We start from the raw sequence: 57,671 nt of genomic DNA on the forward strand, positions 1-57,671 counted from the left end.
GGATACACCGACCAGGTCGCCTTCATGCTGGACCAGTGCCACAACATCGAAGCCAAGATCCCCGCCATCATCCGCTCCGTCATGAACGTCCAGGAGGCGACGGCCAAGGCACTGCTGATCGACCGGGACTCCCTGGGCGCGGCTCAGCGGGCCGGCGACGTCCTCGAAGCCAACGCCGTGCTGATGGACGCCTACAACACCGACGTACGCCCCCTGCTCGCCGAAGTCCGCCAGGAAATGGGCCTCGACCCCGACCCCATCGGTGCCTACCGCCGCTCCGGATGGGCCGAAAAAATCATTGAAGAACGCATCGGCGGGCAGCAAGCCGGATGGGGAACCTGAACGCTGCCACTCACCTGCCAGATCCGGTTGCTTGCAGGCCGCGGGCCGGATGTGGCTGGTCGCACCCGCGCGGCGGAGCCGCACATTGATACAGCCCCGCGCCCCTGACGGGGCGCTGATCCGCACGTATCTTTCGAAGGACTGAATGGACATGGCATCCCACCCCGAAGCCGCTGCTCTGCTGGCTCGCTCCCACCGGCTCGGTGCGGATCCCCGCAATACCAACTACGCCGGGGGCAACACTTCCGCCAAGGGCACCGACACCGACCCTGTCACCGGTGGTGACGTCGAGTTGATGTGGGTCAAGGGGTCCGGTGGTGACCTCGGTACGCTCACCGAGGCCGGGCTCGCCGCGTTGCGGCTCGATCGGCTGCGGGCCCTGCAGGGGGTCTATCCGGGCGTCGAGCGCGAGGACGAGATGGTCGCCGCGTTCGACTACTGCCTGCACGGCAAGGGCGGTGCCGCTCCCTCCATCGACACCGCGATGCACGGTCTGGTCGACGCCGCCCACGTCGATCATCTGCACCCGGACTCCGGGATCGCGCTCGCTTGCGCGGCCGACGGGGAGAAGCTGACCGCCGAGTGTTTCGGCGACACGGTGGTGTGGGTGCCGTGGCGGCGGCCCGGGTTCCAGCTGGGCCTGGACATCGCGGCGGTCAAGGAGGCCAATCCGCAGGCCATCGGGTGCATCCTCGGCGGGCACGGGATCACCGCCTGGGGCGACACCTCCGAGGAGTGCGAGCGCAACTCCCTGCACATCATCCGCACCGCCGAGGCGTTCCTCGCCGAGCGGGCGAAGGACGAACCGTTCGGGCCGGTGATCGCAGGCTGTGAGGCGCTGCCCGAGGCCGAGCGGCGGGAGCGGGCGGCGGCGCTGGCGCCGTATGTGCGGGCCGTCGCCTCTCAGGACAGGCCGCAGGTCGGGCACTTCAACGACTCCGAGGTCGTCCTGGAGTTCCTGGCGCGGGCCGAACATCCGCGGCTCGCCGCGCTCGGGACCTCCTGCCCCGATCACTTCCTGCGGACGAAGGTACGGCCGCTCGTGCTCGATCTGCCACCGGCCGCTCCCGTGGAGGAGGCGATCGCGCGGCTCAAGGAGTTGCACGCCGAGTACCGCGAGGAGTACGCCGCCTACTACCAGCGGCACGCGCTGCCCGACTCCCCCGCGATGCGCGGCGCCGACCCGGCGATCGTGCTGGTGCCGGGGGTGGGCATGTTCAGCTTCGGCAAGGACAAGCAGACCGCGCGGGTGGCCGGCGAGTTCTACGTCAACGCCATCAACGTGATGCGCGGGGCCGAGGCCGTGTCGGCGTATGCGCCGATCGAGGAGTCGGAGAAGTTCCGCATCGAGTACTGGGCTCTGGAGGAGGCCAAGCTCCAGCGGATGCCGAAGCCCAAGGCGCTCGCCACGCGGGTCGCGCTCGTCACGGGCGCGGGCAGCGGGATCGGGAAGGCCATCGCGGAGCGGCTGGTCGGTGAGGGCGCGTGTGTCGTCGTCGCCGATCTCCATGCGGAGAACGCCGCTGCCGTGGCCGAGGAGCTGGGCGGCCCGGACAAGGCCGTCGCCGTCGCCGTGGACGTGACGGACGAGGAGCAGATCGCCGCGGCCTTCAAGGCGGCCGTGCTCGCCTTCGGCGGGGTCGATCTGGTGGTCAACAACGCCGGGATCTCCATCTCCAAGCCGTTGTTGGAGACTTCGGCCAGGGACTGGGACCTGCAGCACGACATCATGGCCCGTGGATCCTTCCTCGTGTCGCGGGAGGCGGCGCGGGTGATGATCGCGCAGGAGCTGGGCGGCGACATCGTCTACATCGCCTCCAAGAACGCCGTCTTCGCCGGGCCCAACAACATCGCCTACTCGGCCACCAAGGCCGACCAGGCCCACCAAGTACGTTTGCTCGCAGCCGAGTTGGGTGAGAACGGCATCCGCGTCAACGGGGTCAACCCGGACGGTGTGGTGCGCGGCTCCGGGATCTTCGCGGGCGGCTGGGGCGCGCAGCGGGCGGCCGTGTACGGGGTGCCGGAGGAGAAGCTGGGCGAGTTCTACGCCCAGCGGACCATCCTCAAGCGGGAGGTGCTGCCGGAGCATGTCGCGAACGCCGTGTTCGCGCTGACCGGCGGGGAGCTGACCCATACCACCGGGCTGCACGTCCCGGTCGACGCCGGCGTCGCGGCCGCCTTCCTGCGGTGAGCGCGCTCGTGAAGTCGTACGCCGCGGTCGACCTCGGCGCGTCCAGCGGGCGGGTCATGGTCGGCCGCGTCGGCCCCGACAGCCTGGAGCTGACCGAGGCGCACCGCTTCCCCAATCGGCCCGTCCGGGTGGCCGAGGGCCTGCGGTGGGACATCCTCTCCCTGTACGGGGGCGTCCTGGACGGACTCAAGGCTGCGGGGCAGGTCGATTCCGTCGGCATCGACAGCTGGGCCGTGGACTACGGGCTCCTGGACGCGGACGGAGCACTGCTGGGCAATCCCGTGCACTACCGGGACTCCCGTACCGAGGGTGTCGCGGAGAAGGTGTGGGCGAGCGTGCCGGCGGAGCAGTTGTATGCGGCGACCGGATTGCAGTACGCGCCGTTCAACACCCTGTACCAGCTGGTCGCGGCGCGGGAGACGGCCCAACTGGCCCATGCCGAGCGGTTGTTGCTCATCCCGGACCTGATGGCCTACTGGCTCACCGGCGAGCAGGGCACCGAACTCACCAACGCCTCCACCACCCAGCTGATCGATCCCCGGACGCGCGAGTGGTCGCACGAGGTCGCCTCCCGGCTGGGCGTCGACCTGGGCCTGTTCGCGCCGCTGCGGCAGCCCGGGGATCCGGCGGGTGTACTGCGGCCCGAGGTGCTGGAGGAGACCGGGCTGAGGGGTCCGGTGCCGGTGACGGCGGTCGGCTCGCACGACACGGCATCGGCGGTGGCCGCCGTACCGGCCGACGGCGAGCGCTTCGCCTACATCTGCACCGGGACCTGGTCGCTGGCCGGTCTCGAGCTGGACGCGCCCGTGCTGAGCGAGGAGAGCCGGGCCGCCAACTTCACCAACGAGCTGGGGCTGGACGGCACGGTCCGCTACCTGCGCAACATCATGGGCTTGTGGCTGCTCCAGGAGTGCGTACGGGCCTGGGGCGAGCCGGAGTTGGGCGAGCTGCTGCTGGCGGCGGCCGAGGTGCCGGCCCTGCGGTCGGTGGTGGATGCGGGGGACGCGGCGTTCCTGGCGCCCGGGCGGATGCCGGAGCGGATCGCTGAGGCGTGCCGTGTCTCGGGGCAGCCGGTGCCCGAGTCCCCTGCCGAGATCACGCGCTGCATTCTCGACTCGCTCGCTCTGGCCCACCGCCGGGCGATCGAGGACGCCCAGCGGCTGGCCGGGCATCCGGTCGACGTCGTTCATGTCGTCGGCGGCGGTACCCGCAACGCCCTGCTGTGCCGGCTGACCGCCGACGCCTGCGGGCTGCCCGTGGTGGCGGGCCCGACGGAGGCCGCGGCGCTGGGGAACGTGCTGGTCCAGGCCCGGGCGCACGGGCTGGTCGGCGACCTCGCGAGCGGGCGGCGCCTGCTCACCCGCACCCAGCCGCTGACCCGCTACGAGCCACGGGGCGACACCGCCCGGTGGCGTGAGGCGCAGGCCCGGCTCGCCGGAAGATGAGAGGGGTCTCCCCCACGCCGCGTCCCCCGGCTACCCTTCACTCATCCGATGATCGATCACAAGGAGCCGCGATGCGTGTCGCCCTGTTCCTGACCTGTGTCAACGACACGCTCTATCCGGAGACCGGCCGCGCCGTGGTGAAACTGCTGACCAGGCTGGGCGTCGAGGTCGACTTCCCGATGGCCCAGACCTGCTGCGGGCAGGCCCACTACAACACCGGATACCGGCACGAGGCCGAGCCGCTTGCCCGGCATTTCTCCGATGTATTCGGCGAGTACGAGGCGATCGTGACGCCGTCCGGGTCATGCGGGGCGATGGTGCGGGAGCTGTATCCGCGGATGGGTGAGCGGGCGCGGGCCGAGGGGCGCGGGGACACACTGGCGGCGACCTTGGCTCCCGTCGTCCCGAAGACGTACGAGCTCACCGAATTCCTGGTGGATGTGCTCGGGGTGGCGGACGTCGGCGCGTACTACCCGCACCGGGTGACCTACCACCCGACCTGTCACGGACTGCGCGGACTGGGGCTCGGTGACCGCCCGCGCCGGCTGCTCCAGGCCGTGAAGGGCCTGGAACTGGTCGAGCTGCCGGGTGCCGAGGAGTGCTGCGGCTTCGGCGGGACCTTCGCGCTGAAGAACTCCGATGTCTCGGCGGCGATGGGCACGGACAAGGTGCGCAACGCCGAGTCGACCGGCGCTCAGGTGCTGTGCGCGGCCGACAACTCCTGTCTGATGCACATCGGCGGGACGATGGCGCGGCTCAGCAGCGGCATGCGGCCGGTGCACATCGCGGAGATCCTGGCGAGCACGGAGGAGGAGCCGGCCGTATGAGCGGGACGTTCGTAGGAATGCCGGCCTTCCCGAAGGCCGCGCACGAGGCGGTCGGCAATCCGACGCTGCGCGGCAATCTGCGGCACGCCACGCACACCATCCGCGCCAAGCGGGCGAAGGCCGTGGCGGAGGTGTCCGACTGGGCCGCGCTGCGCGAGGCGGGCAAGCGGATCAAGGACCATACGCTGCGTCATCTCGACCGGTATCTGGAGCAGTTGGAGGAGTCGGTCACGGCCGCGGGCGGCATCGTGCACTGGGCCGCCGACGCCGAGGAGGCCAACCGGATCGTGGCCGGCCTGGTGAAGGCGACCGGCGAGTCGGAGGTCGTCAAGGTCAAGTCGATGGCCACGCAGGAGATCGGCCTCAACGAAGCCCTCGAAGCCGAGGGCATCCGCGCCTACGAGACCGATCTCGCCGAACTGATCGTGCAGTTGGGCAAGGACCGGCCCTCCCACATCCTGGTCCCCGCGATCCACCGCAACCGCGGCGAGATCCGGGACATCTTCGAGCGCGAGATGAGCGAGTGGGGCCGCCCGGCCCCGGAGGGCCTGACCGACACGCCCGCCGAACTCGCCGAGGCCGCCCGCCTCCACCTGCGGGAGAAGTTCCTGCGCGCCAAGGTCGGCATCTCCGGCGCCAACTTCATGGTCGCCGAGACCGGCACGCTGGTGGTCGTCGAGTCCGAGGGCAACGGGCGGATGTGTCTCACCCAGCCCGAGACGCTGATCTCGGTCGTCGGCATCGAGAAGATCGTGCCGACCTGGCAGGACCTGGAGGTCTTCCTGCAGACCCTGCCCCGCTCCTCCACCGCCGAGCGCATGAACCCCTACACCTCGACGTGGACCGGCACCACGGACGGCGACGGACCGCGCACCTTCCACCTGGTGCTGCTCGACAACGGCCGCACCGACACCCTCGCCGACGAGGTCGGCCGCCAGGCGCTGCGCTGCATCCGCTGCTCGGCCTGCCTGAATGTCTGCCCGGTGTACGAGCGGGCGGGCGGCCACGCCTACGGCTCGGTGTATCCCGGACCGATCGGCGCGATCCTCAGCCCTCAGCTCCGGGGCATCGCAAGCGAGATCGACGCCTCCCTGCCGTATGCGTCCTCGCTGTGCGGCGCCTGCTACGAGGTGTGCCCGGTCGCCATCGACATCCCGGAGGTGCTGGTCCATCTGCGGGAGCGGGTCGTGGAAGGCGGACAGGTGACCCGCGAGGGCAACAAGGTGGTGCTGCAGCCCGCGAAGGGCCATGCGGCCGAACGGGCGGCGATGCGCGCGGCCCGCTGGGCGTTCACGCACCCGGGCGCCCTGCGCACCGGCCAGCGGCTCGCCTCCCGCACGCGTCGCCTGCATCCGCGGACGCTGCCTGGCCCGGGCAAGGCGTGGAGCGGCACGCGGGATCTGCCGTCGGTGCCCGCGGAACCGTTCCGCGACTGGTGGCAGCGCACGAACGGCGGAAAGGACGGCGCGAAGTGAGCAGCAGGGAACGGATCCTGGGCCGGGTGCGGCGCGCACTCGCGGACGTACCACAGGACGACACGCCCTATGAGCAGGCCGTTTCCCGCGACTATCTGCGGGAGCACGGGGAGCGGAGCATCGAGCAGACGGTGGATCTGCTGGCCGAGAACCTGGCGGACTACCGGGCGGTCGTCCACCGCTGCACAGCGGCCGAACTGGCGGCGGTGATCGGCCGGTTGCTCGCCGAGCGGGGCTCGAAGACAGTGCTGGTGCCGTCCGGGCTGGACGAGGAGTGGCTCGCGGGGACGGACGCCGAGCGGGTGCCGGATCGCGCCGAGAGCACCCCTCACGAGCTGGACCAGGTCGGGAGCGTGGTCACCGGCTGCGCGGTCGCCGTCGCCGAGACCGGCACCATCGTCCTGGACGGCAGCCCCGACCAGGGCCGCCGCCGCATCACCCTCGTTCCCGACCACCACATCTGTGTCGTACGCGTCCCGGACCAGGTCGTCTCGTCCGTGCCCCAGGCCCTCGAACGCCTCGATCCGGCCCGCCCGTTGACCTGGATCTCCGGCCCGTCGGCGACCAGCGACATCGAACTGGACCGGGTCGAGGGCGTGCACGGTCCGCGCACTCTGGAGGTGGTGCTGGTCAGCGGTCGGGCAAGCGCCGAGGTCAGCCCGTAGCCGCGTACCGTCGGCGGGCGTGGCGGGTCGAGTACGACGAGCGTGCTGAAACCCTGGCGCTGCCCCTGTCCCTCAATCCGTTTCGGGGAGGGTCCGGGGCAGTCCGAAGCGTGTCATGACGTCGGTGGTGAAGCTGGTGATGGCTGTGATGTGGTCGCCGACGGTGGTGATGACCAGGAGGCAGTAGGCGCGGTAGACACCGGCGTGCGGGTCTGCCAGGTACAGGCCGAAGGCCGGCTGGCCGTTGGCGCGGGTGGGGACCGCGCGGTAGGCGCGGCCGGGGCGGAAGGTGACGGCCGCCAGGATGCGCTGGGCTGTTTCGATGCCGCGGTATTCCAGCATGGCCGGGGGCATGGAGAGCTTCACGTCGGTGACGAGCAGGTCGATCAGGGCGTCCAGGTCGGCGCGTTCCATGGCGTCGGTGAACCGGGCGACGAGCCGCTGTTCGGCGGCGGTGTCGGGTTGGGGTGCAGGCCTGTCGCCAGTACCGCTGGGTTCGGCGAGGTGGCCGTCGACGGTGGCACGGGCGCGTTTCAGGGCACTGCTCACGGCTTCCTGGGTGGTGCCGAGCATCTGGGCGACTTCGGCGGCGTGGTAGCCAAGGACGTCGCGGAGGACCAGGGCGGCGCGTTGCCGTGGGGGCAGCAGTTGCAGCGCGGTGATGAAGGCCAGGGAGATGGCCTCGGTCGTCTCGTAGCGGGCCTCCGGCCCGGGGCGCCGGTCGACGAGATGGTCGAGCAGGACGTCGGGGTACGGCTCCAGCCAGGCCGGTGCGTCGCCGCCGCCGGTGGGTTCGGGCAGGTCGGTCTCGGGCAGCGGGGCGGCGATGCGGGGGCGTCGGCTGCCCGCGCGCAGCATGCTCAGGCACCGATTGGTCGCGATCTTGTAGAGCCAGGTCCGCAGCGAGGACCGCTGGCCGAACTCGCCGAGGTTACGCCAGGCGGACACGAGGGTCTCCTGGAGCGCGTCCTCGGCGTCCTGCAGGGATCCCAGGATGCGGTAGCAGTGCACCTGCAACTCGTGGGAGTGGCCCTGCACCAGGTCGCGGAACGCGTTGTGGTCCCCGGCCCGTGCCCGGGCGATCAGGTCCGTCGTGTCCATCTCCATCGGCATGCATCCTCGCTCTTCTTCCCGCCGGGTGCGTTCGGCTCGCTTACCTATGAAGACGCCGTCGGTCCGGCGAATTGGGCGGCGGTGAGCCGACCAATTTCCGGCGGGCGCTGGCGTCCATCCAGTTGGAGGCGGTCCCGGTCCGGGGCGCGCCCCGGACACAGAACAGGACCACAGATCATGGCCAAGTACGTTTTCTCCTTCCGTGTGCCCTCCGACTACAAGCCGGACGCCGGGACGCCGGCCGAGTGGCAGGCCTGGTTCGGCGGGCTGGGCTCGGCCCTGGTGGACATCGGCAACGCGGTGACCGGTTACGCCTCGCTCGGCGAGGTCGGCGGCAGCGATTCCCGGATGATCGCCTACTCGGTGGTGTCCGCCGAGGACATGGACGGCGCGCTGGCGCTGGCCAAGGACTGCCCGGTGCTGCGGGTCGGCGGCGGGGTCGAGGTCGGCCCCGTGATGGAAGCAGCCGGGTCGTGAGCGAGGCCCTGACCGCATCGGCGGCACCGCCCCGGGAGTCGCTCCTGGCGACCGGGCGCGGCAAGGTCACGCTGGCGCTGCTGTGCGCGGTGACGTTCCTGGACGTCATGGACGGCGCCATCGTGAACGTCGCGCTGCCGACCATCCGTGCGCATCTGGGGTTCTCGGTGCAGAACCTGCAGTGGGTGGTCAGCGGCTATCTGATCACCTACGGCGGGTTCCTGCTGCTGGGCGGTCGGGCCGCTGACCTGCTGGGGCGGCGGCGGCTGCTGTTCACCGGCACCGCGCTGTTCGCGGCCTCCTCGCTGGCCTGTGGGTTGGCCGACAGCCAGGGGTTGCTGGTCGGCGCCCGGCTCGCCCAGGGCTTCGGGGCGGCGATGATGTCCCCGGCGGCGCTGTCCATCCTGACCACCACTTTCCAGGGCTCCGACCGGCACAAGGCGCTGGGCGTGTGGGCCGGGATCAGCGGGATGGCCTCGGCGGTCGGCCTGCTCTTCGGCGGCGTGCTCACCCAGGACTTCGGCTGGCGGTGGGTGTTCTTCGTGAACCTCCCGCTGTGCGCGCTGGTGCTGTTCGGGGCGTACCGGATCCTGAAGGCCGACCACGGCCGGTCAGTACCGGGCGGTTTCGACGTGGTCGGCGCGGTGCTGGTCACCGCCGGCATGCTGCTGCTGATCTTCACGTTGGTGAAGGCGCCGGACGAGGGCTGGGGTGCGGGCCGCACCATCGGGGGGCTGGCCGCCTCGGCGTTGCTGCTGGCCGCGTTCGTGGTCAATGAGCAACGGCGCGCCCATCCGCTGGTCCCGCTGTCGATCTTCCGGATCAAGGGCCTGGCCGCGGCCGATGCCACCCAGGTGATCGCCTGGGCCGGGTTCTACTCGATGTTCTTCTTCGTCACTTTGTACATGCAGAACGTCCTGGGCTACTCCCAGCTGCAGTCCGGACTCTCGTATGTACCGGTGAGCGTCGGCATCGGATTCGGCTCGACCCTGGCGACGAAGATGTTCGTCCGGACCGGTACCCGTCCCATCATCGTCTCCGGTGCGCTGCTCGCCGCCGGTGGCATCCTGTGGCTGTCCCGCATCCCGGTGGACGGCACCTATCTCGGCAACCTGCTCACCCCGCTGGTGGTCATGGGAGCCGGGCTGGGGCTGCTGTACGCCGGTGTGCAGACGGCCGCGAACGCGGGCGTGCCGGAGGATCGGGCCGGTTTGGCCGCGGCCCTGATCACCACCTCTTTCCAGCTCGGGTCAGCGCTCGGCCTGGCGGTGTTCAGCGGGATCGCGACCAGCCGCACCAGCCACCTGCTGGCTGCCCACACCCCGCTCCCGGAGGCACTCACGGCCGGATTCCAGCGGGCCCTGCTCATCAGCGCCCTCTGCCTCCTGGCAGCCGGAGCCATCGGGCTGCGCGCCTCCAACACCCGCGGCGAACCCGGCGCCATACCGGAAACTCCACAGGACCTGGAACCCTCCTGCGATCCCGCATGACCCGACACAACGGAATCCCGGGGTGGCGTTCGACGCCATCCCGGGATTCGCCTCAACGTCTTCCGGGGTCGCGACGCCGATGTCGCCTGGCCGGCCAGGACGTACCTGTCAGCAGTAAGCGATCAGACAGCCGCGGCGCAGCGAGTGCTGGGCGGCCCGCAGATACAGCGCCACGTAGAACGCGGCGTCCAGGTCCTCGCTCCACGGTCCGGGCCGGGTGGCGGCCAGGTCCTTCGCCGGGCCGTCCAGGAACCACATGGTCAGATCCAGGTTGTCGCTGGTCGCCGGTATCTCGTCCACCGGCAGTTCGACGGCTGTCGCGACTCGCTCGGCGAGGCGGAGCACCTGGGGAGCGCCGGCGACCATCGTCTCGTCCGTGTAGGCGGAGTTGACGGGCAGCCAGATCTCCTCGTCGAGGGAGAGCGGCACCAGCAGTGTCCAGCCGCAGAGCACCTCCTCCTCCGCCCGTGACAGATGCGAGCGGCACAGCGCGCTGAAGCCGTCCATGGCAGGCACCAGCTTCTCCTCGAACGACATTCCCGAGCCGCGCACGAAGTCCGCCTCCTCGGGCACCGACGTGTACGGCGGCAGACCTCGCCGTCTCAACTCCTCGTCGAGCGCGGAGGCGACGGCTCCACGGCCGCCCTCCTCCTCGTCGTCGTCGAACCACTCCCGCGCATCGACACTGACCAGATAGATCCCCATGACCGAAACGTACAAGGCGCCACTGACAAGGGACTTCCTCGTCGCTGACCTGCGCTTTTCAAGCCCGTTCGAAGGCGGTTGAGTGCCATCCGGACGGCCCGGCACGCTGAGACGCATCCGCTCGCCGGCTTACGGCGGGCTACGAACGGCAAACGACGAACGGGGGATTCACATGGCGTATCTGACATGGCTGGCGGACATCCTGCGCAAGGAGGGGCTGCAGGTCCAGGAGGAGGGCGGCTGGCAGCAGCGCGGTCATGGCGACATGGCGGACATCCGCGGTGTGCTGTTGCACCACACCGCCGGGGCGGCCGAGGGCAACTACCCGAGCCTGGCCATCGTGCGGGACGGGGACGCGTCGCTCCCGGGGCCCCGGGCGAACCTCGGGGTGGCGCGCGACGGCAGCTGGATCGTCATCGCGGCCGGGCAGGCGTGGCACGCCGGAAAGGGCGGTCCCTGGCAGAACGTGCCGAAGGACGACGCCAACCAGTACATGATCGGTGTCGAGGCCGAGTCGGTCGGGACCCGCTTCGACTGGACGCCCGCGCAGATCGATTCCTACCCGCGCGGGGTGGCGGCCCTGCTGCGTCATGTCGGTCTGGGGGCCGACCGGGCGCTGGCCCACAAGGAGTGGGCTCCCGAGCGCAAGACGGATCCCGCCTTCTGGCCGGGTGACATGGCGGGCTTCCGGGCCCGTGTCGCCGAGGTCCTGGGCGGTGCGCCCGCTCCCGGCCCGACGCCGCCTCCGCCGGGCGGCGGGCAGGCCCCGAACTTCCGCACCTGGGGCACCCAGGTACGCGTCCGCAAGGACGTGAAGCTTGACGCACCCGTGGTCACCACCCTCGCCGGGCCGACGCCTGTCTTCATCGAGTTCCAGCGCCGCGGTGAGACCGTCAACGCCGAAGGGTTCAGCAACCCCTTCTGGTCCTTCGTCCCGGCCCTCGGCGGCTTCATCTCCAACATCTTCGTCGACCACCCGGACTCGTTCCTTCCCGGCGTGCCGGAGCGGTGATGGGTGTCCCTCTCCTCGACCGAATCATCGGGTGGGGCAGAAGGCAGCTCACCACCCGCACCGACCAAGCAGCGCACAAAGGACCGGACACCAGGAGGAATGCCGTGGCCTACGACATGGAAGTCGCCAAAACCATCTACCGGGTCGGCCGGGAACTGAACGTCAACGACAAGGTGATGCTGGCCGCCTTCGAGACCGGCATCGTCGAGTCGGGCATGCGCAACCTCAACTACGGCGACCGCGACTCGCTGGGCGTGTTCCAGCAGCGGCCTTCCCAGGGGTGGGGAACGCCGGAGGAGTGCATGAACCCCGACCACGCGGCGCGGAAGTTCTTCGAGCAGGCCGTGCCCAACGACCGCAACAACCCGGGCCAGTCGGCGGGTCAGCTCGCCCAGAGCGTGCAGCGCTCCGCCTATCCGGCGCGCTACGACGAACAGGAGGGCGCGGCGAAGCAGTTGCTCGCGGACACCGCTGCGGCCGTCGGCGGTGCCCCGGCGCCGCCTCCGCCGGGCGGCGGGCAGGCCCCGAACTTCCGTACCTGGGGCACCCAGGTGCGCGTCCGCAAGGACGTGAAGGTCGACGCGCCCGTCGTCACCACCCTCGCCGGGCCGACCCCGGTGTTCGTGGAGTTCCAGCGCCGCGGCGACACGGTGAACGCCGAGGGTTTCAGCAACCCGTTCTGGGCGTTCGTCCCGGCCCTCGGCGGCTTCGTCTCCAACATCTTCATCGACGTCCCGGACTCGTTCCTGCCGGGCGTACCGGAGCGGTGAACGCCTGACCTGCACAGCCGCTCCCCTCCACCGCCCCTGACCGGCTCCCCCGGTCGGGGGCGCTCGTCTGCGCGCATCCTGACTGCGCGACCGTACGTCCTGAGCGCTGAATGACCGTGCGTACACGACGGTGAAGGACCCAAGCCCGTGGTGGAGAGGGTCACCAAGTTCTGTGAAGGTCCCCGCGCCGCCGGTGACACGCGTGGCGGAGGGCCAACCATGGGCTGAGAGGCACCGGAGGGGAACCACGGGGGTAACCGCGGTGTCCACGGGGACGGTTCACCATGGCGTTGCGCATTCACTTCACCGACGACGACCTCACACGCATCAGGCTGGCGCAGGCACCCGACCCGCTGTGGGAGGTGCTGCAGAGCATGCACATGCTTCAGACACGGGAGGGCCGGGCGGTCTTCGGCCGGTGGCGCGGCCAGGTCCGCGCCGGTCTGACCGCGCCGGAGCGGCAACTGCTGCGGCTGGCCCCGCCGGTCGGCTATTCACCGGACTTCCTCACACCCGCGGCCGGTGAGGGCGGCCTGGAGCTGGGGATCGACGCCCTGCTGTCCACGCCGCGCGCACGATTACGGCACGATCTGCTCGAACTCATCGCCGGGGGGCGCCGGTTGCCGTCCTGGGGCGGGCCCTTGGCGGACGGCGAGAGCGAGGCGGTCCAGCACCTGGGCCGCACCCTGCGGGCCTACTTCCAGAACCGTCTCGCCCCGTACTGGCACCATGTCCGCGCCCGCTTCGACGCCGAACGCGCCGCCCACGCCAGGCCGCCGGCCTCCGGTGACCCCGGCGGTCTGCTGGGCGCACTGCACCCGGAACTGCGCTGGCAGCCACCGGTGCTGACGATCGGCGGGCTGCGCGTGGAGCGGGACGTGCACTTGCGGGGACGGGGGGTGCTGGTGCTCCCGTCGTTCTTCTGCTGGCGGTATCCGACAGTACTCAAGGACGCCCGTCTGCCCCCGGTCGTCGTCTATCCCATGACGCACCAGGCCGCCCTGGAGGTGGCCGGCCCGGCGGCCGAGGGCGGCAGGACACCGTCGCGGTCGCTGGTCGCGCTGCTGGGGCGGACCCGGGCGGAGATCCTCGGCCGTGTCGCCGAGGGCGGGCGTACGACGACGGAGCTGGCCCGCGGTACGGGCATGTCCCCCGCCACCGCCAGCTACCACACCACGGTCCTGAGGGACGCGGGCCTGCTCAGCACCCATCGGCTGGGCGGCGCCGTCCTGCACACACCGACCCCGCTCGGGTCCGCGCTGCTGGAGGGCCGGCGCCGCTCCGCGGCCTGAGCACCCGAGCCTGCCCCTCACATCAGCAGTCCCCTGTCCTTCAGACAGGTCCGCGCCACGTCCATCAACAACCGCCGCCAGTTTTCGCGTGACAGAGATGGTGAACAAGCGCTTAGATAGTAGATCCGACCCATGCCGAGCTGGAGGCCCCGTTGCTGTTCTCATCCGTCGACGACGTCTCCGCACGTCTGGCCGCCACCGGCTATCTCGCCTCGCCCGCGGTCGCCACGACCGTCTTCCTCGCCGACCGGCTGGGCAAGCCGCTGCTGGTGGAGGGCCCGGCCGGGGTCGGCAAGACGGAGCTCGCCAAGGCCGTGGCCGAGGTCGCGGGTGCGCGGCTGGTCCGGCTGCAGTGCTACGAGGGCGTCGACGAGTCCCGGGCGCTGTACGAGTGGAACCACGCCAAGCAGCTGCTGCGCATCAGCGCGGGCCGCGACGAGACCTGGGACGAGACCCGCACGGACATCTTCAGCGAGGAGTTCCTGCTCACCCGCCCGCTGCTCACCGCCATCCGCGGCGACGACCCGAAGGTCCTGCTGATCGACGAGACCGACAAGGCCGACGTCGAGGTGGAGGGCCTGCTCCTGGAGGTGCTGAGCGACTTCCAGGTCACGGTTCCCGAGCTGGGCACGATCACCGCGACCCGTCGTCCCTTCGTCGTCCTGACCTCGAACGCGAGCCGCGAGCTGTCCGAGGCGCTGCGCCGCCGCTGTCTGTTCCTGCACATCGGCTTCCCCGAGCAGGAGCTGGAGCGTCGGATCGTACGGCTGAAGGTGCCCGGTCTGGACGAGGCGCTGGCGGACTCGGTGGTGCGGGTGGTCGGTGCGCTGCGCGCGATGGACCTGCGCAAGGTGCCCTCGGTGGCCGAGACGATCGACTGGGCGCGCACGCTGCTCGCGCTGGGGGCCGGCACCCTCGACGAGGGCGTCGTACGCGACAGCCTGGGCGTCCTGCTCAAGCATCAGGACGACGTCCTCAAGGCGGCCGCCAAGCTCGACCTGGATGCCGTGTGACCGCCCCGGGAGTGGCGGAGCGCCTCACCTCGCTGGTCGGGGCGCTGCGCGCGCACGGCATGCGGATCGGCACCGGCGAGACCGTGGACGCGGCCCAGGCGGTGGCGGCGCTCGGCCTGGCGGACCGCGAGCTGCTGCGGGAGGGGCTGGCCTCGACCCTGCTGCACGGCACGGTCCAGCGGCAGGTGTTCGACCCGGTCTTCGACCTGTACTTCCCGCGAGGAGTCGGCGCGCCGGAGACACAGCCCGCGGACCGGGACGATCTACGGGAACGGATCGCCGCCGCACTCGCCGCGGGCGACGTCGTCCTGATGGGACAGCTGGCGGCGGAGGCGGTCGACGGCTTCGGCGGATACGGCTCCTCGCCGGGGTCGCAGGGCTGGTCCTCGTACCAGGCGCTGGACCGGCTCCGCCCGCAGACCCTGCTGGCCCGCGTCCGCGAGAACGTCCAGGCGCGAAACGGCAGTTCCGGGTTCGCCGACCGGCTGCTCGACGACGAGATCCGGCGGCGGATCGAGACCTTCCGCAGGCAGGTGGCCGTGGAGGCGCGGCGCCGGATCGCCGAGCAGCGCGACCGGGACGAACTCGCACGGCGCGCGGTGGGCACCACGCCCGACCGGGTGGACTTCCTGTACGCCGGGAAGCTCCAGCTCACCGAGCTGCGCAGGACGGTTCAGCCGCTGGCCCGTAAGCTCGCCACCCGGCTCGCGGCCCGCCGGCGCCGCGCCGCCCGCGGCAGCATCGATCTGCGGCGCACCCTGCGCGGCTCCCTGTCCACGGGCGGGGTGCCGATGAAGCCGGTGCTGCGCAGGCGCCGTCCCGTACGGCCCGAACTGGTCCTGCTGTGCGATGTGTCGGGGTCGGTGTCCGGGTTCTCGGACTTCACGATGCTTCTGGTGCAGGCGCTGCACGACCAGTTCAGCAAGGTGCGGGTGTTCGCCTTCGTCAACCGGCTCGACGAGGTGACCCGGCTGCTCGAGCACGGTGCGGCCGACCCGGAGGGGCTGGGCGCCCGTATCCGGGCGGAGGCGACGCTCACGGGCTGGCACGGCAGCAGCGACTACGGTGTCGCACTGGGCGAGTTCGCGGAGCGGTACGGCGACGCGGTGGGCCCGCGCACCACGGTGTTCGTACTCGGCGACGCCCGTACGAACATGAGCGACCCGAACCTGTCGGCGGTGCGGCAGGTGGCCGAACGGGCCCGCCGCGTCTACTGGTTGAACCCCGAGCCGCACGCCCAGTGGGGCACGGGCGACTCCGCGGCACCCGAGTACGCCGAGTTGGTGGAGATGCACGAGTGCCGCAACGCGCGGCAGCTCGGCGCGCTCATCGCGCGCCTGCTGCCGGTGTGACGTTCAGCCCTTCGACTTTGCGTAGTCCGTCGCCATCTGTCCCGCGAAGTCGTACACGACGCACGGCTCGTCGCTGACCACCCAGGCGTCGTGACCCGGTGACACCACGAACACGTCGCCCGGTCCGATCTCCTGCTCGGCGCCGTCGTCCATGCGCAGGCGCATGCGTCCGGAGACGCAGTATCCGTTGTGGTGGACCTGGCAGCTGTCCGTCCCGGCGATCGGGGCCACGGATTCCGACCACTTCCAGCCGGGTTCGAAGGTCCCCACCGCGAAGTCGAGTCCGGTCATATGGACGGCTTCAAGGTGTCCGCGCGGGAAATCGCGCCGCTCGTCGGGCTTCTCGACCGCCTTGATCTCAAGCATGACGGCTCCCTTCCTTGCGAGCCCCGCCCACCACACCATCGTCCGCCGGTCCAGCCGGGACCGCCATCCGGGATGCGGAGAAAACTTCAATGAGCGGACAACTGGGTCGAACGAGCGGAGAATAGGGCGAGGCCGCCTTCGCCGAACCACCCAGAAAGGTGGCGATCACCGTGGCTGAACATCCCCATGCACAACTCGTCCGCACGGGCTATGAGGCCTTCTCGCGCGGCGACATGGACACCCTGCGCTCGATGATGACGGGCGACGCCACGCACCACGTACCCGGAAGCCACCAGCTGTCCGGCGACTGCAAGGGAATCGACGCGGTCCTCGACTACTACCGCCGGCTCTACGAGGAGACGAGCGGCACGTTCAAGGTCGAGCTGCGCACTGTCCTGGTGGACGGTCGCGGCCACGCGGTTGCCATGCACCACTTCACCGCCCGGCGCGGCGACAAGCGGATCGACGAGGACGGAGGCATCGTCTTCCGGATCATCGGGGACAAGATCACCGACCTTGACGAGTGCCTGGCGGACATCGACAGGGCCAACGAGTTCTGGTCATGACACTGTCGCCCGGCCGCACAGCCGGGCGAAGCGGTCCGCGTCCACGTTGCCGCCGGAGACGATGACACCGATCCGGCGCGGAAGGGAACCCGCACGCCCGGCGAGCAGGGCGGCGATCGGGGTGGCACCGCTCGGCTCGACGACGATCTTCAGACGCTCGAAGGCGAACCGCATGGCGTCGCGGATCTCGTCGTCGGAGACGAGGGCGATGCCGTCGACGAGACGCCGGTTGACCGAGAACGTCAGCTCGCCGGGCGTGTCCACGGCCTGCCCGTCGGCGATGGTGCGCGGCACGGGGATGCCGACGCGCCGGCCCGCCTCCAGGGACCGCTTGGTGTCGTCCCCGGCCTCCGGCTCGACGCCGATCACACGGATCCCGGGGTGCAGCCCCTTGGCCGCGACGGCGGACCCGGCGATCAGCCCGCCACCGCCGACGGGCACCATCAATGCGTCCAACTCCCCCGTTTCCTCCAGGAGTTCGAGCGCGGCCGTGCCCTGCCCGGCCATGACATGCGGGTGCTCGTAGGGCGGGATGAGGGCCAGGCCCCGCTCGGCGGCCAGGGCCTGGCCTACGGCGACGCGGTCCTCGGTGTAGCGGTCGTACGTCACGATCTCGGCGCCGTAGCCGATGGTCGCCTCCACCTTGGAGCGCGGGGCGTCTTCGGGCATGACGATGACGGCGGTGGCGCCCAGTTCGCGCGCGGCGAGGGCGACGGCCTGCGCGTGGTTGCCGGAGGAATAGGCGGCGATGCCGCGGCCCAGCTGCTCGGGGGTGAGCCGGGAGGCCGCGTTGTAGGCGCCGCGGAACTTGAAGGCGCCGACGCGCTGGAAGTTCTCGCACTTGAGGAAGACCTCGGCGCCGACGAGTGCGTCGAGGGTACGGGAGCGCAGTACGGGAGTGCGGTGGGCGACGCCCTTGAGGCGGTCGGCGGCCTCGCGGACGGTGTCGAGGGTGACCGGCGGGGTGGTGGTCGTCACGCGTGTCCTCCAGCGGGGGTCGGGTGGTTGGCGGCTCGGGCCTGGGCGAGGTAGCTGTAGGCGGAGGCACGGGAGATGCCGAGCCGGGCGGCGACCTGCTCGATCGCGCGGCGCACGGCGAACACGCCGTGTTCGTCGAGTCTGCGGAACAGGTCGAGGCGCTCGGCCCGGTCCAGTGCGGCCCAGTTCTGGTGCCGTCCGAGCCGGTGGGCGTCGAGGATGGCGTCCACGACGGAGTCGATGTCGTTGCCGAAGGCGGTGACCGGCGGCTCGGCGGCCCCCGCGCCGAGGCCGGCCAGGGCGCCGAGCAGGGCGTGAGCCTCGTTGACCGCGCTGATGTCCACGTTGACGCACAGCGCGCCGAACACCGCTCCCGTGGAGTCGCGCAGCACCATCGTGGACGACTTGACCAGCTTTCCGGCAGCGGTGCGGGTGACGTAGTTCAAGTCGTCGGCCGCCTCGTCGCCGCGCGCGAGCACCTTCATGCCGATCTCGCTCATCGCGCCGCCCACGACCCGCCCGGTCACTTCACCGGCGACGGCGACGACCGACTTCTCCGGCTTCCGGTAGTCGTGCAGGACCACCTCGCACACCGGGCCGAACGTCGCCGCGATCCCGTCGACGACCGGTCTGAGCGCGGCGAGGATCGCGTCCCGCTCGGCGTCGTGGACGTGCTCGTCAGTCATGCTCCTAGACTACTGGTCCAAGCTCTGGACGGAAAGTCCAGATACGGTGTCGTGGTTCGCGGCGTGCGTCAGCGCCTCCCGTCCGGCGTGGCGGTCGCCGACCGTCTCCCACCAGGGGTGCGTGTGCATCTCCTCGGCGAGACGCCGGCAGCGTTCCCGGGCGTCCGTGAGGCGCTCGCGCTGCTCGCCGGTGATCTCGGCGCGTCCGGCCGCGATGTCCGCGCCGCTGGGCAGTCGCGCGGCGATGTCCGCACAGTGCTCCAGCGCCCGGGTGAAGGTCCGCCGGGCGGCGACCAGATCGCCGGGTATGACGAACTCGCCCACGGTGAAGGGCCGCGAGAACTCGGACGATCCCGGCTCGGTGTGCCACAGCGAGGCGTCGATGGGCCCTTCGTCGTCACGCGCCCGGGTGAGCTCGCTGCGAAGGCCCGCCTCCAGGTGGCCACCCGCCTCCCGCGCGCCGGTCCGAGGCGCGGGCACGAGACCCACCCCGCCGGCATGGGGCGCCGACTGGCCGGGCAGCGGTTCGGGGCGGCCTTCGAGGAACTCGTCCTTGTCCGTCGGGGTGACCCACATGTGCCAGCCGCGCCGGCCCGCCGGGTGGGGCAGATAGAGCGAGACGAGTTCGCCCGTGGCCGTGCGCCGGATGACGTCGTCGTAGTAGAGGCCGCGCACGGGTTCCCACAGGGCGTGCCGTCCGCCGCACCGGCCGGCGCCCTGCTGCCGGCAGGGCACCGGATTGCTCCAGTCGCAGCGGGACATGTGCAGTTGCTTGACGCCGCCGCGCACCGGCAGGGCCGCGCGGTCGGTCACGTCCCGCCAGCTCTGTACGTTCAGCCGCGCCCAGGGTGCGCGGTCGATGGGGATCGCGTTCTCGTTGTTGACGAGCCACAGCGGGGTGAGTCCGTCCCGTAATGCGCTGCGGGTGCGCTCGTCGACGGATCCGCCGGCTATGGCCGCAAGCTGTATTTCGTACGCGAGCCGGTGACTGTCGCCGCCTTCCACGGTCACGTCCGTGCGGCGCTTTCCGCCCTCGGCTGCCTCGGCGGCTCCCGTGACCCGGAATCCCTCCCCCGCCGCGACCTTGACGGTGTATTCCCTGAGCGCTTTGTGGAGATCACTCTCGGCCTTCGTCTCGGGGCGTTCCCCTTTGGCCACGTGCATGGCGTGTGGGCGGCCGTTGACCTTGCGGATGGCCATGAAGCCGGGGCAGATGAACCCCTCGTCCTCATGGGCTTCCAGGCAGTACAGAAGATCCGGCTGGTAGTTGCCGTAGATGTCGTCGAGCAGCCGCGGGTATTCGGGGTGCCCGAGATCCGCCTCGGTCAGGTCGAGCGTGATGCCGAGGCCCCTGTGCCAGACGCAGTAGGTCATATGGCGAGAGTAGGACGCACCACTGACAATCGGCCTAAGTCATGATCAGTAACGCAGGCCGGGCCGCCGGACAAGCCCCTTCCGGCGGCACTCACATCTATCCGTGCACGAAATCTTGCGGCCATCTCGCCCACACTCCTAAGATAATTTCGTTACTCCTCGTGACTGACGAAACATCTCCTGTTCGCGGCTATCGAGAGTAGGTGCCCCATGACGGTTGCTGCTGCGTCGACGATCCACCCGGGCGAGGTGCACGAAAGACTCGGCCGTCATGTGCTGACCGACGGTTTCAAGCTGGTGCTCGACCCGCTCGCCAGTCGGGGCTCCTGGATCGTGGACGCACGCACCAGTGAGAAGTTCCTCGACCTCTACTCGTTCTTCGCGTCCGCCCCGCTGGGGCTCAACGCACCGGGCATCGTGGACGATCCGGAGTTCATGACCCTGCTTGCGCAGGTCGCGGCCAACAAGCCCGCCAACCCGGACATGTACACCACGCACTACGCCGAGTTCGTCGAGACGTTCGCCCGGGTGCTGGGCGATCCGGAGCTGCCCAGGCTGTTCTTCGTCGAGGGCGGGGCGCTCGCCGTCGAGAACGCGCTGAAGACGGCGTTCGACTGGAAGAGCCGCCGCAACGAGGCCGCGGGCCGCTCCCCCGACCTAGGCACCAAGGTGCTCCACCTGCGCCACGCCTTCCACGGCCGCAGCGGTTACACCCTTTCGCTGACCAACACCGAGCCCAACAAGACGGCTCGCTTCCCGCAGTTCGACTGGCCCCGCATCGACGTACCCGCGATGCGGTTCCCCCTCGAACGCCACCTTGCCGAGGTGGAGGAGGCCGAGCGACGAGCCCTCGCTCAGGCGCGCCGGGCGTTCGAGGACAACCCGCACGACGTCGCCTGCTTCATCGCCGAGCCGATCCAGGGCGAGGGCGGCGACAACCACATGCGCCCGGAGTTCCTGCAGGCGATGCAGGCGCTCTGTCACGAGTACGACGCGCTGTTCGTGCTCGACGAGGTGCAGACCGGTGTGGGCATCACCGGCACCACCTGGGCCTACCAGCAACTCGGCCTCGAGCCGGACATCGTCGCCTTCGCCAAGAAGGTCCAGCTCGGCGGCATCATGGCCGGCCGCCGGGTCGACCAGGTGCCCGACAACGTCCTGCGGGTCTCCGGGCGGATCAACTCCACCTGGGGCGGCGGGCTGGTCGACATGGTCCGCGCCCGGCGCATCATGGAGATCATCGAGCGGGACGATCTGGTGGCCCAGGCCGCCGCCGTGGGATCGTGGTTCCTGGCCGAACTGCGTGATCTGGAAGTCCGGCACGCGGCGGTGGCGTCCAACGCGCGCGGGCGCGGGCTGATGAGCGCCATCGACCTGCCGGACAGCGGCGCCCGCGACGAGGCGGTACGCCGGTTGCGCACCGAGGAGCAGGTGATCGCATTGCCGTGCGGTGAGCGTTCGGTGCGCTTCCGTCCCGCCCTGTCCATCACCCAGGACGAGCTCGCCCTCGCCCTGCGGGCTCTCGACCGGGTCCTGGCCGGCCTGCACTGACCCTCCCGGCGGACACCGCCCCACCCCAGCGGACAAGGAGCAATGTCATGGCCCGTGCCGTCGCCTCGATCGTTGCCGGCCACCCGGTCGCCGGCGCTCCCGGCGGGACTCTTCAACGCGCCAATCCCGGCCGTACCGCAGAGCTGGTCACCGAGATCTCGCTCGGGGACGCCTCGACGTTCGTCGAGGCCGCCAAGGCCGCGAAGGCGGCGCAGCGGGCCTGGTCCGACGTCCCGGCGCCGGTGCGCGGATCCGCGATCGGAAAGATCGGCCGGCTCGTCGAGGCCAACAAGGACCGGCTCGCCCGCATCGTCACCGAAGAGATCGGCAAGCCGCTCGCCGAGGCACTCGGCGAGGTGCAGGAGATCATCGACACCTGCGACTTCTTCCTGGGCGAGGGCCGCCGGCTGTACGGGCAGACGGTGCCCTCGGAGATGCCCGACAAGCAGCTGTTCACCTTCCGCAACCCGGTCGGCGCGGTCGCGGTGATCACCGCGGGCAACTTCCCGGTGGCCGTGCCGGCCTGGTACCTCGTGCCGGCACTCGTCACCGGCAACACCGTGGTGTGGAAGCCCGCCGAGTACGCCGCCGCGAGCGCCAAGGCCCTCTTCGAACTGTTCACGCACGGAGGCGGCCTGCCCGACGGCGTGCTCAACCTCGTACTGGCCGACGGGGAGCAGACCTACGCCGGTCTGGAGTCCTCCCTCGACGCGGGCCTGGTCGACAAGGTCGGCTTCACGGGGTCGACGCTGGTCGGGCAGAAGATCGGCGCCCTGTGCGGAAGCCACCTGCAGACGCCCTGCCTGGAACTGGGCGGCAAGAACCCCCAGGTGGTCACCCCCAGCGCCGACCTCGACCTGGCGGTCGAGGGGGCGTTGTTCTCCGGATTCGGTACCGCGGGTCAGCGCTGCACCTCCCTCGGGACGCTCATCGTCCACGAGTCCGTGCACGAGGACTTCCTCGCCCGCTTCGACGCGGCGAGCCGCGCGGCCCGGATCGGCGACGCCTTCGAGGACGTCCTGTACGGCCCGATGCTCGACGAACGGTTCGCGCAGCGCTACGAGACCTTCCTCGGCTGGATCAAGGACCACCACCGCACCTACGGCTCCGACGGCATCGGCCGGATCACGGCGGACAATCCGCGCAAGGGCTTCGTCGGTGACCCCGAAGCGGGCATGTTCTACCACCCCGTGATCGTCGACGGAGTGCGCCGCGACGACGATCTGTTCCTCAACGAGACCTTCGGCCCCATCGTCGGAGTGACCACCTACCGGGACTTCGACGAGGCCCTCGAACTGGCCAACCTCCATGGCTACGGCCTGTCCGCCGCGATCTACACCACCGACCCGCACGAGGTGTGGACGTACCGGCGCGGCATCTCGGCGGGCATGGTCAGCGTCAACAACACCACCTCCGGAGCCGAGGCGCACCTCCCGTTCGGCGGCAACGGCAAGTCCGGCAACGGCTCTCGCCAGTCGGGGCAGTGGGTGCTCGACCAGTTCACCCGCTGGCAGTCGATGAACTGGGACCACTCCGGACGGCTGCAGAAGGCGCAGATGGACGTGGCCGCGCTCGAACCCGACATGGCGTTCCGCCTGTGAGCGGCGTCGAGGACCTGGACCGGCACTTCCGCGAGGCGGTGGCCGGTCTGCGGTCTGCCGCCGGGGCTGCGGGCCCGCTGGACTCCCGTACCGCGCTCGACCTGTTCGACGCCCAGCTGGAGAGCCGGCACGCCGACGCCGCGGCGCGCTGGATGCAGCAGCAGGGCCGCGGCTACTACACCATCGGATCGAGCGGGCACGAGGGCAACGCCGCGCTCGCCCTCGCGCTGCGGCCCACCGACCCGGCGTTGCTGCACTACCGCTCCGGCGCCTTCTACTGCGCCCGCGCCCGGCAGGCCGGCGGCGTCGACGCGGTCAGGGACATGCTGCTGGGGGTGGCCGCCGGGGCCGACGAGCCGATCGCCGGCGGCCGGCACAAGGTGTACGGGCGACGTGAACTGGCCGTCATCCCGCAGACGTCGACCATCGCCTCCCACCTGCCGCGGGCGGTCGGGGTGGCGTGGAGCATCGCCCGTGCCAAGCGGCTCGGGACCGAGTGCGCCTGGCCCGGCGACGCCGTCGTCTGCTGTTCCTTCGGGGACGCCTCGGTCAACCACTCCACGGCGGCGGGCGCCATCAACAGCGCCTGCCACGCCGCCTACCAGGGCCTGCCGATGCCGATCCTGTTCCTCTGCGAGGACAACGGCCTGGGCATCAGCGTGCCGACCCCGCCCGACTGGGTGCGGCGCGCCTACGGCAACCGGCCCGCCCTCGCCTACTTCGCCGCGGACGGCTGCGATCCGCAGGCCGCCTACGACACCGCGCGCGAGGCGGTGGCCCACGTGCGCAGGCACCGCCGACCCGCGTTCCTGCACCTGTCGATGGTGCGCTTCCTCGGCCATGCCGGCTCGGACGCCGAAGCCGCCTACCGCCTGCCCTCCGACGTCGCCGCGGACCTGCGCCGCGACCCGCTGCTGGCCACGGCGCGACTGCTCACCAACACCGGCGTCCTGACCCCGCAGGAGGTTCTGGACCGGTACGACGAGGTGGGCGGCCGGGTGTTCGCCGTCGCCAAGGAGGCCCTGGAGAGCGAGCCCCTGACCACCGCCCCGCAGATCGCCGCCCCCATCGCACCCCGCCGCGCCGACCTCGTGGCGACTGCGGCACGCCGTACGGGCGAAGCAGCCACGGCGCCCGTGGGCGAGCCCGTGACCGTCGCCCAGGCCATCACCCACACACTCGCCGACCTGCTCGGCAGCCACCCGGAGCTGGTCGTCTTCGGTGAGGACGTCGGCCGCAAAGGCGGGGTCTACGGACTGACGAGGGGCCTGCAGCGGCGTTTCGGCACCGCCCGGGTCTTCGACACTCTGCTGGACGAGCAGGCCGTCCTCGGGCTCGCGCTGGGGGCGGGCCTGTCCGGGCTGCTGCCGGTGGCGGAGATCCAGTACCTGGCGTATCTGCACAACGCGGAGGACCAACTGCGCGGCGAGGCCGCCACGTTGCAGTTCTTCTCCCAGGGCCAGTACCGCAACCCCCTCGTGGTGCGCATCGCCGGCTACGGCTACCAGCGCGGCTTCGGCGGCCATTTCCACAACGACAACGCGGTGGGCGCCCTGCGCGACATTCCCGGCCTGGTCATCGCCTCCCCGTCCCGCCCCGACGACGCCGCCGCGATGCTGCGCACCTGCGTGGCCGCGGCGAAGGTGGACGGCACGATCAGCGCCTTCCTCGAACCGATCGCGCTCTATCACGTCCGGGACCTCCACGAGGACGGCGACAACGGCTGGCTCACCCCGTATCCACCACCCGCCGAGCATGTACCGATCGGCCGGGCGCGCACCTACGGCACCGGCACGGACCTGACCCTCGTGACCTTCGGCAACGGTCTGTGCCTCTCCCTTCGGGCCGCGCGCCGGCTGGAGCAACAGGGCATCGCCTGCCGGGTCGTCGACCTGCGCTGGCTGGCTCCCCTGCCGGTCGACGACGTGCTGCGGGAGGCCGGGGCGACGGGCCGTGTCCTCGTGGTCGACGAGACCCGCCGTACCGGAGGCGTGTCGGAGGGAGTCGTCACCGCCCTGGTCGACGCCGGATTCAGCGGCGCGGTCCGACGGGTCACCAGCGTGGACAGCTTCGTCCCGCTGGGGCAGGCGGCGCAGTTGGTGCTCGTGTCGCAGGACGATGTGGAGCGCGCCGCGCGGGAGTTGCTCTCAGAGGGCCGCTGAGACCAGGCACGCCGAGGGAAGGCCAGTCGGCCGTACGAGAGTTGTCCGGGACCCGGTGGGCGGCGTCGGCGGCGCACCTCTTTGCGTGCGCCGATGCGTTTCTTGGGCAGGACCCGGTCCGTACGTCCGCTCCCGTACACGTTCTGCCCTTCCCATGTCGTTGCACGGTTCGCCCGCCGCCCCCCGCGCCGTACAACCAAGGAGCACCGTTGTTCCGACGTCCAGTCCGTCCCGCCCGTACCGTCACCGCGGCCGCAGCCGCGCTGGCCGCCGCGGGCGCCCTCACCGCCACGGCCACCGCACCCGCCGTGGCACACGCGCCCGCGCAGGCACACGCTCGCGCCCGGCACGTCCTGCTGCTGTCCGTCGACGGCCTGCACCAGTCCGATCTGGCCTGGTACATCGACCGCCACCCCGGCTCGGCCCTCGCCCGGCTCGTCGGCGGCGGTGTGGAGTACACCCACGCGAGAACCACTGTCCCCTCCGACTCGTTCCCCGGCCTGGTCGGGCAGCTCACCGGCGGCGACCCGGGCACCACGGGCGTCTACTACGACGACACCTACGACGCCGCGCTCCTCCCGGCCGGTACGACCGCCTGCGCGGGCGCCAAGCCGGGCGTCGAGGTCGACCTCACCGAGGACCTCGACAAGAACAAGGACTCCCTCGACGCCGGCCAGGGCCTCGCGGGACTGCCGGGCAGCATCCTGAAGATGACGGGAGACGCCGCGAGCCTCATCGACCCGTCGAAGCTGCCGGTCGACCCGAAGACCTGCAAGCCGCTCTACCCGCACGGCTACCTGAAGGTGAACACGGTCTTCGACGTGGCCCGCAAGGCCGGGCTGCGCACCGCATGGTCCGACAAGCACGTGGCGTACGAGATCCTCAACGGCCCGAGCGGCAACGGCATCCAGGACCTGTTCGCCCCGGAGATCAACAGCCAGGCCATCGGCTACCCCGCCGGCAAGGACTGGACGAAGGACAACGCGGCGACCGAGCAGTACGACGGCTACAAGGTGCGGGCCGTGCTGAACGAGATCGACGGCTACGACCACGGCCGCACCCACGAGGTCGGCACCCCGGCGGTCTTCGGCATGAACTTCCAGTCGGTGTCGACCGCCCAGAAGCTGCCCACCTCCGACGGGCTGACGGGCGGCTACCAGGCCAAGGGCGTGCCCGGGCCGCTGCTGGCCAAGAACCTCGACTTCGTCGACCAGCAGGTCGGGGCGTTCCTCGCCGAGCTCCACAAGCAGCACCTGGACCGCAGCACGACGGTCATCCTCTCGGCCAAACACGGTCAGTCGCCGACCGACCCGAAGGCGCTGACGCGGATCGACGACGGCGCCCTCCTGGACGGGCTCAACGCCGCGTGGAAGGCCGCCCACCCGGGCGCCGGCGACCTGGTCGCGCACGCCGTGGACGACGACGCGATGCTCCTGTGGCTCACCGACCGCTCCAAGGCCGCCACCGACTTCGCCAAGACCTACCTGCTCGCCCAGTCCGGCACCGGCAACGGCATCGACGGCGCGGCCAAGCCCTTCACGGCCGGCGGCCTGAAGACCCTGTACGCGGGCGCCGATGCGGCCCGCTACTTCCACGTCCGCCCGGGCGACTCCCGCGTTCCCGACCTCTTCGGCATCACCCAGTACGGCGTCGTCTACACCGGCGGCAAGAGCAAGATCGCCGAGCACGGAGGCGCCCACGCCGACGACCTCGACGTCCCGCTCGTCGTCTCCGGCGCCGCCACCCCGCAAGGGGTACGTGTCGGCGGCTCGGTACGGACCACGCAGATCGCCCCGACGATCCTGCGGCTCCTGGGTCTGGGCTCCCAGTCCCTGGACGCCGTACGCAGGGAACACACTCGGGCGCTCCCGCTGCGCTGACAGCTCACCGCGCTTGCCGGGCCGCGACCGGCCGGTCCGTCAAGCCGGGTCGCGGACGCGCGGGGCGCCATGGAAGCCCCGCGGCGCGTGCATCCGGCGCTTGTGCGCGCCGGATGCACGTGTCTTTCGTTCCTCTGTCAGGCGGGGATGATCTGCCACTGCTGCTGGGGTATGGCGGTGTAGGCCCACTGGTTGATGGCGGCTCCGTCAGCGGTGGAGCCGCTGTCGACGTTGAGGGACAGGCCGCTCAGCCGGTTCGTGAGGAGGTAATAGCCGTCGCCGGTGGGGGTGATGGCCCAGTGCTGCTGGGGCGCGTTGGCGTCGCCCCAGATGTCGGCGCCTGAGCCGTTCACGCGGGAGAGCCCGCCGATTTCCATGAGTGTGCCGCTGTTGACGTTGCGGATCTTGTAGTAGCCGCTGTCGGCCCTGGCTATCGTCCACTTCTGGTTGGCGTGGTTCTGCCAGGGCCACTGCAGGATGGCGGTGTTGTCGGCGGTCTTGGCACCCGAGACGTCGGCAACCTTGCCGCTGTGGCGGGCGACGAGGCGGTACGTGGTGCCGTCGCCGGGGAAGAGGGTGGAGACCAGGGCGGGTGTCGCGGTGCGGCCGCCGATGCGCAGATTGCCGATGTTGGCGTAGCCGCCGGTGCCGGCGGTGACCTGGATGCGGACGAAGGCGGCGTTGCGGGCCGGCCATTCGACGAGTTTGGTGGTGCGGTCACCGGCCCAGGAGGCGGTGGCGACCTGGGTGAAGTTGGTGCCGTCGGTGCTGGTGGAGATGGTGCAGGCGGTGATGTCGCCGTCGGTGGTGTTCGTGCGGTTCCACTGCTTGGGCAGGTACTCCAGGGTGGAGATGTTGCTCCATACGCCGCCGAGGTCGATGGTGATGGTCTGGGGCAGGGTGAGGCTCCAGGTGGACCAGCAGGTCTCGAAGCCCTTGTCGCTGAGCCCGTCGATGGCGTTCATGGGGCCCTCGCCGGCGTGGTAGTCCGTGGCGTGGGCGGCCACGGGGGTGACCGGGTGTTCGGCGCGGAGCATCTGGGCGGGCAGGGGCGGCCGGGAGGTGTCGGGTCCGCTCCAGGCGGCGCCGGCCTCGGAGAGCCGGTTGACGATGTTTGTGTCGAGCACACCGTCGCGGTTGGGCGGGCAGTTGAGGATGAACGAGGTGTACTTGGGCTCCAGGTCCACCAGGTGGGAGAGGATGGCGTCCTTGCTCATCGGATCGGTGGTGGGGGTGGCCGGGTGCCAGAACCATCCGTTGCTGATCGTCTGGCCCTGCAGCGAGGCGTAGGTGTTGCCTGCCGGTGAGGTGATGCCGAGGGGTTCCTCGAAGTAGATCGCGTCGCCGAGGAAGGGAACCGACAGCCCACCGTGGTCGATCATCACGATGTCGGGCTGGAGGGACTTCACATGTTCCCTGACGCGCTGATACGGGACGGCCTGCTGGCCCATCTGCCAGGCATAGCCGTCGGTGACGAACATGTCGATGGTGCCGTAGTTGGTGAGCAGTTCGGTGATCTGGTTGAGGATGTAGGTGATGTCGCCGGGCTGGACGGCCTGGTCGGAGGCGACACCGTGGCGGGTGTCGTAGGCCTGCACGTTGTAGGTGCGGTCCCAGATGGAGAAGTACAGGCCGACCTTCAGGCCCTGGGCCCGGAAGGCGCTCACATACTGCGCGACGACGTCGTGCTTGTAGGAACTGTTGGCGACGTTGTAGGTGTTGTGGGCGCTTGGCCACAGGCAGAAGCCGTCGTGGTGCTTGGTGGTCAGGACGCCGTAGCTCATCTTCGCCGCCGCGGCGGCCGCCGCCCACTGGGCGCAGTCGACGGCCGTGGGCGCGAACAGAGCCGGGTTCTGGTTGGGGGCGGCCCACTCCTCGTTGGTGAACGTGCCCATGTTGAAGTGGTTGAACATGCCGAACCGCATGTTCACCAGCTTGCTGAGATTGGTCTGCGGGTCCGCGGCGGCCGCCTGCGGGAGCAGGCGGGAGAAGCCGGGAACCACGGGCAACGCGCTCGCGGCCACAGCGGCGGCCGCGGAGCCCAGCAGGCCGCGACGGGACAGTCTTCTTCCTGACGACATAGGTGTGCTCCCGGGTGTCTGGGCTCCATGCACCGAGTTACGCATGAACTTCGAGGATGTGACCGCTCCATGTCAACAGGTACGTGGATGAAAGTGCCCGAACGATGAGCCAGAGAAGACGTTTTGTTCAACTTCACTACGATTCGGTTCGTCAATACATGCCATGTTTGGCCGCAAAGCCCGGGAGGTTCACCCTGCGGCGCCCATACAGGGCGCAGCAGTGCGCCCTTCCGTTGCGATGCCGGAGACAGCGCCGACGGAACCCCAAAATGAGTGCTACTTATTTCGGAAGGGTAGTTTTGCTGGAATGCCCGGGGTGCGACTCGGCCTGAGACCGATCGTCATCGGTAATGGCGCATTCACCTGGGACGATTCGCCACTTCGAGAGGGCGAGTGCAACACCCGCCTTGAGACGTCGACGTGTCACCCTTGTTGCCGCAGTGAAAAATAAGTGTGCCTATCGTCTTGACGGCCCCGCCTCCTTGCCTTGATAAATGCAACTCATAGAAAAATCCGGGGGGTTCCGGAGGAGGGACACCACAGATGAGACCCCTAGGCATCGGCGGGGGGACGGTCAAGGCACTCGCAGCTGCTGCCGTCGTCTTCGCCGCCGCACTGCCCGCTCAACCGGCCTACGCGGCCACGACGAACTTCTACGTCGATCCCGTCAACGGCAGCGACAGCAACCCGGGAACCAGCACCGCCGCAGCGTTCAAGACCATCCAGGCCGCCCAGGCCGCGGTGCGATCCGTCAACTCGAACATGTCGGACGACATCGTCGTGAACCTGCGCGGAGGCACCTACCTCCTCACCACCCCGATCACCTTCGGCACCAGCGACTCGGGCACGAACGGCCACACGGTCGTCTACCAGGCCTACAACGGCGAGACGCCCGTCATCAGCGGTGGCAAGACGATCACCGGCTGGACCGCGGCCACCAACGGCGAGTACAAGGCGCCGGTCGGCAGCCTCAACTTCCGGCAGCTGTACGTCAACGGGGTCCGCGCCACCCGGGCCCGCTTCCCCGACCTCGGCTCGGACTTCCAGCTGCAGGGCAGCGACAAGACCAACAAGCTGCTGAACGTGCTCAGTTCGCAGGTGTCCAACTGGGACCACCTGAGCCAGGTCGAGACGATGCTGGAGACGCAGTGGGGCGAGAGCTACCTGCGGCTCAAGTCGGTCAGCTCCGCGGGCGGCACCGCCAATGTGTCGATCCAGGACCACGAAGCCGGAATCCTGTTCCCGCGTCCCTTCCCGGTCCTCTCCAACGGCTCCCCTCTGCACTTCGAGAACGCCCATGAGTTCCTCAACGAGCCGGGCGAGTTCTACGTCGACACGACCGCGCAGACCGTCTACTACAAGCCCCGCCCCGGCGAGGACATGTCCACGGCCGCCGTGCAGGCGCCGACGGTTCAGACGCTCTTCGACGTCAAGGGCACGAGCCTCGACTCTCCCGTCCACGACCTGCGCTTCTCCGGGCTCACCTTCGCCCAGACCACGTGGATGGAGGCGACGAACAACGGCTACCTCAACGGCCAGGGCGGCAACTACAACGTGTCGGCCGACACCTCCAACAACCAGTACGTCGGCCGCCCGCCGGCCGGGGTCCAGGCCGCGGACGCCGACCGCGTCTCCTTCACCGGCAACACCTTCACACAGATGGGGGCCACGGCCCTCGACCTGTCGCACGGCGTGCACGACGGCACCGTGACCGGAAACCTCGTCTACGACATCGCCGGCAACGGGATCATGGTCGGCAAGTTCTCCGACCCGACCGTGGAGATGCACACCGTCTACAACCCGCCCACCTCACCGGCCGGCGAGGACGCCCGGGAAGTGGTCAAGAACGTCACCGTCAAGGACAACCTGATCACCCGGATCGGTGAGGACTACCTGGGCACCGCGGGCATCAACGCGGGCTTTGTCAACAGCACCACCATCGACCACAACGACATCTCCGACGCCCCGTGGGCCGGTATATCGCTGGGCTGGGGCTGGCAGTCGGCGGCCAACGCCGAAGGCAACAACAGCATCAGCTACAACCGCCTCGGCAACGTGATGAACCGGCTCTGCGACTCCGCCGGTATCTACCACCTCTCCAACGACCCCGGCACGGTCATCAACGGCAACTACGTCCACGACGTGATACGCGTGCCGTCCGCGTGCGGCTCGGCCGTGTCCGGCCTGTACATGGACGAGGGGTCGAACAACATGACCCTGTCGAACAACGTGCTGGCGCACACCGACGGCTTCATCAACCAGAACCGCAACGGATCCAACGTCACGCTCACCAACAACACGACGTCCGGCGACTCCGTGATCAAGGCCTCCGGTCTTGAGTCGGCCTACCAGGGCCTGGCGGCGAAGCTCAACCTCGCCTACAACAAGCCGGCGTCCGCCTCCTCGGTGAACGGCTCCGCCTGGGACGCGGCCAAGGCCAACGACAACAACGGTGCCACCGGCTGGTCGCCGACCGGGAGCGACACCTCGGCCTGGTGGCAGGTCGACCTGGGACAGGCCTACCAGCTAGGACAGTTCTCACTGACGGCCCGTCAGGACCTGGACCAGCCCGAGACCCGCGGCAACTTCGAGATCCGGGCCTCCAACGACCCGTCCTTCGCCACCTACACCGTCGTGGGACGCCAGACGGCCACCCTGCCGCTCGCCTCGACGCTCACGGGCAACATCGATGTCCGCCAGAAGTTCCGCTATGTGCGGGTCGCCAAGACCGACGGCGCGTACTTCTTCATCGCGGACTTCAGTGTGCAGCAGGCCGGCGGGGCGCTGGAGGACGCGACCGGCACGCCGACCATCAACCCGTCGACGAACTACACGATCAAGAACGTCAACAGCGGGAAGTTGATGGACGTGTCCCAGAACTCCACCGCCGACGGCGGGAGCGTCATCCAGTGGCCGAGCAACGGTGGTGCCAACCAGCAGTGGAACATCGTTCCGGTCAGCGGGCAGCTCTACAAGATCGTGAACCGCAACAGCGGCAAGGCCCTCGACATCGGCAACTCCAGTCACCGGACGGGTACCGCGCTGCAGCAGTACACCTACAACGGCGGCAACAACCAGCTGTGGTACTTCGAGCCGACCAGCGGCGGGTACGTCATCCGCAACTTCGAGAGCAGGCAGGTCCTGGAGGTCGGCGGCGGATCGACGGCCGACGGAGCCGCCATCAGTCAGTGGATGCCCCTGAACCAGTCCAACCAGGCGTGGACGATCCAGTGACCGGATGACCCGACGCGCCGGCGAATCCGCTCACCCGGAAGCGTCCGCCCGCCGTCAACGCGAATCAGCCCGCCCCCAGACCCACGACGAACCGGGCTGGGGGCGCGGCTCGCTGTCCCCGTAACGACGAACAAGGGAGTTCATGGTGCCTGAACTGCTCATCTTCCGAAAACTGCGCCGGGGGGTGGTCGTCTGCCTGGCTGCGGTGGCGCTCGCCCTCACCGGCCTTGTCGCGTTCACCGGTGCCTCGCAGGCCGCTGCACAGGAACCCTGCGACATCTACGCGGCGGGCGGCACGCCGTGTGTCGCGGCGCACAGCACGACCCGCGCGCTGTTCGCCTCCTACAACGGCCCGCTCTACCAGGTGCAGCGGGCGTCCGACAACGCGCTGCGGGACATCGGGCTGCTGTCCGCCGGAGGTGTCGCCGACGCCGCGGCACAGGACTCGTTCTGCGCTGGCACCACCTGCACCATCACCCGCCTCTACGACCAGACCGGCGGCGGCAACACCCTGGTCTACCAGGGACCCGGCGGGACCGGAGGCGCCGACACGGCGGCCACCGCGACCACCGAGGCGATCACCGTGGGCGGCCAGAAGGTGTACGCGCTCTACATCAACCCCGGCAACAGCTACTTCGCGTACAACTCCGCCGGGGGCGTGGCGACCGGCAGTTCACCCGAGGGCGAGTACATGGTCACCAGCGGCACCCACGTCAACAACGGCTGCTGCTTCGACTACGGCAACACGGAGACCGACCACAAGGCCGACGGCAACGGCGCCATGGACGCGATCAACTTCGGCACGGAATGCTGGTTCGGCGGCTGCAGCGGAACCGGACCGTGGGTCCAGGCGGACCTGGAGAACGGCCTGTTCAGCGGCGGCAGCAAGACGTGGAACCCCAACCAGGTCTCGCAGACCAGCCGCTTCGTCACCGCGATGCTCAAGAACAACGGTACGACCCAGATGGCACTCAAGGGCGCGAACGCCCAGTCCGGGAGCCTGACCCAGCTCTACAGCGGCGCACTGCCCAGCGGATGGAACCCCATGCACAAGCAGGGTGCCATCATCCTCGGCAGCGGCGGCGACTGCTGCCAGACCAACCACAACGCCAGCGCGGGCACCTTCTACGAGGGCGCCATGGTCAGGGGCTACCCCTCCGAGGCCACCGACGCCGCCGTCCAGGCCAATATCGCCGCGGCCGGCTACAGCACCTCCACCCCCTTCACCCCGGGCGCAAAGGTCTCACTGCAGGCCACCACCTCCTGCTGCACCGGCGACTACCTGCAGCACGACACCGGCGACGACAAGGTCGTGATCGCGCCGGTGACCTCGAGCAGCTCCGCCACCGACAAGGGCGACGCCACCTGGATCGTCCGTGCCGGCCTGGCCAACAGCGACTGTGTCTCCTTCGAGTCCGCCAACGCTTCCGGCAAGTACCTCAGGCACTACGCCTTCCAGCTTCACCTGCAGCCCAACGACGGCTCCAGCCAGTTCGCCGCCGATGCCACCTTCTGCTCCAAGGCGGGCAACAGCGGCACCGGTTACTCCCTGCAGTCCTTCAACTATCCGGCCAAGTACATCCGTCACTACCGCTTCACGGGCTACGTGGCAAGCAACGGCGGTGCCAATGCCTGGGACACCACGTCGTCGTGGGCCCAGGACACCAGCTGGCTCGTTGCTGCCCCCTGGAGCTGACGAACAACGGAAGCGTCGACGCACCCCTCTCTGTTCGCAATGTCGTACATCAACCGAGATTTCGAACAACAGGGTTCGTCGACGCCTCCCTACACACTCCACTTTGTGAAGGAGTTCTCCATGATCAGACCACCGTGGATACGCGGCGTCAGACGCGCGCTGCTGTCGGCCGGTGCCACCGTCGCGCTCGCCGCCGCCCTGCTCACCACCACGACCGCCCCCTCGCAGGCCGCCACGCAGGGGCCGTGCGACATCTACGCCGCGGGCGGCACCCCCTGCGTCGCCGCGCACAGCACCACCCGCGCCCTGTACGGCACGTACAACGGCCCGCTCTACCAGGTCAAGCGCGCCTCCGACAACACGACCAAGGACATCGGCCCGCTGAGCGCCGGCGGTGTCGCCGACGCCGCGCAGCAGGACTCCTTCTGCGCGAACACCAGCTGCGTCATCACCGTCATCTACGACCAGTCCCCCCAGCACAACAACCTCACCCAGGCACTCAAGGGCCACTGGCCCGGTCCGGCCGAGAACGGCAACGACAACCTGGCCAACGCCTTCGAGGCGCCGGTCACCGTCGGCGGCCACAAGGCGTACGGCGTCTACATCGCCCCCGGCACCGGCTACCGCAACAACAACACCCACGGCATCGCCACCGGCGACCAGCCCGAGGGCATGTACGCCATCCTCGACGGCACCCACGTCAACGGCGGCTGCTGCTTCGACTACGGCAACGCCGAGACGACCGGCAACGACGACGGCAACGGCACCATGGAGGCCCTCTACTTCGGCACCAGCACCGGCTGGGGCCGGGGCAGCGACACCGGCCCCTGGATCATGGCCGACCTGGAGAACGGCCTGTTCTCCGGGGTCAACCGCGGCCTCAACACGGGCGACCCGACCATCAATCACCGGTTCACGACCGCCATCGTCAAGGGCGGCCCGAACCACTGGGCCATCCGCGGCGGCAACGCCCAGTCGGGCAGCCTGTCCACCTTCTACGACGGCGTACGCCCCAACGACAGCGGCTACAACCCGATGAAGAAGCAGGGCGCGATCATCCTCGGCATCGGCGGCGACAACAGCAACACCGGCCAAGGCACCTTCTACGAAGGCGTCATGACCTCCGGCTACCCCTCGGACGCCACCGAGAACGCCGTCCAGGCCAACATCACCGCCGCCGGCTACAACAGCGGCTCGACCAGCACCGGAACCCTCACCCCCGGCTCCCGGATCTCCCTGCAGGCCACGACCGCGCCCTGCTGCACCTCCCATTACCTGCGCCACAACGACGCCGACACCAAAGTCGTCATCTCCAGCATCAACTCCGCCAGCCCAGCCACCGACAAGACCGACGCCACCTGGATCGTCCGCGCCGGCCTCGCCAACACCTCCTGCCTGTCCTTCGAATCCACCGACAAGCCCGGCCAGTTCCTGCGCCACTCCAACTACCAGCTCTACCTGAACACCGACAACGGCGGCAGCTCGTTCGCGCAGGACGCCACCTTCTGCCCCACCCCGGGCAACAGCGGCATCGGCACCTCCTTCCAGTCCTCCAACTTCCCGACCAAGTACCTCCGCCACTACAACTACACCGCCTACATCGCCAGCAACGGCGGCACCAACGCCTGGGACAACACCAAGTCGTGGGCCCAGGACACCAGCTGGCTCACCGCATCCCCCTGGAACTGACGAGCCACCCGCGTCCCTGAGCGCCCCCAGCAACGAGCACGGCAGCCCCGTACAAGGGCGGCAAGTGGTCGTGGCCGGCGGCGCTCCTCAGCGCCCTTGCGACACCAAAGGGCCGGGGCGATGAAGATCCGCGTCAACCGCACCGACCACACCCCGGAGTCGCCACATGAACCCTTTACCGACCGTCCGAACCAGCAGGAGGGGCAGACGATGAAGCCTGTCACCCCCACCATCCGCACGCTGTCAGCAGTGCTTGCGACGGCTCTCTCCGGAGTGCTGCTGACATCCCTCACGACGGCGACTCCGGCCGCGGCCGCGACCCAGGCGACCTACTACGTCGCCCCCGACGGCGACGACGCCAACGCCGGGACGATCACGGCGCCGTTCAAGACCCTGCAGCACGCGCGGGACGTCGTGCGCACGGTCAACGACAACATGACCGGGGACATCAACGTCTATCTCCGCGGCGGCAACTATCCGGTCAGCAGCACCATCAACTTCACGTCGGCCGATTCCGGGACGAACGGCCACCATGTCGTCTACGCCGCCTACCCGGGCGAGAAGCCGGTACTGGACGGAGGCGTTCAGGTGTCCGGCTGGACCCAGCACAGCGGGAACATCTGGAAGGCCACACTCAACCGCGACGACAAGCTCCGGGCGCTCTACGTCAACGGCAAGCGCGCCCAGATGGCCTCGAAGACGATCAACTCGGCGGGATGCTACGGGACCTACACCGTCACGGCCGGCCAGGCTCCCTGGGCCTGGGAGTCGGGTTCGCAGTGCGACGGAGCCAAGTACAGCCTCTCCGACCTGCCGGCCATCGCGTCCAACCAGGACGACGTCGAGATCGTATCGGCGACGACCTGGACAACGGCCATCGTGAGCGTCCGCCAGATCACCACGAGCTCGGACGGCGCCAACCGCGTGGCCCTGTTCCAGCAGCCGGGTGCGGCCATCGCCCAGGCACCGCCGTACGGGCCGTTCAAAGCCAGCGGCAGCCATACGTTCATGAACGCGTACGAATTCCTGGACAAGCCGGGCGAGTTCTACTTCGACAAGAGCACCCACACGGTCTACTACTACAAGTCCAGCTCCGAGGACATGACCACGGCGAACGTCTTCGCGCCGAACCAGGTGTCCACTCTCCTGAAGATCGCCGGCACGTCGAGGACCGACCACGCGCGGAACATCACGTTCTCCGGACTCACGGTCGAGCACTCCGACTGGAACCTGGTCAAGGTCGCGGGCTCCGTCTTCCGGCAGGGAACGCAGGGCAACGCCAGCTCGAACGTGTACGCGCGGCAGAACTTCCACGCGTACACCTACCGCAACGTCGACCTGCCGCCCGCGGCCGTCCAGATCGAGAACGCCGACGGGATCGTCCTGCAGCGCAACACGGTGCAGCACACCGGCGCCGACGGCATCACCCTGGCCAACGACGTGACGGACTCACAGCTGACCGGCAACGTCACGAACGACATAGCCGGATCCGCACTCACCGTGGGGCACCCGCAGCACGTGTACATCGGGGACTACACCTCGACCAACCATGAGAAGTACCCGGTGAACGTCGAGGGAGTCTGCAAGAACATCTCGGTCACGGACAACTACCTCTACGACAGCGCCGTGTTGTTCCAGGGATCGAGCCCGGTGTCGGCGTACTTCGTGGACTCCCTGTCCGTCCAGCACAACCGGATCGAGAAGTCCCCCTGGGCGGGCATCACCCTCGGCTGGGGATGGTGGAACTTCGACGGTTCGGCGAACTCCGTCAATCCCGGGAACCCGACCACCACGGCCAGGAACAACACCATCAAGTACAACGAGCTCATCGACACCATGCAGGTGCTCGACGACTCCGCTCCCATCTACACGCTGGGCAGCCAGCCGAACACCGAGATCAGCAACAACTACATCCAGGGCGTCCCTGCCGGCCACAAGTACGGAATGCACCCGGATGAGGGTTCCGCCTATCTCAACGAGCACGACAACGTCCTCGACGTGGACCCGAATGTCGCGTACACCATCAACTCCGGCACCTGGGGCCGGCAGCACGACCTCACCATCACCAACACCTACGGCACCCTCAACAAGATCGCCAGCAAGAGCGTCCCGAACAGCACGATTCAGGACGTGCGCGCGTACCCGGACAAGGTGTGGCCGTCGCAGGCGTACGGCATCGCCCTGAACGCGGGCCTCGAGGACGCCTACAAGGACCTCGTCCCCCGGAGCGACCTGGCTCTGCAGGACTATGCCCTGCCCGCCGGCACGTTCACCGACAAGGGCATGTCGTCCATCCCCGTCCGCCCCCTCGGTGACGCGACCAGGACGCTCTGGCTGGCTCCCTCCGGCACGACGACGTTCACCGTCGGCCCCACCATGACGAAGGCGGCCGGAACCGCGACGACCATCGCCGTCCCGCCGAAGCCCGGTGACTACCGTCTCTACGTCGTGGACGCCCAGGGGAACGCGTCAGCCGCGTCGAAGTCGCTCGTCCGGCAACGATGGACCTACGTCGACGACAAGGACTCCGGTCTCACCTACTCCTCCAGCTGGTCGAACTGGAACGACTCGCAGGACTACAAGGGATCCGAGAGCTACACCAACAGGGCGGGCGACTACGTCCAGTACGCGTTCACCGGCTCGGGCGTCCGGTACCTCAGCATGAAGCAGCCGAACATGGGCAAGGTCGACGTCTACATCGACGGCACCCTGGCGCAGTCGGGCATCGACGCCTATGCCTCGACGGTGACGAAGCAGGTGCTGCTGTTCGAGAAGACGGATCTCGCCGCGGGTCCCCACACGATCAAGGTCGTGTGCGCCGGAACGAAGAACACGGCCTCTTCCAACACCGTCTGCGCCCTGGACGCGTTCGCCTCCATCCCCTTCCCCACCACGAGCGTGCTCTACAAGGTCCTCAACAAGAACAGCGGCAAGGCGATCGACGTCTCGGGCGCATCGACCGCCGCAGCGGCGAACGTCATCCAGTGGAACGACACCGCAGCGCAGAACCAGCGCTGGCTGTGGTTCCCGGTCGGTGACGGCAGCTACGAGATCGTCAACGAGAACAGCGGTCAGCTGCTGGACGTCACCGGCGGGTCCACCACGGACGACGCGACCGTCGTCCAGCAGCCCGACAACAACGCCGCGAGCCAGCACTGGACCCTGGTGGCCGCCGGAAACGGCTACTACAAGATCAAGAATGTGAACAGCGGCAAGCTGCTCGCGGTGTCCGGCTCCTCGACCTCAGCAGGCGCCCAGCTCGTACAGACGACGGACACGAACGCCGACAGCCAGCTGTGGCAAGCCGTGAGCGTGGACTGACTCCCTCCAAGGACGGACATCGTGGACATCACCAGAAGACAGCTCGGCCGGCTCGCCGCAGTCGGCACCGGGGCCCTCCTGCTGCCGGGGCTGCTGCCCCCCAGCAGGGCCGCGGCAGCCACACCTCCCGCCGGCACCTGGGGGGACCAGGGCGACGGCACCTACGTCAACCCCGTCCTCCCGGGCGACTTCAGCGACTGGGACTGCATCCGGGTCGGCAACGACTACTACGGCATCACCAGCACGTTCGGGTATTCGCCCGGCGTGGCCGTCCTGCACTCGAAGGACCTGGTCAACTGGCGCACGCTCGGCGGCGCGGTCGACGATCTCACTCGTATCGGACCGGCGCTCAACTGGGACCAGATGAACCGCTACGGCCGTGGCGTGTGGGCCGGGGCCATCCGCTACCACGCGGGCCGGTACTGGGTGTACTTCAACACCCCCGACGAAGGCTTCTTCATGACGTCGGCTCCGTCGCCCAGCGGGCCGTGGGATCCGCTGACGGCGGTGTGGCGGACCTCCGGCTGGGACGACCCGTGCCCGTTCTGGGACGACGACGGCCAGGGCTACCTGGTCACCTCGCACTACTCGGACGGCTACAAGATCAACCTGTTCAAGCTGTCCGAGGACGGCAAGTCGCTGGTCGGCTCGCCCACGGTCATCCACCAGTCGCCCGGCAGCGAGGCCAACAAGCTGTACAAGATCAACGGGCTCTACTACCACCTGTACAGCGAGGTGAAGTCCGAGGGCCGGGTGCTGATGATGAACCGCGGCTCCAGCCTCTACGGCCCGTTCGAGACCCGGCAGCTGGAGCACGTCAACGCCTCGGTGGACCGCGAGCCCAACCAGGGCGGGCTCGTGCAGGCTCCGGACGGCACGTGGTACTTCGTGACCCATCACGGCCACGGCGCCTGGGAGGGGCGGCCGCTGTCCCTGCTGCCGGTGACCTGGGTGGACGGCTGGCCGATCCTGGGCCAGGTCGGCGCGGACGGCATCGGCAACATGGTCTGGACCGGCCAGGTACCCACCGGCGGCACCCCCGGCCTGCCCCTCGACGCACTGCCCCCCGTGGTGACCAGCGACCTGTTCACCGACACCGGCGTCAAGCCGCAGTGGGAGTGGTACTACCAGCCGCGCGCGGACCACTGGTCGCTCACCGAACGCCCCGGCTACCTGCGGCTGAAGGCGTTCCCACCGCTGGTGGCCGACAACCTGACCAAGGTCGGCAACACCCTCACCCAGCGGGTGCTGCGCACGGCGGGCGGCGCGACGGTGACGGTCCGCCTGGAACTGGCCGGCCTCGCCGACGGCCAGCACGCCGGGCTGTGCCACTACGCGGCCACCTACGCCGGACTGGGCGTGCGGCGCTCCGGGACCACCACCACGATCGCGAACAATGTCAACGGCACCTTGACGTACGGTCCGGTGATCACCCAGAACGCCGTGTGGCTGCGTACCACCTGGGACGTCAACGGGGTCAGCCAGTTCTCCTACAGCCTCGACGGCAGCTCGTTCACCTCGTTCGGCGGCACCTACCAGCTCACCTGGGGCGGTTACCGCGGTGACCGGGTCGGCCTGTACACCTACAACCCCAACAACACCGGCTACGTCGATGTGGACTCGGTGCAGTACACCATCGCGCCCACCAGGGCCTACACGTGCGTCAGCGTGCGCAGCGGCAAGGTCGCCGACGTCTCCGGCGCATCAAAGGCGGACGGCGCCGCCGTGATCCAGTGGCCCGACAACGGCAAGCCGAACCAGCAGTGGACCTTCCAGTCCACCGAGGACGGCTACCACACCATCACCTGCGTCAACAGCGGCAAGGTCCTCGACGTGGCGGGGTCCTCGACGGCGGACGGCGCGCGGGTCGTGCAGATGACCGCCGACGGCCGAACGAGCCAGCAGTGGCAGCTACGCCCGCAGACCGGTGGCGAGTTCACCCTGGTCAACCGCAACAGCGGCAAGGTGCTCGACGTCAGCGGAGGCAGTACGGCCGACGGCACCGCACTGATCCAGTACCGCGACACCGGCGGCTCCAACCAGCGGTGGACCTTCCACCGCGTCACCGGCTAGCTTCGATGCCGCTGTTCAGCCTGTAGGCGTACGCAACACCCTCACCACGGGAACTCCGACAGGCGCGAAGCTCGGCGAGCGGGCTGGACAGTCACGCCACCGTGCGGGCCCAGCCGACGCTCGCCGAGCCCCCTGGAGGATCCACAACGACTCCGCCGCCCCGGAGTCCCCGACGTATCGCGCACCTTGGGCACTCGCACGGGCGGCCGCTCACGCAGGGCTCAGGACGACTGCCTGGCCGCCCGCGGGGGCCATCGCGACGTGCAGCGTGGTCGACGAGGTCACGGTCTGTGTGCTCACCGCGACGGGGGTCTGGTACGGGCTGCTGCCCGGTGTTCCGTCAGCGTAGATCGTCGCGGTGTAGGTGCCGCTGCCGAGGAAGGACAGCGGGATCGAGAGGGTCCGGGCGGTCTCGTTGGTCATCGCCCCGAGGTACCAGGTGGTGCCGCTGCGCCGTGCGACGGCGATGTACTCGCCGATCGAACCGGCGAGGGTCCGGCTCTGGTCCCAGACGGTGGGGATGGCGTCGAACCAGGGCAGCCCGGGCCACTTGGAGGGGGTGGAGTACTGCGAGGGGGCGCTGTACCAGTACAGGAAGTCCAGGGGCTGGTAGTACACCGCGGCCATCGCCATCTGGTGGGCGTTGGTCGTGCGGTCGCGGGACTGGCCGTAGCAGATGGTGTAGTCCATCGGCCCGCCGATGTTGCGGGCGAAGGGCAGAGTGACGTTGTGGGTGGCGGTCGGGAAGTGCTCGTTGCCCCGGACGCCCTCCATGCTGATCCAGTTGGGGTAGGTCCGCTCGTAGCCGAACGGACGTACGTCGTCGTGCATGTCGATCAGCAGCTTGTGCGCCGCCGCCGTCCTGGCCCAGGCGATGATCTGATTCGTCATCGCCTGGGTGCCGTCGTTGATGAAGCCCAGCTTGACGCCCGCCACGCCCCAGCTCCGGTACAGGGCGAACAAGCTGTCCGAGTTGCTCATGGCCATGGGGTTGACGTAGAGAATGACGCCGATTCCCTTGTCGGCGCCGTAGGAGATGACCTTGGGCAGGTCGATGGCGGAGATCGGCTGCGTGGCGTCGGTCGAGGTGTGCTCCGGGCCGTACCACCCCGAGTCGTACTCGATGTACTGCAGGCCGCGGGCGGCGGCGAAGTCGACGCCCGCCAGCCCGTCCGCGGTGGTCAAATTGCACCTGAAGACCTTGCCCGGCTTGATCCACGACGTGTCGGCGAGGGCTGCGGGCGGGGCCAGGTTGAGCACCAGCTCCGCGTTGTCGACCAGTTCGGCGTGGGTGGAGCCGATCACCACAGCGCGCCAGGAGGTGGCGAACGGTGTGGTGACGGTGAAGGTCGGCTGGACCGGTCCGGAGCCGCGGGCCGTGTGCCGCATCAGATACGCCGCGAGGGTGTTGGGCTGCCCGGAGACCGAACTGAGCATCGTCCGGGGATAGTTGGCGCGGGCCGACTCGCAGACGCAGGCGATGAGCCCGTCACTGTAGGTCGCAGTGAGGGGGAGGTCGGTCAGGGGACCGGTGTCCGTGGACGAGGTTCCGGTGGACGGGATGGAGCCGGGCGCGACCGGGAGGTAGTCGTCCTCGTCCCGCGCGCTGTAGACGAGTGTGCCGTCCGGGAAGACGAACGTCGTCAGTTCGCCGGCGATGGTGGCGGTGCCCGGGTCCAGCAGGACGTACCGGAAGGCGACGCCGGTCGCATAGGCCCGGATCTGGACACCGAAGTTGATGGAGGTGCGGTTGTCCCGGAGGTTCCAGCGCATCTCCTGGTAGGCGTCGGAGACGGTCGCGTTGCGGCCGTACAACGGGTTCCAGGTGGTGTCGACGTGCCAGTGCTGATAGTTCGTCAGAACCACGTCGGTGCCGAGAGTGGTTCCGTCGCTCAGTCGCAGCCCCATGGCCGAACTGGCCACGACCGTCGCGCCGTCACGCCGGGCCGACCACTGGAGCGAGCCGCCCGTCAGCGACATGGTGATGCTGGTGGTGCCGTCGAGCGATGTCGCGGTGACGGAGGCGTCTGCGGCCTCGGCCGGACGTGCGCCGCCGATGCCCAGCGCGGCGGTTGCGGCGGTGACAGCCGCACCCTTGAGCACCCTGCGACGGGAAGGTTCCTGACGCTCCGGCATGTTCACAGTCGGTCCACCTCGCTTGGGCATGGGTTCCAACAAACTCAACCAGCAAGTAACAGATTCTGACCGTCGCGAAGTTTGTATGCCTCACCCGAGTCAAAGGTCAACCCCTCGTACACATCCCCCACTTGTCCGAAATCCTGGACAGTCCGGGCGAGTTGCGGCCCCGTCCGGCCACAGCTAGCGCTCCCAGAGACGGTCACGATTAAACAAACTCGAACGCGATTCTTGACGCCACGAACGTGCCGCGACTCTCATGGGTCCCCGCGACATCAAGGGATCGTCGAACCTCGGCAGAGAGGGACGTACATGTTCAAGGGGTTTCCCTGGCCGCCCGCCGGACGATGGCGGCGCGGAGCCGCAGCGTTCCTGACCCTCATGGGAGGCCTCGCGGCGCTGCTGCTTCCGGCGACCGAGGCGCACGCGGCCACGGTCTCGTTCACCACGGGTGCCGCACGCACCGACCAGAACGGCAACACCCTGCAACTGCACGGCCTCGGCATCATCAAGGTGGGAAACACCTGGTACGGCTTCGGCGAGGACAAGACCGGCGAGACCTCGTCGGACACGTCCTTCCAGGACATCCCCTGCTACACCTCCACCGATCTCGCCGACTGGTCCTACCAGGGCCAGGCCCTGAGCCGGCAGACCAGCGGCGACCTCGGCCCCAGCCGCGTCGTGGAGCGGCCCAAGGTCATCTACAACAAGTCGACCAGCACATACGTGATGTACATGCACATCGACAGCAGCAACTACTCCGAGGCCAAGGTCGGCGTAGCCACCAGCAGCACCCCCTGCGGCCCCTACACCTACCGGGGAAGCTTCCGGCCACTGGGCAACGTCAGCCGTGACCTCGGCCTGTTCCAGGACACCGACGGCACCGGCTATCTGCTGAGCGAGGACCGCAACAACGGCCTGCGCATCGACAAACTGTCCGCCGACTACCTGTCCGTGGACAGCGCGGTGGCGGTGCTCGGCAGCGGCGGCAGCAGCGGCAGCGTCGAGGCACCGGCCATGATCAAGAAGGACGGCACCTACTACGTCTTCGGCTCCCACCTGACGGGCTGGAGCCTCAACGACAACATCTACGCCACCGCCACGTCACTGGGCGGTCCCTGGTCGTCCTTCCGGAACCTGGCCGCACCCGGCACCCACACCTACGGCAGCCAGACGGCGAACGTCATCACCGTCCAGGGCGCCTCCGGAACCACCTACATCTACGCCGGCGACCGTTGGAACACCTCCGACCTCGGCGCGTCGAAACTGATCTGGCTGCCCCTGACCATCAGGGGCACCACGGTGAACCTCGGCCAGTACCCCACCTGGTCACTCGACACCTCAGCGGGAACCTGGACGGCCGACAGCGGAATCCCCGCTGAGGGCGTCCACACCCTGAAGAACCTCAACAGCTCCCTGCTGATGGACGTGTCGAGCGGCTCCACGGCGAACGGCGCCAAGATCATCCAGTGGCCGTCCACCGGCGGTACCAACCAGCAGTGGACCCTTACCCGGGTGGCGGACAACATCTACACGCTCAAGAGCGTGAAGAGCGGCCTGTGCCTGGACGTACCGAGCCATTCGACCGACACCGGCGTCCAGTTGGAACAGTGGACCTGTAACGGCGGGACCAACCAGCAGTGGTTCCTCGACCTGGTCGGCAGCTACACCGGCAGCACCTACATGCTCGCCGGCGTGGGCAGCGACCTGGAAATCGGTGTCGCGAACACCTCGACCACCAGCGGGGCGGCCGTGACGCAAGAAACGGGCACAGGCGCGACGAGCCAGCAGTGGAGTCTTTCCTGACGGGTGCGCCGGGACCGCTGACGCGGATCAACTAACATGTCGGCCACGTGTTCCTGACCCGCAACGCTTCCACGCAGCCGAGGAGTTCTTCACCCGTCACACGGCGCCGACTCCGGCTACCTGCCGTTCCTCGGCGGTCTCGTCCTCGCGGGCTTCGGCACCGGCCTGTCCGGATCCGAGGGCAGCGCCGCCATCACCGGCTCACTCGGCCGCGGCCAGCTGGGCGCCGCCTCCGCCATGACCGACACCAGCCGCGGGGTCGACTCGGCCGGATGCCGTCGCGATCGAGGGCTCAAGGGAGCGGCGGCCAAGCTCGACGTGGTGCCCGTGGTCGTCACAGGTACGCTCAAGTGCCTCGCGTCGGCCGTCAGTTCACGTGCCGGGGCCGCGCAGCAGTGGGTACGGGAGCCCAAGGACGACCGGATACCCTGCGCGAGACAGCAGCCTGGTCAGGGAGACGAAGCGTGACCGACACCAGCAACACACGACCGGCCGACAGCGACGCGCAAGCTCCGCGGCAGAGCCGACTGCACCGCCTGATGCGCTACATCCCCTTGATCGCCCCCGTCCTGCTGTGGGCCGTGCCCTGCTGGGTGCTCCTGTACACGGGCCAGCACTGGCCGCCGGCCGTCACGTCGGCCGGCACCGCGCTGTTCGTCCTCGGCCTCGTCGGTATGCCACTTGCGATGGTGCGCGGCCACGGCCGGCGTCAGCACGACCGGGCGGCGATCCTCGGTGACACCCTGCTGGGCACGAGCTGGGTTCTGTTCACCTGGTCCGTTCTGCTCGGCGTCTTCTTGCGGCTCGCCCTGGCCGTGACCGGCTTCGGCGGGAGCCAGGACCGGGCCCGGATCGTCACGTGGGCCGTTCTCGGCGTCACCGCCGTACTGCTCGCCTGGGGGTACGCCGAAGCCCGCCGCGTGCCGCGCGTGCGCCGCCTCGACGTGCAGCTCCCACGGCTGGGGGCCGGGTTGGACGGCCTTCGCGTCGTCCTCATCACCGACACCCACTACGGCCCGCTCGATCGCGCCCGCTGGTCTGCACGGGTGTGCGAGACGGTGAACACCCTGGAAGCCGACCTGGTCTGCCACACCGGCGACATCGCGGACGGCACGGCCGAACGCCGCCGCGCCCAGGCCACCCCGCTCGCAACCGTGCGGGCCACCCATGGCCGTGTCTACGTCACCGGCAACCACGAGTACTACAGCGAGGCCCAGGGCTGGGTCGACCTGATGGACGAGCTGGGCTGGGAGCCGCTGCGCAACCGCCATCTGCTGCTCGAACGCGGGGGCGACACCCTCGTGGTCGCCGGCGTGGACGACGTCACCGCCGAGTCCTCCGGCCTGGCAGGCCACCGCGCCCACCTCGCCGGAGCTTTGGACGGCGCGAACCCCGAGCTGCCCGTCCTGCTCCTTGCACACCAGCCCAAGTTCATCGACCGGGCGGCAGCCGCCGGCATCGACCTCCAGCTCTCCGGCCACACCCACGGCGGCCAGATCTGGCCCTTCCACCACCTGGTCCGCCTCGACCAGCCCGCCCTCGCCGGCCTCAGCCACCACGGCCCCCGCACCCTCCTCTACACCAGCCGCGGCACCGGCTTCTGGGGCCCGCCCTTCCGCGTCTTCGCCCCCAGCGAGATCACCCTGCTCGTACTCCGCTCCCCGCACCTGCCCACCTCGTCGTAGCACGCGGCGCCTGTACCAGAAGACCTGGGTTCTTCCAGGGCCTGACGTCGGTTGCCTGGACGCACCGTTGCGCTCCAGGCAACCGAACCCCTGTGGCACCGATTCCGAGGGTTTCTCCAGCACGACTGCGGATCCAGCGACTGGCGATCCCCCTTCGGCTTCACGGAGACATCTCAACGCAGTTCGCCCATCGGAGACCAACGCCGGCTCCGCTACGGATGCCGGCCGTGGCCAGTGGGGCTTGGCGTGGGTGTCGGTGTGGGTGAGGTGCCGCCGGTGGTGCCGCCGATCAGCCCGCCGTCGCCCGCACCGCCGGTCGAGCCGCCGCCGGTGGTGGGGCCGACGGTGCCGGTCGGGGTCGGGCTGGGGCAGTCCTTCTTCCGCCCGTGACATGTTCCGGTGGTGGGGGTCGATGTGGTGGTCGGGGTGGCCGACGGCGTGCTCGCGGTGGCGGAGGGGGTCGGCGAGGGGGCGCCGTATTCGTCGCTGCCCTGACCGAGTCGGGGTGCGGGTGGGAACTGTTGGACGGGGCGGCCGTTCAGGGCGGCGGTCATGTAGCCGGTCCAGATCTCGGTGGGCATGTCGGCGCCGAAGACCTTGGAGTAGCCGCCGACGCCCTGCATCGACTGCAGACCGGCGTTCTTCGGATCCTCCTTGAACATGCTGACGGCCGTGACCAGTTGCGGGGTGTACCCGATGAACCAGGCGGACTTGTAGTCGTCGGTGGTGCCGGTCTTGCCGGCCGCCGGGCGGCCCAGGGCCAGGGCGTTGGTGCCCGTGCCGTGTTTGACCACGTCCTGCAGCACGTCGGTGACGGTGTCGGCGGTCGAGGCGGGCATGGCCGTCGTCCCCTTGGGCGCCTCGAAGCCGGGCAGCTGCCGGCCGTCGGCGATGACCTTGGTCACCGAGTACGGCTCGTGCTGGACGCCGCCGTCGTCGAAGGTGGCGTACGCGCCGGCCATGCGGATCGCCGAGGGGGTGGAGGTGCCGATGTAGAAGCCGGGGGTGTCGTACTGCAGGCTCGTGCGCAGCAGGCCCGCCTTGAGGGCCTCGTTCTCCACGTTGTCGTAGCCGACGTATTCGCCGAGCTGGACGTACGGGGTGTTGACCGACTGCTCCATGGCCTTGCGCAGGGTGATGTAGCCCCACTTCGTGGAAACGTCGTTGCGCTGGTGCAGGAGCCCCGTGGGGTCGCCCGAGTTCGGCATTTCCTGGCCCTGCTGGTTCTTGATGGTGATGCCGTCGTCGCCGTTGAACTTGGAGTCCGGGGTGATCGGTGAAGGCGACTGGCCCGGGGAGAGTACGGCGCCGTGGTCGAGGGCGGCGGCCAGGTCGAAGGGCTTGAAGGTGGAGCCGACCGGCACCCCCTTGGCGTCGGCGTTGTTGGTCCAGTGGCCCTTGTTCCAGCCCGCTCCGCCATACAGCGCCACGACCGCACCGGTCGACGGATCGATCGACGCCGCACCGACCTGGACGTCCTTGTCGGCCGAGCGGTGCTTCGGGTCGAGGTGCTTCTTCTGCATCGCCGCGACCGACGCCGACAGCGCCTTCACCCTCTTCTTGTCGAAGGTGGTGTAGATCTGGTAGCCGCCGTGACCGAGCTGCTGGTCGGTGAGGGACGTATGGGCCTCGACGTACTTCTGCGCCGTCTGCACCAGGTAGCCGGTCTGTCCGGACATCCCCGCCGACGGCGTGTAGGGCTTGGGAGTGGGGAATCCGGCGGCGAGGTACTGCTGTTCCTGCGCATCGGTGATCTTGTGGATCTTGGCCATGCGCTGCAGGACGTACGTCCAGCGCGCCGTGGCCTGGGCCTTGGCCTGCGGGTCGGTGTCGGCGAGCATCATCACGCTCGGCTCGTTGACCGTGGCCGTGAGGAACGCGCCCTGACTGACGGTCAGTTGGGAGGCGTGGACGTGATAGTAGGTGTTGGCCGCGGCCTCGATGCCGTAAGCGCCCCGCCCGTAGTAGCAGCTGTTGAGATAGCCCTGCAGGATCTGCTGCTTGGACAGCTGGTTGCCGATCTTGAGGGAGATCATGATCTCCCTCAGCTTGCGGGTGAGCGACTGGCTCTGGTCGAGGTAGGTGTTCTTGACGAACTGCTGGGTGATGGTGGACCCCGACTGCACCTCGCCGCCCGTGGCCATGTGGTAGACGGCGCGGAGCATGCCCTGCGTGTCGATGCCGGGGTCGGAGTAGAAGGTGGCGTTCTCCGCGGCCAGGAAGTCCCACTGCACCGCCTTGGGGACCTGGGCCAGGTCGACGTTCTGCCGGTTGGTCGACCCTTGCGTGGCCATCACCGAGCCGTCGGACCAGTAGTAGGTGTTGCTCTGCTGCTGGGTGCTGGGATTCGCGCTCGGAATCGTCGTCGTGGCGTAGGCGTAAGTGAACAGGCCCAGCAGGCCGCCGGAGAACAGCAGGAAGGTGCCGAGCACCTGCTTCCACGAGGGCAGCCACCGCCGCACGCCCCGCTTGCCCGCACGCGGGTAGTCGATGAGGCGTCGGCCGGAACCTGCCGCATTCGTGCGCCGCGCGGCCGCCCGGCCGGAGCGCCCGGCAGCTGGACGGCCGCTGCCCGCCGCGCGGCGACCTCGCCCGTCCCCCGCCCGGGCAGCCCTGCGCGCCTCGGCACGGCCGCCGTACGGTATACCGTCCGAGCCGGACGACCCGGACGGCCCGGTCCTCCCCGACGGTCGGCGCCGGTGTTCACTCATCCTCGCCACTCCTCAGCCGGGCCCGGGCCCGCTCGCCGCTGCGAAGCCGACCGGCCCCCACCATGACGCGTAAAGGGCCTGGCCTGGGGCCCTCTGACGCTCTCAGCAGTTACTACAAGTTGTAAGAGTAAGCTGTGCCGGACATACGACAGCAACCGGCTCTGCCAAAGCTCCATGGCGCCCGGCCCTCGCGGTGTTCGTGTCCCGGGTGACCACGGAGGTCATGCTCGCCGAGCGTACAGAGCATGACGACGCGATCCTCACCGCCGTTCAGAGCGTGCAGCCTCTGGATGGTCACGACACTCGACGCCGCTCGGTCGCGTGGCTGAATCCGGCTCACCGCTGCGACCGGCGACCGTACAACGGTCTTGATCGACCCCGGAGGGGTGTGCACTCCCCGGGAAGCGGGGCACTTCCCACTCAGCCCGACCACCTGGCACATCACCGGCACCACTGGGCCGGAAGGGACCCGACATGCTCGCCCACGACTCCGCAGCCCGCCGTATGTACGTCGCCGCCGCATGCGGCTGGGTCACGACCGCCGACCTCCGCAGCGGGCATCTGACTCTCACCGGCCGCGCCCGGCTCGCGGACGGCCGCTCGTGCGTACACACCAGTGGTCCGCATCCGCCGGCCGTTGTTTCAACGGGCAGAACTTCACGGGGGAACACGCACGTCAGCTGCCTGCGACTCTTCTCGCGGGCAGCTGACGGCAGACGGTACGGGAGCTTCAGGCCCCGGCGGCGGTGACGACGGCGTCGGTGGCGAAGCCGAGGACGAGGCCCAGCAGGACGCACCAGGTGGTCAGGGTCTTCAGCGCGGCTTTGCGGGCGACGGCCAGCAGCTCGATGACCACGTAGAGGATGGACCCCGCGGCCAGCCCCAGGAAGGCGATCGACACGGTGTCGTCGACCAGGTGCTGGCCCACCACGGTGCCGAGGAAGGTCGGACCGCCGCCGATCAGGCCGAGCAGCAGCAGCGTGGCCCATGAGGGGCGTTCACCCTCGGCGGCCAGCGGGGCGACGATGCCGAACCCTTCGGTGGCGTTGTGCAGGCCGAAGCCGATGATGAGGAGTACGGCGAGGGAGAGTTCGCCCTTGGCGGCGGAGTTGCCGATGGCCAGGCCCTCGGCGAAGTTGTGCAGGCCGATGCCGGTGGCGATCATCAGCGCGAGCGAGGCGGCCTGGCTGCGGACCCTGGGGGCCAGCTCGGCGGAGGCGGCAGCACCGGGGCCGACGGGCCGCGCTGCGGAGGCCGCACGGCGGGCGATCCAGCCGTCGTAGTACACCAGGCCCATCAGCCCGACTCCGAGGCCCACGGCGAGGGTGAGGCCCCCGGAGGCCACGGTGCCCCAGTCGTGCTTGCCCAGCGCGCCGTCGACCGGCTCCCACGCGTGTGTCAGGACGTCCCAGACCAGGAAGATCAGGATGCCGATGGCGACGGCGTTCAGACCTGCGCGCAGCCGGGGGCTCGGGTTGCGCAGTCGGCCGAGGGGCAGGCCGAGGTAGATGGTGAACCCTGCGATGGCGCCGAGCAGGGCTACCTGGGAACCGGACATTTAGGGGGACTCCAGTTGGACGAGCGGAGAAGTACCTCTGAAACTAGATGAGGCAAGGCTTACCTAATAGGCTCCTGGGGCTCGATTTTGAGAAACCTTGGCGAATTCCTTGCGCTCCGACTCCGCCCGGAGGACCCGCCGGCCGCCGGGCGTCGCGCCGCGATCCGACAGGCAGCCGGCTTGCGGGAGCCCCCCGCGGTTTCAGCGGCACCGGCGGAAGCTCCGCTTAGGGCCGCTTGGGCCCCAGGGGGCTTTCCGGGCACAGGTTGCCTTGGTCGTCGAGGTCGTTCAGCACCGCAGGCAGACCCTTGGTGAGCATCTTGGTGCGGACGGCGCCGAGGATCTTGGCCATGACGTAGCCTCCGGCCCCGGTGAAGCCCGTGTGGTCGTAGGTGAAGCGAGTTCCGCCGCCGTGCGGTGTGAGCCGGTAGGCGACCTCAGTCACCTCGCCACCGCTTTCGTCCTGCCACGAGTAGCGCAGCAGCGAAGGCTCACGCACCTCCAGCACCTCGCACAGCACGACGCCGCTCCAGCCCGGCTTGGGATTCGCGATGAACTTGAACTTGGTCCCGACCGTGGTGGCGAAGCTCTCCGGCCGAGCGCCGGCGCCAGTGGCCGTCCACAGCGGAATCAGCTCCGGATCGGTGACCGCGCGCCAGACCTTCTCCGGTGGATGCGGGTAGTCGCGGACGATGTGGATGGCGCTCATCGAGGGCTCCTCTCACACGCAGGCGTCAAAAGCCCGCACATTTTTTCAGAGACTGAAAACTTACAGTAACAGAAAATATTCGGAGACTGGACTATGCTTCGGTGATGACCATGCGCACCGTGGATTGGACGGCCCTGCGCCCGCATGACGAGGTACCTCCCGTCGAGGGGCTACGGGAGCGTAAGAAGCGGCTTCTTCGACGGCAGCTGTCCGACACAGCCACCGAGATGTTCATGGAGCGGGGCTTCGACGCGGTACGGGTCGCCGAGATCGCAGAAGCCTGCGGGGTGTCGGAGAAGACGGTGTTCAACTACTTCCCGACCAAGGAATCCCTCGTCCTCGATCTGGGCGAGGTCACCATGGCCTCGCTGAGAGCCGTCCTGGCCGATCCGGACTTGTCGCCCGTCGACGCGGCGTTGAAGATCCTCTCCAGCGAGCTGGCCAACATCACGTCATGGCTGAGCTCTCAGAACGACCCGGCCGAGGCCAAGGCCATGCTTCTGCGCTTCGGCATGCTGATCCGATCGACTCCGTCCCTGCGGGCCCATCAGCGCGACACCACCGACAAGCAAGTCGCCGTAGCCGCCGACGTCTTGGCCCAGCGAACCGGGATGAGCTCGGACGACCCCGAATCACAGATCGCCGCAACCGCCCTCCTCGCTCTGTGGTCCATCCAGTTCCGGGCGCTGCGCAAGCACCTGAACCGCACCCAGACCTTCGAAGAACTGCACGACGCCGTGAGTGCCGACGTCCAACGCGCAGCCCGACTCATCGACATCGGACTCAACTCGTTGGCGCCCCGGCCGGAGCAGTCACAGAATCAGGCGTCCGGCCTCGGGACGCCGTAAGCCACCCGTGCCGCACCGGCGCGTGGGCACCGCTCGATTCGGACAGACTGCCGCAACACTCCCGTCGTAATCCCGCCGCATGATTGATCGTTGGGCCGTGCAACGACAATCGTCAGGGGGCACGCACCATGACCATCAGCCGCAGGGCACTGCTCGCCGCGGGGGCGGGCGCCGGACTGCTCACCGCCTGCGGGTCCAACACCGGACGCGGCGACGACGCCGGCGCGGGACCGAGACTGTCGCAGTGGTACCACCAGTACGGCGAGACGGGCACCGAGCAGGCCGTGGAACGGTACGCCGCCGCGTACGAGAAGGCGAAGGTCGACGTCCAGTGGCGGCCCGGCAACTACGACCAGCAGACGGCCGCCGCGCTGCTCACCGACTCCGGCCCCGACGTCTTCGAGGGCGGTCCCACCCTCGACCAGATCCAGGGCGGCCAGGTCGTCGATCTCACCGACCTGCTCGACGGCGTCAAGGACGACTTCAACCCCGCCGTGCTCACCCCGAAGACGTACGACGGGAGAATCTGGGGCATCCCGCAGGTCATCGACATGCAGCTGCTCTACTACCGTAAGAGCCTGCTGAACGACGCGGGCGTTCAGCCGCCGACCACCCTCGACGCGCTCGTCGACGCCGCCGGGAGGCTGACCACGAAGAAGGTCAAGGGGCTCTTCCTGGGCAACGACGGAGGGGCCGGTGTTTTAGGCGGAACTCCGCTGTACGCGGCCGGACTTCAGCTCGTCACCGAGGACGGCAAGGTCGGTTTCGACGACCCGGCCGCCGCCCGTACCCTCGCCAAGCTCCACCAGTTGTACGCCGACAAGTCCCTGCTCCTCGGCGCCCCCGCCGACTGGTCGGACCCGTCCGCCTTCCTCCAGGGCCTGACCGCCATGCAGTGGTCCGGCCTGTGGGCGCTGCCCCAGGTGCAGAAGGAACTCGGCGACGACTTCGGGGTGCTGCCATTCCCCAAGGACGGATCGGGCGCGCCCTCCGTCCCCGTCGGCGCGTACGGGGCCGCCGTCAGCGCCCGCAGCAACCACCGGGCCGCGGCCAAGGCCTTCGTGAAGTGGCTGTGGGTCGAACACACCGACTACCAGGAGGATTTCGCGCTCTCCTACGGCTTCCACATCCCCGCCCGCCTCTCCCTCGCCAAGAAGGCCGACAAGCTGAAGACGGGCGCGGCCGCCGAGGCCGTTCGCCTCACCACCGAACACGGCTATGCGCAGCCTCTGTTGTGGACCCCGGCCGGCCAGACCGCGTACCAGGACGCGCTGAGCCGGATCATCAGAAGCGGGGCGAACCCGGAGAGCGAGCTGCGGGCGGTCGTCCGGAAGGTGTCGGCCGAACTCGACCGGGTGAGGAAGAAGTCGTGACGGCAGAAGTCGTCACGGCCCGACGCAGGGTGCGCAACCGCACGCTCTGGTTCTGGATCTTCGTCGGTCCGTTCGCCCTCGGGCTGGGTCTGTTCACGTACGTCCCGCTGCTGTGGAGCGTCGCCCTCAGCTTCTTCGACGCCCACAACACCGTCACGCCCACCGATTTCGTCGGCCTCGGCAACTACACGGCCTTGCTGTCGGACGACGCCTTCGTCGGCAGCCTGCGCACCTTCCTGGTCTTCACGGCGTTCATCGTGCCCACGACGTACGTGTTCTCACTGGCCCTAGCCCTGATGGTCAACCGGGTACGCAGGGCGCGGGCGTTCTTCCGGTCGGTGTTCTTCCTTCCGGCGGCGTGCAGTTACGTCGTCGCCGCCCTCGTCTGGAAGATGTCCGTCTTCAGCGGAGTGCGGTTCGGGCTCGCCAACACGGTGCTCGGCTGGTTCGGCGGCGATCCGGTCGCCTGGCTGTCCACCACCGAACCGCCCTGGTACTGGCTGGTGATCGTGACGGTACGGCTGTGGCTCCAGGCGGGCTTCTACATGATCCTCTTCCTGGCCGGGCTGCAGCGGATCGACCCCGGGCTGTACGAGGCCGCCGCGGTCGACGGCGCCCGGCCCGGCTGGCAGGTGCTGCGGAACATCACGCTGCCCCAGCTGCGTGCCACGTCGGTCGCGGTCGTCCTGCTCCTCGTCATCAACGCCTTCCAGGCCTTCGACGAGTTCTACAACCTCCTCTCGGACTCCCGCGGTTATCCGCCCTACGCCCGTCCGCCGCTCGTCTACCTCTACTACATCGCCCTCGGCCAGGGGCAGGACCTCGGGCTCGGCAGCGCGGGCGCGGTGATCCTCTCGCTGATCATCGTGGTGGTGACGGTGGGGCAGGCACGCTGGTTCGGTCTGGGCAGGAGGGAGGAGTGAGATGGAGGACGCGGTGGTACGGGTCGGACGCGCCCTGCGGCTCGTCCTGCTGATCGCGCTGGCCCTTCTCTTCCTCGTCCCGTTCTATCTCCTCGTGCGCAACGGGCTGTCGAGCGAGCAGGACATCACGGCTCCCGAATGGACCTTCTTCCCCTCGGAGTTGCGCTGGGGGAACGTGCGGGAACTCTTCGACGACACCTCCGTTCCCTTCGCCCGCTCCCTGCTCAACTCAGCGCTGATCGCCGTCGCGACGACGCTCGGCACACTGCTGCTCGCCTCGCTCGCCGGGTACGGCCTCGCCCGCATTCCCTACCGCCACGCGAACAAGGTCTTCTACGCCGTCCTCGGCACCCTGATGGTCCCGGCCGCCGTCACCTTCGTCCCGAGCTTCGTGCTCGTGTCGTCGCTGGGCTGGATCTCGACGTATCGGGGGCTGATCGTCCCGACGCTGTTCTCGGCCTTCGCCTGCTTCGTCTTCCGGCAGTACTTCCTGGGCTTTCCCTCGGAGTTGGAGGACGCGGCGCAGGTCGACGGGCTGGGCTACTGGCGGACGTACTGGCTGATCGTCGTACCGAACGCACGGCCCGTCTTCGCCGCCGTCGGGACGATCGTGTTCATCGGCGCGTGGAACTCCTTCCTGTGGCCGCTGGTGATCGGGCAGGACCGCGACGCCTGGACGGTTCAGGTGGCCTTGTCCTCCTTCACCACGTCCCAGGTCGTGCGGCTCCACGAGTTGTTCGTCGCGGCGGCCGTGTCGATCCTGCCGTTGCTGGTCGTGTTCCTGTGCTTCCAGCGGTGGATCGTGGCGGGCGTGGAACGGTCCGGGATCGACTGACAGGCGTGCCACACCGTGACGTAAGCCTGCAGGTGGGGTCGCCCCTCGGTCCACTCGATCAGGGTCTGTCCTCGTCAGAGCACGGTCACCGGGTGGCGCACCACCGCGTCGAACAGATAGCCCTGTGTGTTGAACACGGCGGTGTCCGGCTGGGTGCGGCCCGCCGTGTCCGTGGCGCGTGCCAGCACATGTGTCGGGCCGGGCGTACCAGGTGTCCAGGGCACTGACCAGCGCGTCCAGGTGCCGGAACGCGGCCGGTCGTGCAGTCGGGCCCGCCGCCATGTCGTCCCACCGTCGGTGCTGACGTCGACCCGCGCGACGGCGCCCGCACCCGACCAGGACCGGCCGTGCAGCACCTGGCTCTCCCCTGCCGGGAACGTCGCGCCGCTCGCCAGCTCGAAGGCGCTCTTGATCGTCTGTCGGGTCAGCGGCGCACTGCCCTCCTGCGGGTAGGCGGGGCCGAACAGCCGGTAGAAGGTGGTGTTCCACGGCGAGTAAAGCGGCTGCGCCGACACCTCGATGTCGCCGACCCATTTGATCGAGGCGATCCCCACCCACGAGGGCACGAGCACCCGCACCGGGTGGCCGTGGTCGTAAGGAAGCGGCTCGCCGTTCATCTCGTACGCGAGCAGCACGTCGTCCAGCGCCTTGGCCAGCGGCAGCGGGCGGCGCACCCGGCCGAGGCTCTCGCCGCCGCTGACGTACTCGGCGTCGAGGCCACGGGGCTGCACGTCCACGGCGTACGAGGACAGCCCGGCCCTGTGCAGTACGTCGGCCAGGCGCACCCCGCGCCAGCGCGCGACGCCGACCGCGCCCAGCGTCCACGCGGTGCCGGTGACCGTCTCGCCCTGTTGTGTCGAGTAGTAGCTACGGCCGTTTCCGGCGCACTCGACGAACGCGGTACGGGTGACGGCCGGCAGGGCGCGCAGATCGTCGTACCCGAATTCCACCGGCCTGTCCTCGGGGGGTGTGCCGCGCAGCCCGTCGCCCCACAGTCTCAGCCGCCAGTCGGCGGCGTCCAGGACGGGCGTCGCGGTGTGGTTGCGGACGAAGAACTTTGCGTTGGGGGTGTGATGGCCGGTTCCACGCAGCGCCTCCCAGCGGGTCTCGGCATTGGTGCCGCGCTGGATGAACCACTCAGGCGGCAGCGGTTTGAGGATCGGCGAGTCGGCGGCGCGAGCGGGATGTGGCACGGGGAGTGCGGTGGCGGCGGCGGTCGCGGCCAGCAGCGTCAGCAGCCGGCGCCGCGTGACCCCGTCCGCTCTGGCCTCCCCGGCGAGCCACTGGCGCAGCCTGCGGCGGTCGTAGGCGATCTCGTGGTGGGCGGCGGAACCGGCAGCAGACATGGCTGTCCCGTCATGGGTGGTGGATGGGGAAAGAGGCTCGGGCGGAGCGCGGCACCGACGCGCGCGGAGCGTCCTCGGCAGGCCTGCGGAGACGGAAACCGACAGCGCATGCGTGACAAGGCCGTCGAAGAAGGGAACCCGGGGAGAGATCCGATCAGCCGGGGAACCGACACAGCGCGGCGGCCACCCGGACGAGGTCCACGGCGCGGCGACGGGTCAGAGGCTCCGGCGGAAGCATGACGCGATGCAAGCACGTCGTCCAGTCGGTGTCAACGAAGCGGCTGTGCAGAGTAGTTGGGGTTCGGCGAAGCCGT

The 57,671-nt window shown here is 69.2% G+C and carries 41 protein-coding genes and 1 pseudogene; 29 read left to right on the forward strand and 13 right to left on the reverse strand.

Annotated features, from left to right (window positions below; all coding sequences use genetic code 11):
• The 6 genes and pseudogenes from ACFY1U_RS36025 to ACFY1U_RS36050 form a co-directional block, all read left to right on the forward strand.
• A pseudogene (locus ACFY1U_RS36025) lies at positions 1-342 on the forward strand (rhamnose isomerase); the annotation flags it as partial.
• A 151-nt stretch (positions 343-493) separates the two neighbouring features.
• Positions 494-2,533, forward strand: a complete 2,040-nt coding sequence (locus ACFY1U_RS36030) for a bifunctional aldolase/short-chain dehydrogenase (RefSeq protein ID WP_390698242.1) — start codon at positions 494-496, stop codon at positions 2,531-2,533.
• An 8-nt stretch (positions 2,534-2,541) separates the two neighbouring features.
• Positions 2,542-3,978, forward strand: coding sequence for a rhamnulokinase family protein (locus tag ACFY1U_RS36035; RefSeq protein WP_390698468.1), 1,437 nt, complete (start codon positions 2,542-2,544; stop codon positions 3,976-3,978).
• 71 nt (positions 3,979-4,049) lie between these two features.
• The gene (locus tag ACFY1U_RS36040) at positions 4,050-4,805 is read left to right on the forward strand and encodes a (Fe-S)-binding protein (RefSeq protein WP_390698243.1); all 756 of its coding nucleotides are present in this window, start codon (positions 4,050-4,052) and stop codon (positions 4,803-4,805) included.
• Positions 4,802-6,280 (forward strand): LutB/LldF family L-lactate oxidation iron-sulfur protein, encoded by a 1,479-nt coding sequence (locus tag ACFY1U_RS36045; protein ID WP_390698244.1) that lies wholly within the window; start codon positions 4,802-4,804, stop codon positions 6,278-6,280. Before ACFY1U_RS36040 ends, ACFY1U_RS36045 begins: the two co-directional genes overlap by 4 nt.
• Positions 6,277-6,945 (forward strand): lactate utilization protein C, encoded by a 669-nt coding sequence (locus tag ACFY1U_RS36050; protein WP_390698245.1) that lies wholly within the window; start codon positions 6,277-6,279, stop codon positions 6,943-6,945. Before ACFY1U_RS36045 ends, ACFY1U_RS36050 begins: the two co-directional genes overlap by 4 nt.
• 72 nt (positions 6,946-7,017) lie before the next feature.
• Here the strand turns inward: ACFY1U_RS36050 and ACFY1U_RS36055 are convergent, their stop codons facing one another.
• On the reverse strand, positions 7,018-8,052 hold the full coding sequence (locus ACFY1U_RS36055) for a sigma-70 family RNA polymerase sigma factor (RefSeq protein ID WP_390698246.1): 1,035 nt from the start codon (positions 8,050-8,052) through the stop codon (positions 7,018-7,020).
• Between the two features lie 183 nt (positions 8,053-8,235).
• Here ACFY1U_RS36055 and ACFY1U_RS36060 point away from each other — a divergent pair, with 183 nt between their 5' ends.
• On the forward strand, positions 8,236-8,535 hold the full coding sequence (locus ACFY1U_RS36060; RefSeq protein WP_390698247.1) for a hypothetical protein: 300 nt from the start codon (positions 8,236-8,238) through the stop codon (positions 8,533-8,535).
• Positions 8,532-10,025 carry an MFS transporter gene (locus ACFY1U_RS36065; protein WP_390698248.1) on the forward strand — a complete coding sequence of 498 codons (1,494 nt, stop codon included), beginning with the start codon at positions 8,532-8,534 and terminating at the stop codon, positions 10,023-10,025. The genes ACFY1U_RS36060 and ACFY1U_RS36065 overlap by 4 nt, the downstream gene beginning before the upstream one ends.
• Before the next feature lie 108 nt (positions 10,026-10,133).
• Here the strand turns inward: ACFY1U_RS36065 and ACFY1U_RS36070 are convergent, their stop codons facing one another.
• Entirely contained in the window at positions 10,134-10,730 is a 597-nt protein-coding gene (locus tag ACFY1U_RS36070; RefSeq protein WP_390698249.1) for a hypothetical protein, read from the reverse strand.
• Positions 10,731-10,902: 172 nt separating this feature from the next.
• Between ACFY1U_RS36070 and ACFY1U_RS36075 the strand changes: the two genes are divergently transcribed.
• The 5 genes from ACFY1U_RS36075 to ACFY1U_RS36095 all read left to right on the forward strand — a co-directional run bounded on the left by ACFY1U_RS36075 (position 10,903) and on the right by ACFY1U_RS36095 (position 16,169).
• Positions 10,903-11,742, forward strand: coding sequence for an N-acetylmuramoyl-L-alanine amidase (locus ACFY1U_RS36075; protein WP_390698250.1), 840 nt, complete (start codon positions 10,903-10,905; stop codon positions 11,740-11,742).
• 104 nt (positions 11,743-11,846) lie between these two features.
• Positions 11,847-12,512: a hypothetical protein gene (locus ACFY1U_RS36080; protein ID WP_390698251.1), complete on the forward strand. Its 666-nt coding sequence runs from the start codon at positions 11,847-11,849 to the stop codon at positions 12,510-12,512.
• 284 nt (positions 12,513-12,796) lie between these two features.
• Entirely contained in the window at positions 12,797-13,804 is a 1,008-nt protein-coding gene (locus ACFY1U_RS36085; RefSeq protein WP_390698252.1) for an ArsR/SmtB family transcription factor, read from the forward strand.
• 155 nt (positions 13,805-13,959) lie between these two features.
• Complete coding sequence (locus ACFY1U_RS36090) at positions 13,960-14,817, forward strand: AAA family ATPase (RefSeq protein ID WP_390698469.1); 858 nt, start codon at positions 13,960-13,962, stop codon at positions 14,815-14,817.
• 59 nt (positions 14,818-14,876) lie between these two features.
• A complete protein-coding gene (locus ACFY1U_RS36095) occupies positions 14,877-16,169 on the forward strand; it encodes a VWA domain-containing protein (RefSeq protein ID WP_390698470.1) in 1,293 nt (430 codons plus the stop codon).
• A gap of 3 nt (positions 16,170-16,172) precedes the next feature.
• Here the strand turns inward: ACFY1U_RS36095 and ACFY1U_RS36100 are convergent, their stop codons facing one another.
• Entirely contained in the window at positions 16,173-16,535 is a 363-nt protein-coding gene (locus tag ACFY1U_RS36100) for a cupin domain-containing protein (protein WP_099934631.1), read from the reverse strand.
• 170 nt (positions 16,536-16,705) lie between these two features.
• Here ACFY1U_RS36100 and ACFY1U_RS36105 point away from each other — a divergent pair, with 170 nt between their 5' ends.
• Positions 16,706-17,101, forward strand: a complete 396-nt coding sequence (locus ACFY1U_RS36105; RefSeq protein ID WP_390698253.1) for a nuclear transport factor 2 family protein — start codon at positions 16,706-16,708, stop codon at positions 17,099-17,101.
• Here the strand turns inward: ACFY1U_RS36105 and ACFY1U_RS36110 are convergent.
• Genes ACFY1U_RS36110 through ACFY1U_RS36120 form a run of 3 tightly spaced genes read right to left on the reverse strand, consistent with a single transcriptional unit; the run spans position 17,096 to position 20,139 of the window.
• Positions 17,096-18,079 (reverse strand): threo-3-hydroxy-L-aspartate ammonia-lyase, encoded by a 984-nt coding sequence (locus ACFY1U_RS36110; protein WP_390698254.1) that lies wholly within the window; start codon positions 18,077-18,079, stop codon positions 17,096-17,098. The genes ACFY1U_RS36105 and ACFY1U_RS36110 overlap by 6 nt on opposite strands.
• Positions 18,076-18,765: a transcriptional regulator gene (locus ACFY1U_RS36115; protein ID WP_390698255.1), complete on the reverse strand. Its 690-nt coding sequence runs from the start codon at positions 18,763-18,765 to the stop codon at positions 18,076-18,078. The genes ACFY1U_RS36110 and ACFY1U_RS36115 overlap by 4 nt, the downstream gene beginning before the upstream one ends.
• 9 nt (positions 18,766-18,774) lie before the next feature.
• On the reverse strand, positions 18,775-20,139 hold the full coding sequence (locus ACFY1U_RS36120) for a hypothetical protein (protein WP_390698256.1): 1,365 nt from the start codon (positions 20,137-20,139) through the stop codon (positions 18,775-18,777).
• Between the two features lie 210 nt (positions 20,140-20,349).
• Here ACFY1U_RS36120 and lat point away from each other — a divergent pair, with 210 nt between their 5' ends.
• The 4 genes from lat (at position 20,350) to ACFY1U_RS36140 (ending at position 27,333) form a co-directional block, all read left to right on the forward strand.
• Positions 20,350-21,690: an L-lysine 6-transaminase gene (lat, locus tag ACFY1U_RS36125; RefSeq protein WP_390698257.1), complete on the forward strand. Its 1,341-nt coding sequence runs from the start codon at positions 20,350-20,352 to the stop codon at positions 21,688-21,690.
• Positions 21,691-21,737: 47 nt separating this feature from the next.
• Positions 21,738-23,291 (forward strand): aldehyde dehydrogenase family protein, encoded by a 1,554-nt coding sequence (locus tag ACFY1U_RS36130; protein ID WP_390698258.1) that lies wholly within the window; start codon positions 21,738-21,740, stop codon positions 23,289-23,291.
• Entirely contained in the window at positions 23,288-25,453 is a 2,166-nt protein-coding gene (locus ACFY1U_RS36135; protein WP_390698259.1) for a thiamine pyrophosphate-dependent enzyme, read from the forward strand. The genes ACFY1U_RS36130 and ACFY1U_RS36135 overlap by 4 nt, the downstream gene beginning before the upstream one ends.
• A gap of 209 nt (positions 25,454-25,662) precedes the next feature.
• Complete coding sequence (locus ACFY1U_RS36140) at positions 25,663-27,333, forward strand: alkaline phosphatase family protein (protein WP_390698260.1); 1,671 nt, start codon at positions 25,663-25,665, stop codon at positions 27,331-27,333.
• Positions 27,334-27,470: 137 nt separating this feature from the next.
• Here ACFY1U_RS36140 and ACFY1U_RS36145 read toward each other — a convergent pair whose 3' ends face one another.
• The gene (locus ACFY1U_RS36145; RefSeq protein ID WP_390698261.1) at positions 27,471-29,414 is read right to left on the reverse strand and encodes an RICIN domain-containing protein; all 1,944 of its coding nucleotides are present in this window, start codon (positions 29,412-29,414) and stop codon (positions 27,471-27,473) included.
• A gap of 543 nt (positions 29,415-29,957) precedes the next feature.
• Between ACFY1U_RS36145 and ACFY1U_RS36150 the strand changes: the two genes are divergently transcribed.
• From ACFY1U_RS36150 to ACFY1U_RS36170, 5 genes are all read left to right on the forward strand, one after another.
• Positions 29,958-32,648 (forward strand): RICIN domain-containing protein, encoded by a 2,691-nt coding sequence (locus ACFY1U_RS36150; RefSeq protein ID WP_390698263.1) that lies wholly within the window; start codon positions 29,958-29,960, stop codon positions 32,646-32,648.
• 142 nt (positions 32,649-32,790) lie between these two features.
• Positions 32,791-34,344 (forward strand): alpha-L-arabinofuranosidase B, encoded by a 1,554-nt coding sequence (locus ACFY1U_RS36155; protein ID WP_390698264.1) that lies wholly within the window; start codon positions 32,791-32,793, stop codon positions 34,342-34,344.
• Positions 34,345-34,464: 120 nt separating this feature from the next.
• Positions 34,465-36,033 carry an alpha-L-arabinofuranosidase B gene (locus tag ACFY1U_RS36160; RefSeq protein ID WP_390698265.1) on the forward strand — a complete coding sequence of 523 codons (1,569 nt, stop codon included), beginning with the start codon at positions 34,465-34,467 and terminating at the stop codon, positions 36,031-36,033.
• A 210-nt stretch (positions 36,034-36,243) separates the two neighbouring features.
• Positions 36,244-39,354: an RICIN domain-containing protein gene (locus ACFY1U_RS36165; RefSeq protein WP_390698266.1), complete on the forward strand. Its 3,111-nt coding sequence runs from the start codon at positions 36,244-36,246 to the stop codon at positions 39,352-39,354.
• Positions 39,355-39,375: 21 nt separating this feature from the next.
• Positions 39,376-41,427, forward strand: a complete 2,052-nt coding sequence (locus tag ACFY1U_RS36170) for a family 43 glycosylhydrolase (RefSeq protein ID WP_390698267.1) — start codon at positions 39,376-39,378, stop codon at positions 41,425-41,427.
• Between the two features lie 210 nt (positions 41,428-41,637).
• Here ACFY1U_RS36170 and ACFY1U_RS36175 read toward each other — a convergent pair whose 3' ends face one another.
• Positions 41,638-43,563: a glycoside hydrolase family 97 catalytic domain-containing protein gene (locus tag ACFY1U_RS36175; protein ID WP_390698268.1), complete on the reverse strand. Its 1,926-nt coding sequence runs from the start codon at positions 43,561-43,563 to the stop codon at positions 41,638-41,640.
• Positions 43,564-43,944: 381 nt separating this feature from the next.
• On the opposite strand from ACFY1U_RS36175, the gene ACFY1U_RS36180 reads away from it, so the two are divergent.
• The gene (locus ACFY1U_RS36180) at positions 43,945-45,369 is read left to right on the forward strand and encodes an RICIN domain-containing protein (RefSeq protein ID WP_390698269.1); all 1,425 of its coding nucleotides are present in this window, start codon (positions 43,945-43,947) and stop codon (positions 45,367-45,369) included.
• A gap of 464 nt (positions 45,370-45,833) precedes the next feature.
• The gene (locus tag ACFY1U_RS36185; RefSeq protein ID WP_390698270.1) at positions 45,834-47,054 is read left to right on the forward strand and encodes a metallophosphoesterase; all 1,221 of its coding nucleotides are present in this window, start codon (positions 45,834-45,836) and stop codon (positions 47,052-47,054) included.
• Positions 47,055-47,266: 212 nt separating this feature from the next.
• On the opposite strand, the gene ACFY1U_RS36190 is transcribed toward ACFY1U_RS36185, so the two are convergent.
• From ACFY1U_RS36190 to ACFY1U_RS36200, 3 genes are all read right to left on the reverse strand, one after another.
• On the reverse strand, positions 47,267-49,765 hold the full coding sequence (locus ACFY1U_RS36190) for a transglycosylase domain-containing protein (RefSeq protein WP_390698271.1): 2,499 nt from the start codon (positions 49,763-49,765) through the stop codon (positions 47,267-47,269).
• A 730-nt stretch (positions 49,766-50,495) separates the two neighbouring features.
• Positions 50,496-51,323, reverse strand: a complete 828-nt coding sequence (locus ACFY1U_RS36195; RefSeq protein WP_390698272.1) for a ZIP family metal transporter — start codon at positions 51,321-51,323, stop codon at positions 50,496-50,498.
• Between the two features lie 226 nt (positions 51,324-51,549).
• Complete coding sequence (locus ACFY1U_RS36200) at positions 51,550-52,032, reverse strand: SRPBCC domain-containing protein (RefSeq protein WP_390698273.1); 483 nt, start codon at positions 52,030-52,032, stop codon at positions 51,550-51,552.
• A 104-nt stretch (positions 52,033-52,136) separates the two neighbouring features.
• On the opposite strand from ACFY1U_RS36200, the gene ACFY1U_RS36205 reads away from it, so the two are divergent.
• The 4 genes from ACFY1U_RS36205 to ACFY1U_RS36220 all read left to right on the forward strand — a co-directional run bounded on the left by ACFY1U_RS36205 (position 52,137) and on the right by ACFY1U_RS36220 (position 56,011).
• Positions 52,137-52,880: a TetR family transcriptional regulator gene (locus ACFY1U_RS36205; protein WP_390698274.1), complete on the forward strand. Its 744-nt coding sequence runs from the start codon at positions 52,137-52,139 to the stop codon at positions 52,878-52,880.
• 128 nt (positions 52,881-53,008) lie between these two features.
• Positions 53,009-54,253, forward strand: coding sequence for an ABC transporter substrate-binding protein (locus tag ACFY1U_RS36210; protein WP_390698275.1), 1,245 nt, complete (start codon positions 53,009-53,011; stop codon positions 54,251-54,253).
• Positions 54,250-55,176, forward strand: coding sequence for a carbohydrate ABC transporter permease (locus ACFY1U_RS36215; protein ID WP_390698276.1), 927 nt, complete (start codon positions 54,250-54,252; stop codon positions 55,174-55,176). The genes ACFY1U_RS36210 and ACFY1U_RS36215 overlap by 4 nt, the downstream gene beginning before the upstream one ends.
• Position 55,177: 1 nt before the next feature.
• Positions 55,178-56,011 (forward strand): carbohydrate ABC transporter permease, encoded by an 834-nt coding sequence (locus tag ACFY1U_RS36220; RefSeq protein ID WP_390698277.1) that lies wholly within the window; start codon positions 55,178-55,180, stop codon positions 56,009-56,011.
• A 74-nt stretch (positions 56,012-56,085) separates the two neighbouring features.
• Here ACFY1U_RS36220 and ACFY1U_RS36225 read toward each other — a convergent pair whose 3' ends face one another.
• Positions 56,086-57,357 carry a sulfite oxidase gene (locus tag ACFY1U_RS36225; RefSeq protein ID WP_390698278.1) on the reverse strand — a complete coding sequence of 424 codons (1,272 nt, stop codon included), beginning with the start codon at positions 57,355-57,357 and terminating at the stop codon, positions 56,086-56,088.
• Between the two features lie 154 nt (positions 57,358-57,511).
• Positions 57,512-57,595 (reverse strand): putative leader peptide, encoded by an 84-nt coding sequence (locus tag ACFY1U_RS36230; protein ID WP_390698471.1) that lies wholly within the window; start codon positions 57,593-57,595, stop codon positions 57,512-57,514.
• Positions 57,596-57,671 lie beyond the last annotated feature (76 nt).

Source organism: Streptomyces sp. NPDC001351 (assembly GCF_042896045.1).
In the GTDB taxonomy this organism is placed as follows: Bacteria; Actinomycetota; Actinomycetes; order Streptomycetales; family Streptomycetaceae; genus Streptomyces.

What these genes read in the sequence shown, in the direction of transcription:
- ACFY1U_RS36210 (WP_390698275.1), top strand. Translation starts at nt 53,009, where the DNA reads ATGACCATCAGCCGCAGGGCACTGCTCGCCGCGGGGGCGGGCGCCGGA.
- ACFY1U_RS36195 (WP_390698272.1), bottom strand. Translation starts at nt 51,323, where the DNA reads ATGTCCGGTTCCCAGGTAGCCCTGCTCGGCGCCATCGCAGGGTTCACC.
- ACFY1U_RS36030 (WP_390698242.1), top strand. Translation starts at nt 494, where the DNA reads ATGGCATCCCACCCCGAAGCCGCTGCTCTGCTGGCTCGCTCCCACCGG.
- ACFY1U_RS36180 (WP_390698269.1), top strand. Translation starts at nt 43,945, where the DNA reads ATGGGAGGCCTCGCGGCGCTGCTGCTTCCGGCGACCGAGGCGCACGCG.
- ACFY1U_RS36070 (WP_390698249.1), bottom strand. Translation starts at nt 10,730, where the DNA reads ATGGGGATCTATCTGGTCAGTGTCGATGCGCGGGAGTGGTTCGACGAC.
- ACFY1U_RS36150 (WP_390698263.1), top strand. Translation starts at nt 29,958, where the DNA reads ATGAGACCCCTAGGCATCGGCGGGGGGACGGTCAAGGCACTCGCAGCT.
- ACFY1U_RS36165 (WP_390698266.1), top strand. Translation starts at nt 36,244, where the DNA reads ATGAAGCCTGTCACCCCCACCATCCGCACGCTGTCAGCAGTGCTTGCG.
- ACFY1U_RS36120 (WP_390698256.1), bottom strand. Translation starts at nt 20,139, where the DNA reads ATGACCTACTGCGTCTGGCACAGGGGCCTCGGCATCACGCTCGACCTG.
- ACFY1U_RS36095 (WP_390698470.1), top strand. Translation starts at nt 14,877, where the DNA reads ATGCGGATCGGCACCGGCGAGACCGTGGACGCGGCCCAGGCGGTGGCG.
- ACFY1U_RS36230 (WP_390698471.1), bottom strand. Translation starts at nt 57,595, where the DNA reads ATGCTTCCGCCGGAGCCTCTGACCCGTCGCCGCGCCGTGGACCTCGTC.
- ACFY1U_RS36205 (WP_390698274.1), top strand. Translation starts at nt 52,137, where the DNA reads ATGACCATGCGCACCGTGGATTGGACGGCCCTGCGCCCGCATGACGAG.
- ACFY1U_RS36100 (WP_099934631.1), bottom strand. Translation starts at nt 16,535, where the DNA reads ATGCTTGAGATCAAGGCGGTCGAGAAGCCCGACGAGCGGCGCGATTTC.
- ACFY1U_RS36220 (WP_390698277.1), top strand. Translation starts at nt 55,178, where the DNA reads ATGGAGGACGCGGTGGTACGGGTCGGACGCGCCCTGCGGCTCGTCCTG.
- ACFY1U_RS36115 (WP_390698255.1), bottom strand. Translation starts at nt 18,765, where the DNA reads ATGACTGACGAGCACGTCCACGACGCCGAGCGGGACGCGATCCTCGCC.
- ACFY1U_RS36155 (WP_390698264.1), top strand. Translation starts at nt 32,791, where the DNA reads ATGGTGCCTGAACTGCTCATCTTCCGAAAACTGCGCCGGGGGGTGGTC.
- ACFY1U_RS36175 (WP_390698268.1), bottom strand. Translation starts at nt 43,563, where the DNA reads ATGCCGGAGCGTCAGGAACCTTCCCGTCGCAGGGTGCTCAAGGGTGCG.
- ACFY1U_RS36075 (WP_390698250.1), top strand. Translation starts at nt 10,903, where the DNA reads ATGGCGTATCTGACATGGCTGGCGGACATCCTGCGCAAGGAGGGGCTG.
- ACFY1U_RS36160 (WP_390698265.1), top strand. Translation starts at nt 34,465, where the DNA reads ATGATCAGACCACCGTGGATACGCGGCGTCAGACGCGCGCTGCTGTCG.
- ACFY1U_RS36190 (WP_390698271.1), bottom strand. Translation starts at nt 49,765, where the DNA reads ATGAGTGAACACCGGCGCCGACCGTCGGGGAGGACCGGGCCGTCCGGG.
- ACFY1U_RS36040 (WP_390698243.1), top strand. Translation starts at nt 4,050, where the DNA reads ATGCGTGTCGCCCTGTTCCTGACCTGTGTCAACGACACGCTCTATCCG.
- lat (WP_390698257.1), top strand. Translation starts at nt 20,350, where the DNA reads ATGACGGTTGCTGCTGCGTCGACGATCCACCCGGGCGAGGTGCACGAA.
- ACFY1U_RS36130 (WP_390698258.1), top strand. Translation starts at nt 21,738, where the DNA reads ATGGCCCGTGCCGTCGCCTCGATCGTTGCCGGCCACCCGGTCGCCGGC.
- ACFY1U_RS36045 (WP_390698244.1), top strand. Translation starts at nt 4,802, where the DNA reads ATGAGCGGGACGTTCGTAGGAATGCCGGCCTTCCCGAAGGCCGCGCAC.
- ACFY1U_RS36145 (WP_390698261.1), bottom strand. Translation starts at nt 29,414, where the DNA reads ATGTCGTCAGGAAGAAGACTGTCCCGTCGCGGCCTGCTGGGCTCCGCG.
- ACFY1U_RS36200 (WP_390698273.1), bottom strand. Translation starts at nt 52,032, where the DNA reads ATGAGCGCCATCCACATCGTCCGCGACTACCCGCATCCACCGGAGAAG.
- ACFY1U_RS36055 (WP_390698246.1), bottom strand. Translation starts at nt 8,052, where the DNA reads ATGGAGATGGACACGACGGACCTGATCGCCCGGGCACGGGCCGGGGAC.
- ACFY1U_RS36060 (WP_390698247.1), top strand. Translation starts at nt 8,236, where the DNA reads ATGGCCAAGTACGTTTTCTCCTTCCGTGTGCCCTCCGACTACAAGCCG.
- ACFY1U_RS36085 (WP_390698252.1), top strand. Translation starts at nt 12,797, where the DNA reads ATGGCGTTGCGCATTCACTTCACCGACGACGACCTCACACGCATCAGG.
- ACFY1U_RS36225 (WP_390698278.1), bottom strand. Translation starts at nt 57,357, where the DNA reads ATGTCTGCTGCCGGTTCCGCCGCCCACCACGAGATCGCCTACGACCGC.